Source organism: Pseudomonas sp. ACN8, from assembly GCF_002303925.1.
Classification (GTDB): domain Bacteria; phylum Pseudomonadota; class Gammaproteobacteria; order Pseudomonadales; family Pseudomonadaceae; genus Aquipseudomonas.
The window spans coordinates 1-44,557 of the sequence record NZ_MRCS01000052.1 but is presented as its reverse complement, the minus strand read 5'-3'; the positions used below and the strand labels follow the sequence as shown (position 1 = coordinate 44,557).

40 protein-coding genes are annotated in these 44,557 nt (G+C 61.4%); 19 read left to right on the top strand and 21 right to left on the bottom strand.

Translation table 11 applies throughout. The features are described 5' to 3' along the window. Positions 1-165: 165 nt before the first annotated feature. On the bottom strand, positions 166-921 hold the full coding sequence (locus BSF44_RS24405) for a DUF2063 domain-containing protein (protein WP_095945685.1): 756 nt from the start codon (positions 919-921) through the stop codon (positions 166-168). Continuing rightward, the gene (locus BSF44_RS24400) at positions 914-1,756 is read right to left on the bottom strand and encodes a DUF692 domain-containing protein (protein WP_095945684.1); all 843 of its coding nucleotides are present in this window, start codon (positions 1,754-1,756) and stop codon (positions 914-916) included. Before BSF44_RS24400 ends, BSF44_RS24405 begins: the two co-directional genes overlap by 8 nt. A gap of 439 nt (positions 1,757-2,195) precedes the next feature. On the opposite strand from BSF44_RS24400, the gene BSF44_RS24395 reads away from it, so the two are divergent. Then, positions 2,196-3,242 carry a class I SAM-dependent methyltransferase gene (locus BSF44_RS24395; protein ID WP_095945683.1) on the top strand — a complete coding sequence of 349 codons (1,047 nt, stop codon included), beginning with the start codon at positions 2,196-2,198 and terminating at the stop codon, positions 3,240-3,242. Positions 3,243-3,366: 124 nt separating this feature from the next. Further along, positions 3,367-4,137, top strand: coding sequence for a Sir2 family NAD-dependent protein deacetylase (locus BSF44_RS24390; RefSeq protein WP_095945682.1), 771 nt, complete (start codon positions 3,367-3,369; stop codon positions 4,135-4,137). A 115-nt stretch (positions 4,138-4,252) separates the two neighbouring features. Here BSF44_RS24390 and BSF44_RS24385 read toward each other — a convergent pair whose 3' ends face one another. Continuing rightward, positions 4,253-5,155: a LysR family transcriptional regulator gene (locus BSF44_RS24385; RefSeq protein ID WP_095945681.1), complete on the bottom strand. Its 903-nt coding sequence runs from the start codon at positions 5,153-5,155 to the stop codon at positions 4,253-4,255. A gap of 175 nt (positions 5,156-5,330) precedes the next feature. Here BSF44_RS24385 and BSF44_RS24380 point away from each other — a divergent pair, with 175 nt between their 5' ends. The 5 genes from BSF44_RS24380 to BSF44_RS24360 all read left to right on the top strand — a co-directional run bounded on the left by BSF44_RS24380 (position 5,331) and on the right by BSF44_RS24360 (position 9,836). Then, a complete protein-coding gene (locus BSF44_RS24380) occupies positions 5,331-6,029 on the top strand; it encodes a CoA transferase subunit A (RefSeq protein ID WP_046043267.1) in 699 nt (232 codons plus the stop codon). Positions 6,030-6,065: 36 nt separating this feature from the next. After that, positions 6,066-6,731, top strand: a complete 666-nt coding sequence (locus tag BSF44_RS24375; protein ID WP_008026717.1) for a CoA transferase subunit B — start codon at positions 6,066-6,068, stop codon at positions 6,729-6,731. Positions 6,732-6,742: 11 nt separating this feature from the next. Continuing rightward, positions 6,743-7,924, top strand: coding sequence for an acetyl-CoA C-acetyltransferase (locus BSF44_RS24370; protein ID WP_095945680.1), 1,182 nt, complete (start codon positions 6,743-6,745; stop codon positions 7,922-7,924). Between the two features lie 412 nt (positions 7,925-8,336). Further along, positions 8,337-9,131, top strand: a complete 795-nt coding sequence (locus tag BSF44_RS24365) for a hypothetical protein (RefSeq protein ID WP_095945679.1) — start codon at positions 8,337-8,339, stop codon at positions 9,129-9,131. A gap of 138 nt (positions 9,132-9,269) precedes the next feature. After that, on the top strand, positions 9,270-9,836 hold the full coding sequence (locus BSF44_RS24360; RefSeq protein ID WP_095945678.1) for a hypothetical protein: 567 nt from the start codon (positions 9,270-9,272) through the stop codon (positions 9,834-9,836). Between the two features lie 3 nt (positions 9,837-9,839). On the opposite strand, the gene BSF44_RS24355 is transcribed toward BSF44_RS24360, so the two are convergent. The 3 genes from BSF44_RS24355 to BSF44_RS24345 form a co-directional block, all read right to left on the bottom strand. Further along, positions 9,840-10,556, bottom strand: a complete 717-nt coding sequence (locus BSF44_RS24355; RefSeq protein WP_095945677.1) for an alpha/beta hydrolase — start codon at positions 10,554-10,556, stop codon at positions 9,840-9,842. A 182-nt stretch (positions 10,557-10,738) separates the two neighbouring features. Continuing rightward, positions 10,739-11,851 carry a succinylglutamate desuccinylase/aspartoacylase family protein gene (locus BSF44_RS24350; RefSeq protein ID WP_095945676.1) on the bottom strand — a complete coding sequence of 371 codons (1,113 nt, stop codon included), beginning with the start codon at positions 11,849-11,851 and terminating at the stop codon, positions 10,739-10,741. Between the two features lie 204 nt (positions 11,852-12,055). Then, complete coding sequence (locus BSF44_RS24345) at positions 12,056-12,835, bottom strand: ABC transporter substrate-binding protein (protein WP_095945675.1); 780 nt, start codon at positions 12,833-12,835, stop codon at positions 12,056-12,058. Between the two features lie 317 nt (positions 12,836-13,152). Here BSF44_RS24345 and BSF44_RS24340 point away from each other — a divergent pair, with 317 nt between their 5' ends. Beyond that, positions 13,153-13,794 carry a type 1 glutamine amidotransferase gene (locus BSF44_RS24340; protein ID WP_095945674.1) on the top strand — a complete coding sequence of 214 codons (642 nt, stop codon included), beginning with the start codon at positions 13,153-13,155 and terminating at the stop codon, positions 13,792-13,794. A 31-nt stretch (positions 13,795-13,825) separates the two neighbouring features. Here BSF44_RS24340 and BSF44_RS24335 read toward each other — a convergent pair whose 3' ends face one another. After that, positions 13,826-14,260, bottom strand: a complete 435-nt coding sequence (locus tag BSF44_RS24335; RefSeq protein ID WP_095945673.1) for a rhodanese-like domain-containing protein — start codon at positions 14,258-14,260, stop codon at positions 13,826-13,828. A gap of 101 nt (positions 14,261-14,361) precedes the next feature. Between BSF44_RS24335 and ftrA the strand changes: the two genes are divergently transcribed. After that, positions 14,362-15,336, top strand: a complete 975-nt coding sequence (ftrA, locus tag BSF44_RS24330; RefSeq protein WP_095945672.1) for a transcriptional regulator FtrA — start codon at positions 14,362-14,364, stop codon at positions 15,334-15,336. A 132-nt stretch (positions 15,337-15,468) separates the two neighbouring features. Here the strand turns inward: ftrA and cobF are convergent, their stop codons facing one another. Both cobF and BSF44_RS24320 read right to left on the bottom strand, forming a co-directional pair. After that, positions 15,469-16,224 carry a precorrin-6A synthase (deacetylating) gene (gene cobF / locus BSF44_RS24325; protein WP_095945671.1) on the bottom strand — a complete coding sequence of 252 codons (756 nt, stop codon included), beginning with the start codon at positions 16,222-16,224 and terminating at the stop codon, positions 15,469-15,471. Continuing rightward, complete coding sequence (locus BSF44_RS24320) at positions 16,224-16,796, bottom strand: histidine phosphatase family protein (protein WP_095945670.1); 573 nt, start codon at positions 16,794-16,796, stop codon at positions 16,224-16,226. The genes cobF and BSF44_RS24320 overlap by 1 nt, the downstream gene beginning before the upstream one ends. Positions 16,797-17,360: 564 nt before the next feature. Here BSF44_RS24320 and BSF44_RS24315 point away from each other — a divergent pair. The 3 genes from BSF44_RS24315 (at position 17,361) to BSF44_RS24305 (ending at position 20,472) form a co-directional block, all read left to right on the top strand. Continuing rightward, complete coding sequence (locus tag BSF44_RS24315) at positions 17,361-18,377, top strand: arginine N-succinyltransferase (protein WP_095945669.1); 1,017 nt, start codon at positions 17,361-17,363, stop codon at positions 18,375-18,377. A gap of 49 nt (positions 18,378-18,426) precedes the next feature. Further along, a complete protein-coding gene (astA, locus tag BSF44_RS24310; protein WP_095945668.1) occupies positions 18,427-19,461 on the top strand; it encodes an arginine N-succinyltransferase in 1,035 nt (344 codons plus the stop codon). A 141-nt stretch (positions 19,462-19,602) separates the two neighbouring features. Further along, a complete protein-coding gene (locus tag BSF44_RS24305) occupies positions 19,603-20,472 on the top strand; it encodes an oxaloacetate decarboxylase (RefSeq protein ID WP_095945667.1) in 870 nt (289 codons plus the stop codon). A gap of 333 nt (positions 20,473-20,805) precedes the next feature. On the opposite strand, the gene BSF44_RS24300 is transcribed toward BSF44_RS24305, so the two are convergent. Then, positions 20,806-21,879, bottom strand: coding sequence for a diguanylate cyclase (locus BSF44_RS24300; protein WP_095945666.1), 1,074 nt, complete (start codon positions 21,877-21,879; stop codon positions 20,806-20,808). Between the two features lie 198 nt (positions 21,880-22,077). Between BSF44_RS24300 and BSF44_RS24295 the strand changes: the two genes are divergently transcribed. The 3 genes from BSF44_RS24295 to BSF44_RS24285 all read left to right on the top strand — a co-directional run bounded on the left by BSF44_RS24295 (position 22,078) and on the right by BSF44_RS24285 (position 26,028). Further along, positions 22,078-23,532 (top strand): NAD(P)/FAD-dependent oxidoreductase, encoded by a 1,455-nt coding sequence (locus BSF44_RS24295; protein WP_095945665.1) that lies wholly within the window; start codon positions 22,078-22,080, stop codon positions 23,530-23,532. A gap of 22 nt (positions 23,533-23,554) precedes the next feature. Beyond that, on the top strand, positions 23,555-24,511 hold the full coding sequence (locus BSF44_RS24290; protein WP_095945664.1) for an alpha/beta fold hydrolase: 957 nt from the start codon (positions 23,555-23,557) through the stop codon (positions 24,509-24,511). Between the two features lie 110 nt (positions 24,512-24,621). After that, the gene (locus tag BSF44_RS24285; protein ID WP_095945663.1) at positions 24,622-26,028 is read left to right on the top strand and encodes a VOC family protein; all 1,407 of its coding nucleotides are present in this window, start codon (positions 24,622-24,624) and stop codon (positions 26,026-26,028) included. Positions 26,029-26,376: 348 nt separating this feature from the next. Here the strand turns inward: BSF44_RS24285 and BSF44_RS24280 are convergent, their stop codons facing one another. The 4 genes from BSF44_RS24280 to BSF44_RS24265 form a co-directional block, all read right to left on the bottom strand. Then, positions 26,377-26,955, bottom strand: coding sequence for a hypothetical protein (locus BSF44_RS24280; protein ID WP_095945662.1), 579 nt, complete (start codon positions 26,953-26,955; stop codon positions 26,377-26,379). A 131-nt stretch (positions 26,956-27,086) separates the two neighbouring features. Continuing rightward, positions 27,087-28,160 carry a lipocalin-like domain-containing protein gene (locus BSF44_RS24275; protein WP_095945661.1) on the bottom strand — a complete coding sequence of 358 codons (1,074 nt, stop codon included), beginning with the start codon at positions 28,158-28,160 and terminating at the stop codon, positions 27,087-27,089. After that, positions 28,150-30,621, bottom strand: coding sequence for an FtsX-like permease family protein (locus BSF44_RS24270; protein ID WP_095945660.1), 2,472 nt, complete (start codon positions 30,619-30,621; stop codon positions 28,150-28,152). Before BSF44_RS24270 ends, BSF44_RS24275 begins: the two co-directional genes overlap by 11 nt. Position 30,622: 1 nt before the next feature. Then, positions 30,623-31,291, bottom strand: coding sequence for an ABC transporter ATP-binding protein (locus tag BSF44_RS24265; protein ID WP_095945659.1), 669 nt, complete (start codon positions 31,289-31,291; stop codon positions 30,623-30,625). Between the two features lie 137 nt (positions 31,292-31,428). On the opposite strand from BSF44_RS24265, the gene BSF44_RS24260 reads away from it, so the two are divergent. Beyond that, positions 31,429-33,402 carry an alkyl/aryl-sulfatase gene (locus BSF44_RS24260; protein ID WP_095945658.1) on the top strand — a complete coding sequence of 658 codons (1,974 nt, stop codon included), beginning with the start codon at positions 31,429-31,431 and terminating at the stop codon, positions 33,400-33,402. Positions 33,403-33,599: 197 nt separating this feature from the next. Here the strand turns inward: BSF44_RS24260 and BSF44_RS24255 are convergent, their stop codons facing one another. Further along, positions 33,600-34,439 (bottom strand): AraC family transcriptional regulator, encoded by an 840-nt coding sequence (locus BSF44_RS24255; RefSeq protein ID WP_095945657.1) that lies wholly within the window; start codon positions 34,437-34,439, stop codon positions 33,600-33,602. 94 nt (positions 34,440-34,533) lie between these two features. Here BSF44_RS24255 and BSF44_RS24250 point away from each other — a divergent pair, with 94 nt between their 5' ends. After that, the gene (locus tag BSF44_RS24250; protein WP_256589150.1) at positions 34,534-35,454 is read left to right on the top strand and encodes a LysR family transcriptional regulator; all 921 of its coding nucleotides are present in this window, start codon (positions 34,534-34,536) and stop codon (positions 35,452-35,454) included. Positions 35,455-35,591: 137 nt separating this feature from the next. Here the strand turns inward: BSF44_RS24250 and BSF44_RS24245 are convergent, their stop codons facing one another. Next, positions 35,592-35,957, bottom strand: coding sequence for a hypothetical protein (locus tag BSF44_RS24245; protein WP_256589149.1), 366 nt, complete (start codon positions 35,955-35,957; stop codon positions 35,592-35,594). A 75-nt stretch (positions 35,958-36,032) separates the two neighbouring features. Between BSF44_RS24245 and BSF44_RS24240 the strand changes: the two genes are divergently transcribed. Further along, on the top strand, positions 36,033-37,073 hold the full coding sequence (locus BSF44_RS24240) for an AraC family transcriptional regulator (RefSeq protein ID WP_095945655.1): 1,041 nt from the start codon (positions 36,033-36,035) through the stop codon (positions 37,071-37,073). Between the two features lie 151 nt (positions 37,074-37,224). On the opposite strand, the gene BSF44_RS24235 is transcribed toward BSF44_RS24240, so the two are convergent. Next, complete coding sequence (locus BSF44_RS24235) at positions 37,225-38,031, bottom strand: bifunctional 2-polyprenyl-6-hydroxyphenol methylase/3-demethylubiquinol 3-O-methyltransferase UbiG (protein WP_095945654.1); 807 nt, start codon at positions 38,029-38,031, stop codon at positions 37,225-37,227. Between the two features lie 172 nt (positions 38,032-38,203). Here BSF44_RS24235 and BSF44_RS24230 point away from each other — a divergent pair, with 172 nt between their 5' ends. After that, positions 38,204-38,584 (top strand): hypothetical protein, encoded by a 381-nt coding sequence (locus BSF44_RS24230; RefSeq protein WP_095945653.1) that lies wholly within the window; start codon positions 38,204-38,206, stop codon positions 38,582-38,584. A gap of 58 nt (positions 38,585-38,642) precedes the next feature. On the opposite strand, the gene BSF44_RS24225 is transcribed toward BSF44_RS24230, so the two are convergent. The 4 genes from BSF44_RS24225 to BSF44_RS24210 form a co-directional block, all read right to left on the bottom strand. Beyond that, on the bottom strand, positions 38,643-40,076 hold the full coding sequence (locus tag BSF44_RS24225) for a sigma-54 dependent transcriptional regulator (RefSeq protein ID WP_095945652.1): 1,434 nt from the start codon (positions 40,074-40,076) through the stop codon (positions 38,643-38,645). Beyond that, positions 40,045-41,538, bottom strand: coding sequence for an ATP-binding protein (locus BSF44_RS24220; protein ID WP_095945651.1), 1,494 nt, complete (start codon positions 41,536-41,538; stop codon positions 40,045-40,047). The genes BSF44_RS24225 and BSF44_RS24220 overlap by 32 nt, the downstream gene beginning before the upstream one ends. Positions 41,539-41,682: 144 nt before the next feature. Continuing rightward, positions 41,683-42,756 carry an SCO family protein gene (locus BSF44_RS24215; protein ID WP_095945650.1) on the bottom strand — a complete coding sequence of 358 codons (1,074 nt, stop codon included), beginning with the start codon at positions 42,754-42,756 and terminating at the stop codon, positions 41,683-41,685. Between the two features lie 187 nt (positions 42,757-42,943). Beyond that, complete coding sequence (locus BSF44_RS24210) at positions 42,944-44,389, bottom strand: HAMP domain-containing sensor histidine kinase (RefSeq protein ID WP_095945649.1); 1,446 nt, start codon at positions 44,387-44,389, stop codon at positions 42,944-42,946. Positions 44,390-44,557 lie beyond the last annotated feature (168 nt).

The window sequence follows — 44,557 nt, the reverse complement described above, 5'->3', positions numbered from 1 at the left end:
GAAAAGTGCGATGAATCAATTCGCGATTCTGTACGGAGATCGATTTATCAGGCCGACCGGGTAAAGCACGGCCTGCCTAACGGCAGGCCGTTACCGGCCCGCACACAAAATATCTGACAGTCCCAAGAGCCTGGTCGGCCCAGAGGCCGCCAAGGTCAAAGAAGATCAACCAACACCAACAACCCCCTCCCCATGCATCTGCCGCAATAAAGCCAACCCACCCTCCAGAAAAGCCAAATCCCCCACCATCCCCGCCTCGACCGCCAATCCCTGCAACTGCTCACGCCCGGTCAACTCGGGAAACTCGCCAATTCGCTGCAACAACCGCCACGCCAACGGACTCAGTTCAGAAAACTTCACTCCCCAGTCCTCGGCACGACGCACCAGCAACAAGGTCGGCTGAGCAGGCACCACATCAGGCTGACAATCCGGCCCCACCCGTTGCACCGGCCAGGCATACGCCAACGGCCAGGCCAGCGGCGAAACCTGCAAGGGCCGATCCAGCAGCAACGCGGCATCACCGGCAACCAGAGGCTCGGCGTCAGACTGCTGCAGCGCCATTTCCACCCACTCGTAATGCGCCAGTTCCACCATGAACGGCGGCCACGACCCATCGCTCAACGCCTGAGGCCCGGCCGCGAGAAACTCGACAAACTCCTGGGCGATCTCACCAAATTTCGGCGTGCGAGCGCGGTAGTCCCGCAGAAAGATCCGCACCAGCGAACGCCAGCGTTCATCCCCCAGAACCTTCACTAACACCGGAAAGGTGCCACTGAGCAGCGAAGACAGGTTGGCGAACACCAGATCGCGATAAACCTGTGCCCGCACCGGGTCCATTTCAGTGGGTGGCGCGTTGTGTTCAGGGTCGCGCAGGTACAGGCCCAGGGTGGTTTGTTGATGCAAAAGACTCGACTTATCCACGGTTCACGCCCTCCCGTTGCAGGCGGCGAATGGTCTGCAGTTCCGCCACCAGTTCGGCGAATACGGGAAAGTTGAAATCCCGCTCCAGCAAGGTCGGTTGCGCGCCAAACCGGGCATAAGCCTGGGCCAGCAACGACCACACCGCCGGTTTGACCGAAGCGCCATGGGTGTCGATCTTCAAAGTATCGGACTCGTCGAAATGCCCGGCAATGTGCATCGCCACCACCCTGCCTGAATCGATGCCCGCCAGAAACGCCTGCGGATCGAAGCCGTGGTTGATCGAATTGACGTAGACGTTGTTGACGTCCAGCAGCAGGTCGCAATCGGCCTCACACAGCACGGCATTGGTGAACGTCACCTCCTCCATGTCCTGTTGGGGCGCGGCGTAATAGGAAACGTTTTCCACCGCCAGACGTCGCCCGAGAATGTCCTGGGCCTGGCGGATACGCGCGGCGACGTGGTGCACCGCCTCTTCGGTAAACGGCAGCGGCAACAGGTCGTACAGGTGGCCGTCATCGCTGCAATAGCTCAAATGCTCGCTATACAGCGGCACGTTGTAGTGATCGAGAAAAACCCGGACTTCCTGCAAAAAAACGATGTCCAGCGGCGACGGCCCACCGAGGGACAGGGACAGGCCATGACAGGACAACGGATAGCGTTCCGCCAGGGCGCCCAATGCCGCGCCGTGGGCGCCGCCGATGCCGATCCAGTTTTCCGGCGCGACTTCCAGAAAGTCGAAATCGCCTGCCGGTGCGGCCTGGAGGTCTTTGAGTAAACCGCGACGCAGGCCAAGCCCTGCGCTGGCCTTGGCTACGGGGGGGATGGATGTCTGCATGGTGTCGATCTCGCATGTGTCCAGGATTGCGGGCAGGTGCCCGCCTTGAGACACAGTTAATCGAAGGGGTGTATCGGGACTGTGTTCGACAGGGCTCGACAATGGATGGCTATGTATCGAAACCGGGGCTGGACACACTGCAATACACAACGCCACCCCCTGTAGGAGCGAGCTTGCTCGCGAAAACCCGAGCACACCGCGTATATCCAGACAGCGCGCGTTATCGTTGACGACCTTCGCGAGCAAGCTCGCTCCGACAGAGGGTTGTGCCAGGCTCACCGCTTTCGTCGCGCCAGACCACGCAATACAAGGCCCGAACTAAACTTAACGCACACAGGGCCCGCTCAGCGCCCTGCACATTCCAACGACCACCGCCCAGCGGCGAGCACCTCGCCAGACAATGCCCCTGGACCGTGATCCTGCTGAAGGAGCACACATGATGGACGAGGCCAGACTTAACGATTTCATGGGCAAACTGGTGAATGACATGGGCGGCGCGGCGATGCTCGCCAACGTCATCCTCGGCGAAGAACTCGGCCTGTACCGGGCGATGGCCGACAGTCAGCCCATCACCCCCGAAACCCTTGCCGAGAAAACCGGCTGCAACACCCGTCTGTTGCGCGAATGGCTCAGTGCCCACGCCGCCTCGGGCTACATGGAACACCGCGACGGTCAGTTCCGCCTCCCGGAAGAGCAAGCCATGGCTCTGGCAAACGAAGACTCACCGGTTTATGTGGCGGGCGGAATCGGTGTGGTCGCGTCGTTTTTCCACGACAAGGACAAACTGGTCAAAGCGATGCGCGGCGACGGCGCCCTGCCCTGGGGCGATCACCATCCGTGCATGTTCAGCGGGACCGAACGCTTCTTCCGCCCCGGCTACAAAGCCCATCTGGTCGCCGAATGGTTGCCGGCCCTCGACGGCGTGGTGGCCAAACTGGAGGCAGGGGCCAAAGTGGCGGACATCGGCTGCGGCCATGGCGCCTCGACGGTGATCATGGCCCAGGCGTTTCCGGATTCGCGCTTCGTCGGTTTCGACTACCACGCGCCGTCCGTTACCGTTGCCACCCAACGGGCCGAAGAAGGAGGTGTATCCAGCCGGGCCAGGTTCTTCCAGGGCAACGCAAAAAGCTACCCCGGCAGCGACTATGACCTGATCTGCTACTTCGACTGCCTGCATGACATGGGCGACCCGGTGGGCGCGGCCAAGCATGCCTATGAGTCGTTGAAGGATGACGGCACGGTGCTGCTGGTCGAGCCCTACGCCAACGACTTGCTCGACGACAACGTCAACCCGGTCGGACGCCTGTTTTACGCGGCGTCGACCTTTATTTGCACGCCCAACTCGCTGTCCCAGGAAGTTGGCCTCGGCCTCGGTGCCCAGGCCGGTGAAGCGCGGTTGCGCAAGGTGTTCACCGAAGCGGGTTTCACTCAATTCCGCCGGGCGACTGAAACGCCGTTCAACCTGATCCTGGAGGCACGTAAATAGTCCCCGCCGCCATCTCTGTAGGAGCGAGCTTGGTCCGGGCGGCATTCCGACGATGGTGTGTCAGCTATATTGATGACGACTGACACTCCATCGCGAGCAAGCTCGCTCCTACAGGTTTCCCGGCATGCTCGATCGCCAGACCCGTGACCAACTCGATCGCCTCCATCAGTTCATGGCCGACGCGCCGTTTGCAGTGCTGACCGGTGCCGGTATCAGCACGCCCTCGGGTATCCCGGAGTCCCGGCGACGCTATTGGGCGCGGGCGATGCTCGGCTGGCCACGGGTGCGACTGGCACAACCGAACGTGGCCCACGACACCCTGGCCCGCTTGCAAGGCACGCGGCAGATCAGCGGGCTGATCACCCAGAACGTCGACACCCTGCACGACCAGGCCGGCAGCCGTGACGTGATCGAACTCCACGGCAGTCTGCACCGGGTGTTGTGCCTGGATTGCGGCCAGCGCAGTGAACGCGATTCGATCCAGTACCTGATGGAAACACAGAACCCCTACCTGGCCGGCGTCGACGCGATGCAGGCGCCGGACGGCGACACCTTGCTCGACCCGGCCTTCGAGGAACGCTTCAAGGTCCCCCGCTGTCCGCATTGCGCCGGGGAACGGATGAAGCCGGATGTGGTGTTTTTTGGCGAGAACGTCGCACAGGCCACGGCGGCCAAGGCGATGGCCGCCGTCGAACAGGCTGCGGGGCTGTTGGTGATTGGCTCGTCGTTGATGGCCTATTCGGCGTTTCGCTTGTGCCGGGCGGTGGTGGATCAGGGCAAGCCGTTGATTGCGATCAACCTGGGCAAGACCCGGGCCGATGAGATGCTGGATTTGAAGATCGAGGAGTCGTGCGAGCGGTTGTTGCCAGTATTGGCGAAGCTACTTGGCAACTGACGAAACCCGATCCCTGTAGGAGTGAGCCTGCTCGCGATGGGGCCGGCACATACAACATCTTTGTCAACTGACACACCGCCATCGCGAGCAGGCTCGCTCCTACAGAGGATTGTGATCAGCTCATGGCAACTCGCTGCCCAAGATTTTCCTCTTTGAGCACATCAAACAACGCCTGCGCCGCCGCCGACAGCTCTCCCCCCGGCAACGTCAGCACCCCCAGCGCCCGCTCCACCACAGGGTTGCGCAAGGTAATGCAACGCGCCCCCAGTTCGCGCATCTGCCCGGCGCACAAGGCCGGCACCGCGCTCACGCCCAGGCCGCTGGCGACCATGCGCCCGACCGTCGCCAGTTGATGGCTTTCAAACTCCACCGGCAGCTTCATGCCCCGGGCCTGCAAGTGTTCTTCCAGCATCACCCGCACCGTCGACGGTCGCTGCAAGGTAATGAAGGGTTCCTTGAGCAGGGTCTGCCAGTCGATGTCGTCGAGTTCGGCCAGCGCCGAATCCAGGGGCACCACCGCGACGAATCGGTCGATGTACAACGGTGTGAATTGCAGCGACGAGCTCTGGGTCGGCTCGAACGCCACCCCCAGTTCCACCTGGCGGTCACGGACCATTTCCAGCACTTGTTCGTTGATCACGTCATTGACCGTCACGTTGACATTCGGATAGCGCGCGCGGAAGGTCTTGAGGATCGGCGGCAGCAGGTTGCCGGCAAACGACGGCATCGCCGCCAGGGTCACGCGACCGCGCTGCAGGGTGAAGCGCTGACGCAGTTCATCCTCGACATTGTCCCAGTCGGCGATCAAGCGGCGCGCCAGCGGCACCAGGGATTCGCCTTCGGCGGTGAGCGACACGTTACGTGTGTTACGGGTGAACAAGCGCCCGCCCAAGCCCTCCTCCAGCGCCTTGATGGTCAGGCTCAGGGCCGATTGCGACAGGTGCAGGCGCTCGCAGGCCACGGCAAAGCTCAGGCTCTGGGCCACGGCCAGAAAGGCGCGGATCTGCTTGACGGTCATGGGGCGATGCTCCGGTTGTAAGCTTCAGGTTCTAAGCTGCAATAGAAGAGACAAAACATTATTGAGCTTTATCAATCAATCCGCTCTAAAAAACAACTTAACAAATGAATCTCACAGCGAGACACTCCATCCCATTCGGCTAGCCAGCCGCCCACAAAGAATAAAAGAGGTGCATATGGCAGGTTTCGACAAGCGCGTGAGTTCCTACGAGGAAGCACTGGCAGGTCTTGAAGACGGCATGACCGTGATCGCCGGCGGCTTCGGCCTGTGCGGGATCCCGGAGAACCTGATCAACGAGATCAAGCGCAAGGGCACCCGCGATCTCACCGTGGTTTCCAATAACTGCGGCGTCGACGGTTTCGGCCTGGGCGTACTGCTGACCGACCGCCAGATCAGCAAAGTGGTGGCCTCCTATGTCGGCGAAAACAAGCTGTTCGAAGAGCAACTGCTCAAGGGCGAAATCGAAGTCACCCTGACCCCGCAAGGCACCCTCGCCGAAAAAATGCGCGCAGGCGGCGCCGGCATCCCGGCCTTTTTCACCGCCACCGGCGTTGGCACTCCAGTCGCCGAAGGCAAGGAAGTCCGCGAATTCCATGGCCGCAAGTACCTGATGGAAGAATCCATCACCGGCGACTTCGCCATCGTCAAAGGCTGGAAAGCCGACCATTTCGGTAACGTGATCTATCGCCACACCGCCCAGAACTTCAACCCGCTGGCGGCCACCGCCGGCAAGATCACCGTGGTCGAAGTCGAAGAAATCGTCGAACCCGGCGAGCTGGACCCGGCGCAGATCCACACCCCTGGCATCTACGTCGACCGGATCATCTGCGGCACGTTCGAGAAGCGCATCGAACAGCGCACCGTGCGTAAGTGATCCCCTGCCCCCGGACCGAATGAAGGAATAACGACAATGGCACTTTCCCGCGAACAAATGGCTCAACGCGTCGCCCGCGAAATGCAGGACGGCTTCTACGTGAACCTGGGCATCGGCATTCCGACCCTGGTCGCCAACTACATCCCCGAAGGCATGGAAGTCATGCTGCAGTCGGAAAACGGCCTGCTGGGCATGGGTCCGTTTCCTACCGAAGAAACCATCGATGCCGACATGATCAACGCCGGCAAGCAAACCGTGACCGCACGCACCGGCGCGTCGATTTTCTCCTCCGCCGAGTCCTTCGCGATGATCCGCGGCGGTCATGTCGACCTGACCGTGCTGGGCGCGTTCGAAGTGGACGTGCAAGGCAATATCGCCTCGTGGATGATCCCCGGCAAACTGGTCAAGGGCATGGGCGGCGCGATGGACCTGGTGGCCGGCGCCGACAACATCATCGTCATCATGACCCACGCTTCCAAGGACGGTGAGTCCAAGCTGTTGTCCCAATGCAGCCTGCCGCTGACCGGCGCCGGGTGCATCAAGCGTGTACTGACCGACCTGGCCTATCTGGAAATCGAAAACGGCGCGTTCATTCTCAAAGAACGTGCGCCGGGCGTCAGCGTCGAAGAGATCGTCGCCAAAACAGCCGGTAAACTGATCGTGCCGGACCACGTACCGGAAATGCAGTTCGCTGCCCAGTGAGGAATCATTCCATGCAAGAAGTCGTCATTGTTGCCGCCACGCGCACCGCGATCGGCAGCTTCCAGGGATCCCTGGCCAATGTGTCCGCGGTTGACCTGGGCGCTGCGGTGATCCGCCAGCTGCTGGCGCAAACCGGCCTGGACCCTGCACAAGTCGATGAAGTGATCATGGGCCAGGTACTGACTGCCGGCGCCGGGCAAAACCCTGCGCGCCAGGCCGCGATCAAGGCCGGCCTGCCCTTCGCCGTACCGGCCATGACCCTGAACAAGGTCTGCGGCTCGGGTCTTAAAGCCCTGCACCTGGGCGCCCAGGCGATCCGCTGCGGCGACGCCGAGGTGATCATCGCCGGCGGCCAGGAAAACATGAGCCTGGCCAACTACGTCATGCCCGGCGCCCGCACCGGCCTGCGCATGGGCAACGGGCAAATCGTCGACACCATGATCAGCGATGGCCTGTGGGATGCGTTCAACGATTACCACATGGGCATCACCGCCGAGAACCTGGCCGAGAAATACAGCCTGACTCGCGAGCAGCAGGACGCGTTCGCCGCCGCCTCGCAGCAGAAAGCCGTAGCCGCCATCGAAGCCGGGCGCTTCGTCGATGAAATCACCCCGATCCTGATCCCGCAGCGCAAGGGCGATCCGCTGTCCTTCGCCACCGACGAGCAACCACGGGCCGGCACCACCGCCGAATCCTTGGGCAAACTCAAAGCCGCCTTCAAGAAGGACGGTTCGGTGACCGCCGGCAACGCTTCGTCGCTGAACGACGGCGCCGCGGCCGTGATCCTGATGAGCGCGGAAAAAGCCAAGGCCCTCGGCCTGCCGGTACTGGCGAAAATCGCTGCCTACGCCAACGCAGGCGTCGATCCGGCGATCATGGGCATCGGCCCGGTGTCGGCCACTCGCCGCTGCCTGGACAAGGCCGGCTGGAGCATCGACCAGCTTGAGCTGGTTGAAGCCAACGAAGCCTTCGCCGCGCAATCGCTGGCGGTGGCCAAGGACCTGGAATGGGACTTGAACAAGGTCAACGTCAACGGCGGCGCCATCGCCCTGGGTCACCCGATCGGTGCCTCGGGTTGCCGCGTGCTGGTGACCCTGCTGCATGAAATGCTCAAGCGCGACGCCAAAAAAGGCCTCGCCACCCTGTGTATCGGTGGTGGTCAGGGCGTGGCACTGGCGCTCGAACGGGCGTAAGCCAACAGCGTTCAACAGACGGCGCGGGGACCCACGAAGATCCGTGACCGCCTGGAAAAACACCCGGTACGATGCAAGTCGTACCGGGTTCTTTTTTGCCTGCGTTTTTTCAGGTGGACCGAGTCATCGTTCTTCGCGAGCAGGCTCGCTCACACAGGGGATTTGTGGTCACAGAAAGTTAACTGTGGGAGCGAGCCTGCTCGCGATGAGGCCCGAACTGTCACCTCAAAAACTGCAGATTCAACCATAGCGGATTGACCCCATCGCGGGATGTCCAAAAAACGTATGCGCAAAGACCTTTCGCACAATTTTCAAAGGGCTTGGATTTTGTATACAAAATCCACATACAAATAAAGCAATCTACCCGATGCAATGTTACCGTTGCCACTTCACACAGGTCGGAGACGTGCGCGTGTTGATCCTCAAATTGCTGGTGATCCCAGGCTTCCTGCTACTGATTTCCCTGGCGGGCAAACGCTGGGGGCCGAGCGTGGCCGGTTGGTTATCGGGGTTGCCGGTAGTGGTCGGACCGATCCTGTTGTTCCTCGCCCTCGAACAAGGCCAGGCGTTCGCCGCGCAATCGGCCACCGCCGCGCTGTCGGCCATGTTCGCGATGATTGCGTTCTGCGTGACTTACGCCCAAGTCGCACAACGGGCCGGATGGCCGCTGGCGCTGCTGATCTCACTGTCGGTCTGGGCACTGGTGGCGGTTGCCCTGTCGCTGATCCCGGCCTCCCTGATGTTTTCGGTGTGCTCCGCCGCCACCGCGCTGCTCGCTGCACCGTACTTGTTCCCCACCGTGCAACCGGTGCTCAGTGGTCCGGCACCGAAGTCCGACAAACTCCTGTTGCGCATGGTGGCCGGTGCGTTGCTCACCCTGATCGTGACTCTGCTGGCCAGCACCGTCGGCGACCGCTGGAGCGGCCTGCTGGCGGTGTTCCCGGTATTGGGCAGCGTGATGGCGGTATTCTCCCAGCAAACCCGTGGCCCGGCCTTCACCGCCGCGCTGTTGTGCGCCACCGCCACCGGCATGTACTCGTTCGCCGCCTTCTGCCTGGTGTTGGCCCTGGCCCTGCCGACGATGGGAATGAACGCTTTTGTACTGGGCGTCGCGGTGTCGGTGGCCATGCTGGGCGTGACCAAGCGTTTGCTGGCGCGGCCGGCGGGCCCGGCGACTGACACTGAAGGAGCAGCCATCAAACGCTAAGCTGCATCAGCTCATCGGGCTGTCCTCAGCATAGGTGGATACTTGGCCAAGGCGACCGCTGGGTAGAGCACACTGGAATGCATCGCAACCTCCATGGGATGATCGCGCCCCACCGCGCGCCCATCCCTGGAGATCCCGATGTCATTGTTGAGTAAAAAAGCCCTTGTCCTTCTGTTGGCCGTCGCTACCGGCCTTGGGGCTTTGAATGCGCAGGCCGCCAAGGCCGCTTCCAGCAATACGCCCGCCCATAAAGTCTCGATGCTCGGCAGCAAGTTCACCTTCAACCTGCCCAAGGGTTTCATCGCCAACCCGCTGCCGGCCAGCCCGGACGGTGCCAGCGGCACCCTGTACAGCAACGAGACCACCAAGACCGTGGTGATTGCCGCTGAAAACACCCTGCCCAACGGTATCAGCGTCAAGGACAACGACGGCGGGTTCCTCGACGGCACCGTGGCCGACTTCGATGCGGCGCAACACAAATCCCTGCCCGACTACAACAAGCTCAGCGAGAAAGCCCTGACCCGGACAAACGGGCTGGGCCTGCGCCAGATCGACGGCACTGCCACCCAGGGCGGTGGCATGACCCTCACCACCACGTTGATGGCGGCATCCGGCACCCGCATGGCGGTGATCCAGGTGATTTCCCGCCCAGGCGACATGGCGGCCCACGAAACCCTGGTCAAACAGATCGTCAGCGGAAAATGAGGCTCAAGGGTTGAGACGCTGCAACCAGGCGCTCAGATCCTGTACCTCGTCGGCACTGATGCTGTGACCGACACCGGGGTAAGCGTGAAACTCGGGCTCGAGTGACACGCTCTGCAACAGGCTGTTGGCTTCGGTGCCGTCGCTCAATGGCAAGCGTTTGTCCTGTTCGCCATGACCGATGAAAATAGCCAGCGACTGGCGTTTTTCATCCGGTTGGAGCTCGGACTTGAGCACCGGCAGAATCCGCCCGCTCAACGCAGCGATCCCGCCGAGCGCCTCGGGATGCCGCAAGCCTGTTTCGTAGGACATGATCGCGCCCTGGCTGAAACCGACCAGGAACACCTTCTCGGGTTCGGTCTGATATTTCTTCGTGGCCTGTGCGACGAAATCCAGCAGCAATTGGCCGCTGGACTTCAGATCATCGGTCTCGCCGTTGTAGGCCCCTTCGCCCTTCTTGCGAAACCACTGGTAGCTACCCTCTTGCATCACCATCGGCGCCCGCACCGACAGGTAGGTGTAGGACTTGGGCAAGCCATCCTTGATATCGAACAGGTCCTGCTCGTTACTGCCGTAACCGTGGAGAAAAATCACCAGGGGTTGATGGGTCGAATCGGCGCTGGCCTGCGCCAGGTACTTGAGCGGCAGGTCGGTTTGCAGCGGGGTTTGGGCGTGGACGGCGGTGGATAGCAAGAGCGTGAGCAGCGCGAGCATCTTCAACATGGGGCTTCCTTCACTGAATGCAGGATTCGGGGAAGAGCCTAACACTGGTCAGTAGGCAGAGGCATCTCTAGCGTGGCGGGTGCCGTCATCGCGAGCAGGCTCGCTCCTACATATGAAATGCATTCCACCGTAGGAGCGAGCCTGCTCGCGATGAGGCCAGGACAGACAGCGAAGTACCTGGATCAGTCGTTGATCAACTTGCCCACCCGAATCGGCTCGCGCCCGGCGACTTTCGCCTGCCAGCTGCCCGGCTGGGTGTAGCGCCCACGGTCGATGGCAAACAGCACGCCACTGGTGCCGGCCTGCACGGTGGTGACCTTGTCGTTCAATGGGTCGACCACCTCGAACAGTGCATCGCCCTTCTCCACCCACTCCCCGGCCTCGCGCAGGAAGCTGACCACGCCGTGATGCGGGGCGAACAGGTACTCGGTGCCTTCGAACGGCATGCCCTCACAGCATTCGGCCGGTGCCGCCGGCCAGGTGCCGGAGATGAAACCCTGCTCGGCGAGGAACCCGAGGATGGCCTCGCAATTGGCCTGGGCCTGGTCGACCCGGGTGTCGCCCATGCTGCCCAGTTCCAGGGTGGTCGCCAGGTTGGCCGGTGGAATCGCCGCCGCCGGGAACGCCCTGGCCAGGCGCAACCATGGCGAAGAACAGGATTCATCGAACGAACTGCCGCCGGAGTCTTCACACAATAGCGCCACGCCGGCCTTCAGGCGCGCCGCCAGGGATTGCCACTGCGGCCAGTGCTGCGGCAATGCGTAGATGTGAATGGCCGCATCGAAATCGCAATGCAGGTCGAGGGTGATGTCGGCGTCGCAGGCATGGCGCAGCAACAGGCGGTGCATGGCTTCCAGCTGCGATGGCGCTGCCGGCAAGCCGTCGAGGACCTGGCCCATGGTCTGACGAATCAGCGCGATGTTGGCTTGGGCATCGTTGCCGAGACGATCACCGATCAACGCGGCCACCGGTGCACTGAGTTCGACGAACGAGCGGTTGAAGTTCTTGCCGCTGCCGAGCTCGAAACGCCCCATGTGGCTGCCTTGCACGTGCTGGTCGAGGCCTATGGGATTGGCCACCGGCACCAGTTCGATCACACCCTTCAATTGTCCCTGCTGTTCAAGTTCGGCCAGGCGTTTCTTCAACTCCCAGGCCGTGCGCATGCCCGGCAATTCGTCGGCGTGCAGGCTGGCCTGGATGTACACCTTGCGCGTGCCCGCGCCATAACGAAACACGCTGAGGGTGCGCTCGCTGCCCAGGTGGCTCCAGGGCAGTTTGTGGTCGATGCGTTGCATGGGGGGACTCCTGATGTCAGAACGGCGAGATCACCTGTGGGAGCGAGCCTGCTCGCGAAAGTGTCATGTCAGGCAACATGGATGTTGAATGTACCGCCGCCTTCGCGAGCAGGCTCGCTCCCACAGGTATCTCGTTTCAATAGAAAGAAAGCACAAAAAAAATGGCAACCGCGCCAACGGTTGCCATTTTTCCAAACGGCTGGATTACTCGCCGTAAACGTCAAACTTGAAGTACTTGTCCTGCACTTGCTTGTACTTGCCGTTGGCGCGGATTTCAGTGATGGCAGTGTTGAACTTGTCCGCCAGTTCCTTATCACCCTTGCGCACGGCAATGCCTGCGCCGCCACCGAAGTATTTCGGATCGTTGTATTCAGGGCCGACGAAAGCGAAACCTTTACCGGCGTCGGTTTTCAGGAAACCGTCGTCCAGGTTGACCGAGTCGGCCAGCAGCGCGTCAATGCGACCGGACACCATGTCCAGGTTGGCTTCCTGCTGGGAGCCGTAGCGCACCAGGACAATGCCCGCCGGTTGCAGCACTTCAGTGGCGAAGCGGTCGTGGGTACTGGCGCGCAGAACACCGACTTTCTTGCCCTTGAGTTCGGTCAGCGGGTCCTTGACGTCGCTGCCTTCCTTCATCACGAAGCGCGCCGGGGTGTGGTAGTACTTGATGGTGAAATCGACGTTCTTCTTGCGGTCGTCAGTGATGGTCATGGACGACAGGATGGCGTCGATTTTCTTGACCTTCAGCGCCGGGATCAGGCCGTCGAACTCTTGCTCGACCCAGGTGCACTTGACTTTCATCTGCTCGCACAGCGCATCGCCGATATCCACGTCGAAACCGGTGAGTTTGCCGTCAGGGGTTTTCATCGAGAATGGCGGGTAGCCGGCTTCGATACCGATGCGGATCGGCTTGGCGTCTGCGGCCACGGCGGTCAGGGACAACAGCGACAGTGCCAGGGCACCGAACATCACTAGCTTCTTCATTTATAACTCCTGTGTGCGGAGGCTTTTATTGGCAGCGTTCGGTCATTGCTTTATGAGCGGGAACCGAAGTGGCCGGCAGTCTAGAGCGGCTACAGGAGGGCAAATTACGCCGAGGCGACAAATATTTACAGAAAAGTGGCACCTGAATAGAGGCGCCAAGGTGAACGCGCCATGAAGGTGCAATGTCTGTCAGACATATCGCGATTTCAGACAAGGCCTACAGGTTTTTCGGCTCAATCCGACAAAACGGGACGACTGGCGATGCCCGGTGATTTGCGGCACATTGAGCGCCCTTGCGTCCCATCGAGAGTAGCGTGATGCCCACGTTGAACCTGATCCAGCACCACCCCGCCGAAGGTCCGGGCGCCATCGCGACCTGGGCCGAATCCCGAGGGCTGACGCTGAAGGCGTTTCGCGCCGACCTCGGTCAATTGCCGCCCGTCAGCGCCGATCCCGTGATCCTGTTGGGCGGGCCTTATGAATCCAACGCCGGCCCTGCCTGGCTGGAAGCCGAACGGCAATGGCTCAGAGGCACGCTGGATCAGGACGCGGCCGTGTTCGCCATTTGCCTGGGTGCGCAGTTGCTGGCGTTGAGCCTGGGCGGGAATGTGCGACGGATGGACCGGACCGAAACCGGATGGACCACCGTGACCTTCATCGATGGGCAAGCGCTGAAGGTGCTGGAGTGGCACGAAGACGCCATCGACCTGCCACCTGCCGCGCAGCTGTTGGCCAGCAGCGAACAATGTGCGCAGCAGATGTACCGCGCCGGGCCTTTGCTGCTGGGGTTGCAGTTTCATCCGGAGTGGAACGCCGAGTCGGTGGCCATGCTCAATGCGCACTTTGGCGATGAGTCGCCGTTGCCCCGGGGCCCGCAGAAGACTGAAGCTTACACAGCAGTCGCCAAGTGGTTAGAGGCGACGCTGGATGAGTGGTGGGCAGCCTCTGCCTGTCGCTGAAATACAGACCTTTGGCGAGGGGGTTTGGGTATCAGCATTCGCAACCGATCACGCTGCTGGCTTGCCGCTGTATCCCGGCACTCAACTCAAACCCTTCATCCAGCCACCCGGTCACGCCGCCGATCATCTCCTTGACCGGATAACCCAGGGCCGCCAGTTTCACTGCCGCCTTGTTGGCGCCGTTGCAATGCGGCCCGGCGCAGTACACCACAAACAGGCTGTTCTTCGGATAACCCGCCAGGCTTTCGGCGCTCAGCAAGCGCCCGGGAATGTTGATCGCTCCCGGTACATGCCCGCGTTCGAACGCCAGCGGACCACGAACATCCACCAGAATGAAATCGACTTCGCCAGCCTGCTGGCTGCCGTGGACGTCGGAACAATCGGTTTCGAAGGTCAGACGGTTGCTGAAATGCATCAGGGCGATGGCCGAGGGGGCGGCGGGAATTTCGCGAACCAGGCTGGTCATGGGCTGTACTCCAAATAAGCGGTGGGTGTGGGAGGACTTTATCCGCCAGCCGCTTGCGGCTACAGTGGCGCACAAGACACTCACCGGGAACTTTCCGCCAAATGCACCCAACCCCAGGAACGGTCGCGATTCTGGCCTACGACGGCCTGTGCACGTTCGAGTTCGGCATCGCCGTGGAGATCTTCGGCCTGCCACGACCTGAATTCGATTTTCCGTGGTACGAGCATCGTATCGTCGCGGTCGATCAAGGTCCGATGCGTGCCATGGGCGGTATCCAGGTGCTGGCCGATGGCGGCATGGAAATGCTCGCCGATGCCCGCACCATCATCATTCCCGGTTGGCGCGACCGCAGCGCCGCGGTGCCGGCGGAACTGGTCGCCGCCCTGCGCCAGGCCCATGCCCGGGGGGCGCGGTTGCTGTCGATCTGCTCCGGTGTTTTCGTCCTCGCCGCCACCGGGTTACTCGACGGCCACGGTGCGACCACGCACTGGCGCTATACTTCGGAACTGGCCGAGCGCTTTCCCGGCATCCTGGTGGACCCGGACGTGCTGTATGTCGATTCCGGCCAATTGATCACCTCCGCCGGCAGCGCGGCAGGCATTGATGCCTGCCTGCACCTGGTGGCGCGGGATTTCGGCACCCAGGTGGCCAATTCCGTGGCGCGACGCCTGGTCATGTCGCCGCAACGCAGCGGTGGCCAGGCGCAATTCATACCGACGCCGGTCAGTCCTACACCGCGCAGCGATCTTTCCCGCGTCATGCAGTGGGCACGTGAGCGTTTGCACGAACCGCTGGAGGTACGCGACCTGGCCAGCGAAGCCGCCATGAGCGAACGCACCTTCCTGCGCCGCTTCACCGAAGCCAGCGGCCAGTCACCAAAAACCTGGTTGCAGCACGAACGCCTGGGTCGTGCCCGCGAACTGCTGGAAAGCAGCGACCAGAACACCGAGCAGATTGCCGAGCGTTGTGGTTATCGCTCGGTGGAAAGTTTTCGGGTGGCCTTTCGAACGGTGGTTGGCGTGCCGCCTTCGGTGTATCGGGAGCGGTTTGGGCGTGGGGGCAGTGCTGTTTCTTGATGTGCTCTCAGGGGCCCCTTCGCGAGCAGGCTCGCTCCCACATGAGCGGTGTGAACACTGGAGATTCACTGTGGGAGATTCACTGTGGGAGCGAGCCTGCTCGCGAAGACGTCAGCCCGGTCACCTCAATTCTCAAGGCTTGCGCAATAAATAGGTATCCATGATCCAGCCATTGGCCAGCCTTGCAGCCTTGCGCACCCGTTCGATTTCATCCGCGACATCCTTGAGCCTGCCGCTGATCAGGATTTCATCCGGCGTCCCCAGATAGGCCCCCCAGTAAATCTCGGTGTCCTGTTCCACCACCTGCCGGTAAGCATCCTGGGCATCGAGCATCACCACCAGACTGTCGGCATCACTCACCTGCCCTGCCGCCAGACGCCGGCCGGTGGTGATTTCAACGGAGCGGCCAATCTGGTTGAGCGGCACCTTGTGTCGGGCCGCCAACGCCTGGACGCTGGTAATGCCGGGAATCACCTCGAACTCGAACCCACAGGTGCCCGAGGCCTGGATCGTCTGAAGGATGCGGATGGTGCTGTCGTACAGCGCAGGGTCGCCCCACACCAGAAAACCACCACACTGGCTGTCGGACAGTTCTTCGTTGATCAGCCGTTCGAAGGTCCGTTGTTTGGCCAGGTTCAAGTCGTCGACACTGGTCTTGTAGTCCACCTCACCGCGCTCACGCTCAGGACTGTGGGCTTCGACAAAACGGTAATCGTGGCCGGTGATGTAGCGTGAACAGATTTCACGGCGCAGATCGATGAGCGTGTCTTTGCTCCGGCCCTTGTCCATGAGAAAAAAAACATCGACCTGATTCAACGCCTTCACCGCTTGCATCGTGATGTAGTCGGGGTTGCCGGCACCGATCCCGATGACCAGGAGTTTTTTCATCACAGCAGGTCCTCGGGGTCGGTGCCCGGCAAGCGCAGTCGCCAGCGGCCATGGAAGCGTAACTCGACAGCCGAGAGAGGTTCGACGTCGATCAGGCTGGACGAAGTCCCCTGCAAGACCTGCGTCAGCGCGGCGCGGATGACAAAGGGATGGGTAATGGCAACGATGTGCCCCGGCGTCGACTGCAGCGCTGTCAACCAGGCGCCCACCCGCTCCTCCAGTTGCACCAGCGACTCACCACCGTGGGGCGCCGAAGCCGGGTCTTCCAGCCAATCCTGGAGCGCCTGGGCTTCAGTTTTTTGCAGCTCACCGATGCGCACACCGCTCCAGCGCCCGAAGTCGCAGTCCCTCAGCGCGTCGACAATCTCCGACTCGCTGCCGAACAGTTCCGCGGTTTGCCGGGTGCGCAACTCCGGGCCGCAGACAAGACGTGGAGCGCCCTTGAACGGGTTGCAACGGGAAAGCCTGAGCGCTTGCCAATCCATCTCCAGAGGTTCGTCCAGAGGAAAACGCGCCAATTTCTGTGCGACGGTTCGCGCATGGCAAATCAGGGTTAAACGGGTTGCCTGCACCAGTAATCACTCCAGGGATGGAAAGGAACAGCGGCGTCAGGTAAGCGCCATCACGCAATTGTGCCGCAAGAAAGCAGGCCCGGGTGGTGTTTAATTTTCCTGCTCGAAACAGATTCCTACAGTCATTTCCTGCCAGACTTTCTGTCATGGCTGACCGCAACGCAGGCAATCACCTACAAGACTTTACGACATCGCCGTAGCCCTTTAGCACAGGCATTTCGCCCCTTTTTCGGGCACGAACAGACCACGCGAAAATTCACTAGACAGGCAGTACGCGATGATTAAATACTCCTTTCAACGGACTGTTAAAACACTTGCCACGCTTATCCAGCAGGAGCCCGGATGCCTTTTTTCGAACACCCGATCAACGCGTCTGGCCAGGCATCGCCTGCGGCCGAACCACCCGTTCCTCGTTTAATGCGGTCCATCCCGGGAAACACCCGATAAGAAAAAGCGTGGCGCCTGACAACGTTCAGACGACCACCGATTTAATGTGTGGAAAAACCGACAGTGATAGTCAGGTTCGGCTCCAATCGCCGAATCGTTTGATACAGGAGTGTCTCCATGCTGGTCTTGCGTCCAGTCGAGTTGGCCGACCTGCCCCAGTTGCAGAGGCTCGCCCGTGAAAGCCTCGTGGGCGTCACGTCCCTGCCCGACGATAGCGAACGGTTACGTGGAAAAATCCTCGATTCCTGTGCCTCGTTCGAAAAGAACGTCGAGACTCATGGCCCGGAAAACTATTTTTTTGTACTCGAGGACCTGACGACAGGGCACCTGGCCGGCTGCTCGGAAATCCTCGCCACGGCGGGGTACAACGAGCCGTTTTACAGCCTGCGCAACCGGCACTTCACCAGTGCCTCGCGGGAACTGAACATCGAGCACGGCGTACCGGCCTTGTCGTTGTGTCACGACCTCAGTGGCCATACCTTGCTGCGGGGCTTCCATATCGATGCCGCGCGGGTGCGCAGTGCGCATTCCGAATTGCTGTCGCGGGCGCGCCTGCTGTTCATCGCCGCCCACGCCCGGCGTTTTTCCGACACGGTCATCACCGAGATCGTCGGCTACAGCAGCGATGAAGGCCACTCACCCTTTTGGGACGCCGTGGGCAAGCATTTCTTCGACTTGCCCTACGTCGAGGCCGAACGGCTTTGCGGCCTGCAGAGCCGCACCTTTCTCGCCGAGTTGATGCCGCAGTATCCGATCTACGTGCCCATGCTGAGCCAGGCGGCGCAGGACTGCATCGGCAGCATCCATCCCGATGGCCAGGAGGCCTTCGATATCCTCGAACGGGAAGGCTTCGAAACCAACAGCTACATCGATCTGTTCGATGGCGGCCCGACACTTTACGCGCGCACCTCGGGCATTCGCTCCATCGCCTACAGCCAGTGCGGCGTAACGCAGCCTGGCCCGGTGATCGATGCCCGTGGCTGTTTTCTGGTGAGCAACGATTCCTTGAAGGATTATCGGGCCATCGTCGCCGATCTTGATTACATCCCCAGGCAACCCGTGGGGCTGGACGCCGCCATGTGCGAGGCGCTGAAGGTGACCGAGGGCAGCCCCATCAGGCTGGTGGCCCTGTGAATATCCAGCAGATTCAACGCCCGAGTACACGCGCACAAGGAACTGCCGCATGATTGTCCGTCCGGTCCAGATCACCGACCTGCCCGCCCTGCTCACGCTGGTGCGTCAGGCCGTTCCGGGGCTTACCAGCCTGCCGGCCGACGAAGAGCGCCTGGCCCACCGGATTCGCTGGGCCCAACGCACCTTTGCCGGGCAGGTCGATCGGGCCGATGCCGATTACCTGTTCGTGCTTGAAGACGACGAGCAGCAAGTCGTGGGCGTCAGCGCCCTGACAGGTGGCATCGGTCTGCGTGAGCCCTGGTACAACTACCGGGTCGGACTGACGGTCAGCGCTTCGGCGGACCTGGGTATCCAGCGCCAGATCCCGACCCTGTTTCTGAGCAATGAATTGACCGGGCAATCGGAAGTCTGCTCGTTGTACCTGCGCCCCGACCAGCGCCAGGGCAGCAACGGCCGTTTGCTTTCCCTCGCACGCCTGGTGTTTGTGGCCGAGTTTGCCCAGTTGTTCGGCAACCGGCTCATCGCCGAATTACGCGGCAGCGCTGACGAACGAGGTGGCTCGCCGTTCTGGGACAGCCTTGGCCGGCACTTTTTCAAAATGGATTTCAGTCACGCCGATCACTTGTCCGGGTTGGGCAATAAATCCTTCATCGCCGAACTGATGCCGCGCCAGCCGCTGTACACCTGCCTGCTCACCGAACAGGCCCGGGCGGTGATCGGCAAGGCCCACCCCAATACCGAGCCGGCCCTGAAAATCCTCACCGCCGAAGGTTTTGCCCACAAGGGCTACATCGATATCTTCGATGGCGGACCGGTCATCGAAGCCCCGGTTTCCGGGATCCGTACCGTACGCGACAGCCAACCGCTGCTTCTGGCCATCGGCGCGCCGGACGATAAAGCGCCCCTCTGGCTGATCCACAATCGCCGCCTGGAAAACTGCCGCATCACCTGCGCCCCGGCCCGCCAGGTGGGCAACAGCCTGGTGCTCGATCGCCTGACCGCCAAGCGCTTGCAGCTGCAACCCGGTGACTCGGTGCGAGCCGTACCGCTGCTTGACCAACGGCAACAGGCCGTGGCGGCGTGACTATCAGTTCGATCGCTGCGACGTCAATCGGCCTAACCCAGAAAATTCGTCATCATTCTCCCCCGGCGCGCGTGATAGCCTTTTATTTCTTCGGCGTTGACACTTTTGCTCAAGCCCTTCCATTCCATTGGTGGAACTCATATGTCCAGGCTTTCCCATCAAGATTTGCGCCGCAATTTTCGCCAACTGTTCGCCTCCGACACCTGCTACCACACGGCCTCGGTGTTCGACCCGATGTCGGCCCGCATCGCCGCCGACCTGGGCTTCGAAGTCGGGATTCTCGGGGGGTCGGTCGCTTCGCTGCAAGTGCTGGGCGCCCCCGACTTTGCCCTGATCACCCTCAGCGAATTCGCTGAGCAGGCCACCCGCATCGGCCGTGTCGCCCAGTTGCCGGTGATCGCCGACGCCGACCACGGCTACGGCAACGCACTCAACGTCATGCGCACCATCGTCGAACTCGAACGGGCCGGGGTCGCCGCGCTGACCATCGAAGACACCCTGCTGCCCGCGCAGTTTGGCCGCAAATCCACCGACCTGATCACGGTCGCCGAAGGCGTCGGCAAGATCCGCGCGGCGCTCGAAGCCCGCTGCGATTCGGAAATGGCAATCATCGCCCGCACCCACGCCGGGATTCTGCCGGTGCAGGAAATCATCAGCCGCACCCGGCAATACCAGAACGCCGGGGCCGACGGGATCTGCATGGTCGGTATCAAGGATTTTGACCATTTGGAGCAGATCGCCGAGCACCTGAGCGTGCCGCTGATGCTGGTGACCTACGGCAACCCGCTGCTGCGCGATGACAAGCGCCTGGCCGAACTGGGTGTGCGCGTGACCATCGACGGTCATGGCGCGTACTTCGCCGCGATCAAAGCGACCTACGACAGCCTGCGCGAGCAACGCCAGATCCTGACCCAGACATCGGACCTGAGCGCCACCGAGCTGACGCACACCTACACGCAACCCGAGGAATACATCCGCTTCGCGCAAGAGTTCATGAGCGTGAAGGAATGACGGTTTAAACCGACACATCGCCATCGCGAGCAGGCTCGCTCCCACAGGTGATCGCGGGTGTACGCAAATCATGTGTTCACCGAAAATCCTCTGTGGGAGCGAGCCTGCTCGCGATGAGGCCTTCACAGCCAGCATCCAGATCGCCAGACACGCCGCCATCGCGAGCAAGCTCGCGCCCACAATTGATCACTGGTGTGCACAAATGATGTGCTCACCGCAAATCCACTGTGGGAGCGAGCCTGCTCGCGATGAGGCCTTCACAGCCAACATCCAGATCGCCAGACACTCAGCCATCGCGAGCAGGCTCGCTCCCACAGGTGTTGCGGCGGACAATCACACCGAGTCGAGCAGTTCGCGATAGGGTTTCCCGTTACCGCAGCAGATCACCCGATTACGCCCGGTGGTCTTGGCTTCGTATAGCGCGTGATCGGCGTCATTGAGCCAAAGCGTCGCGTCGGCGTGGGCCGGGTTGAATGACGCCAGGCCAATGCTCAGGCTGACTTTCAGCGCCGGACTCTGCTCGTACCCCAAGGTGGCGAAACGATCGCGCAAGGCATCCATGACGGCGATGGCGCGGTTCAGGGGCAGGTCTGGAAGGATCACGCAGAACTCGTCACCGCCGTAGCGCCCTGCCACATCGGTCGCTCGCAGGTTCTGCTTGAGCATCTTGCTCAACTGACGCAGGACGATGTCGCCGGCAACATGGCCGTAGGTATCGTTGATGGTTTTGAAATGGTCGATGTCGATCAGGGCGATCGCCCCACCTTTTTGCTGGCGTTTGCAACGCTGGAACTCGATCTCCAGCTGGTCCTTCCAGGTGCCATGGTTCAGCAGGCCCGTCAGGCTGTCGGTGCGGCTCAGTGCCAGCAGTTCACGCTTCTGACAGCCGAGGGTATGGGCCTGGCGGAAGCAGATCCAGCCCAGCGCCAATGGATACAGGCACAGCAACGGCAAACAGGCATAGAGCTGCACCGCGCTGGTGGCAGGAATGAACGCCGGGGCGAAAATCAGCAGGCCAACGCCCACGCCCAGGATTTGCACGGCTGTTCCGGCCAGCAGGAAGCGCAAGCCGCCTATGGCCACGTTGTTCATGGCCATCATGGAAATGGTGGTCGCGCTGGGCAGTGGATTGAATTGCATCGCGGCAATCCAGAAGCCGCCGAGAAAAGCATCGATCAGCAGATTGCGGTGTTCGGCATGATAGGGCGTCCTGGCCCTGCGCGCCCATTGGTAAGCCAGATGCGGCCAGACCAGGCCATTGAACCACATGAATCCCCAGACCCAGGGCGCCGGATCGAGTGGATACATTGCCGCGCTCACACACACCAGCCCCAGGGCCAACCCCAGGATCCGTGATGTATAGAGCCTCCTGGCCAATGAAAGTCCCTTTCCTCCCGTTTTTGCCATAGGGCCTCTGTGCCACTCGACGGAATGTGATTACAGCCTATGCCTGTGCGCTGGAGTCTATCAGGGCGAGATCAAATAGCCATCACCGACTGACAGGCTGAATATCGCGGCATCACGCTTACATAAAAGCAAAGGCCTCACCCCGGAAACAGCTATACATGAAAGAAGGGGTTGATCGATGACCATAAGAGGAGGCCCATGCAGACCTTTCAAGTATTGATCATCGGCAGCGGGTTTGGCGGCCAATGTGCAGCAATCAATTTGCTCAAGGCCGGCATCGACGATTTCCGCCTGCTGGAGCGGCGGGATTTCTTCGGCGGCACCTGGTGCCAGAACACCTACCCCGGCGCGGCAGTCGACGTGCCCTCGCCGCTGTACTCCCTGTCTTTCGCCCCGTATCGCTGGACACAAATGTTCGCCGAACAGGCCGAACTGCACCGCTACACCCGCCACGTGGTAGAGCGCTTCGGCCTGCGGGAAAAGGTGGAACTGGACGCCAATGTCGAGCGCGTCGAATGGGACGACACCCACAAACGCTGGACGGTATACACCGCCGGCAAAGGCACGTTTTGCGCGCAGTTCCTGATCAACGCGACCGGGCCCCTGAGCCAACCGGTGGTCCCTCGCTTCGATGGACAGGAACGCTTCCAGGGCAGGACGTTCCACACCAACAACTGGGACCACAGCTACGACTATCGGCAAAAACGCGTGGCCATCGTCGGCAGCGGCGCCAGTGCGGCCCAGGTCATTCCGGCCATCGCCCCGGACGTCGAGCACTTGCATGTGTTCCAGCGCACGCCCCACTGGGTCTTGCCCCGGGCTGACCGCCGCTTTGGCCGTTTCCAGCGCTGGCTGCTGGGGTTCAAGCCGGCCTACAAGCTGTTGCGCTGGGGGATCTACTGGCAATTCGAAACCCGGGTGATTGCCTTCAAGTATTCGAAGCCGGCGGTACACATGGTCCAGCGCCAGGCCCTGCGCTTTCTGAAACGCCAGGTGCCGGACGCCGAGCTACGGCGCAAGCTGACGCCGGACTACACCATCGGCTGCAAACGGGTAATCCTGTCCAGCACCTTGTACCCGGCACTGGCGCGCGACAACGTGACACTGTACAGCCGCGAGCAAGGCATCGCATCCATCGACGAAACCGGCATCGTGACCCTGGACGGTCAGCACATAGAGCTGGACCTGATCGTCTGGTCCACCGGCTACGATGCCACCGACGGGGTGATTTCCTACCCGGTAACAGGCAAAAACGGCACCCGTCTCAAGGAGGTCTGGGCGCAGTATCCGCGGGCCTACCTCGGCACCGCCCTGCCCGACTTTCCCAACCTGTTCATCGTCACCGGGCCGAACACCGGCATCGGCCACACCTCGGCGCTGTTCATCATCGAATCCCAGATGAATTACATCCTCGACTGCATTCGCACCTTGAAGTCTCAAGGTTTACGCAGTATCGAGGTTCGCCATGAGGCGGAACGTACCTACACTGAAAAGATCCACCGGGAAATGGAACGCACCGTGTGGAAATCCGGTGGTTGCCACAGTTGGTATCAAAGCAAGAGCGGTCATGTGATTGCCATGTTTCCGGGATTCAGCTTCAGCTTTCATCGCTTGACCCGAGCGCTGAAACCCGCCGATCACATTTTGTCCTGAGCAGATAGAAGGGAGACGCGTGATGCTTTTGTTGTTCGTCGTTCTCGCAGTGTTCGTCGCCTGGAGCTGGCTGACCTACCCGGCCATCGGCTACTGGCTCTATGACTTGAGCATGGCGGCCGAGGCCAAGCTGTACCGGCTGCACAAGATCGTCGTGCCCATCCCCGAGATGACCGTCTCGACCTGGCAAGGCGGGCCGTACGAAGCCACCAGCAGTGTGCTGATGCTCCATGGCTTCAGCGCCGACAAGAACCTCTGGCTGCGTTTCGCCCGGCACTTTGTCGGCAGCCATCGAGTGATCATCCCGGACATCGCCGGCCATGGCGAAACCGGCTTCAAGGCGGGCGGAGGCTACGACATCCCGCTACAGGCCAAGCGCATGATCCAGCTGCTGGACGTGTGCGGCGTGGAGAAGGTCCATGTCATCGGCAACTCCATGGGCGGCTACATCGCGGCCTGGCTCGCAGCCACGTATCCGGAACGCATTGTGTCCGTGGCCCTGATCGACCCGGCCGGGGTCACCGCGCCCGAGCCCAGTGACCTTGAGCGGCATTTGGCCAAGGGCCACAACCCGTTTCTGATTCATTCGCGGGAAGAATTCCAGCGCTTCTACGCCATGACCATGGCTTCGCCGCCCTGGGTACCGAAACTGGTGCTCGATGCCGTCGCCCAGCGCTATGAACAGTCCCGCGAGGAACTGGAAGAAATCTTCCGCGAATTTCGCGCCAGCCCGCCGATGGAACCGCACCTGCCCGACATTGCCGCCCCGGCGCTGTTGCTGTGGGGGCGCAAGGACCGGTTGATCGACGTCAGTAGCGTGGCGGTCTGGAGCAAGGGCATCGCCGACCTGCGCGTGCATATCTGGGACGCCATCGGGCACATGCCCATGGTGGAAGCGCCCTACGGTTCGGCGCGCCTGTATCGCGAGTTTTTGGCATCGCTGCGTTCGGAGAGCCCACAGGATCAACGACTGCACTAGGCATGTAGTCGTTTAAAGAATGAAGTTCGTCAGAAACTTCGTTTGCCGGCGTTGCGCAAGGCTGCGATCTTTCGTCCATCCTTTACGTCACCGCGCCAGGAATCCTGTTCATGAACCACCCGAACTTCGTCAGCCCTGACCTGATCCGCCAACGCTTTTCCAAAGCGATGTCCGACATGTACCGCGAGGAAGTGCCGTTGTACGGCGCATTGATGGAACTGGTGGAACAGACCAACCGTCACGTGCTGGACAGCGATGGGCAAATCCTGCGGCAACTCACCAGCACCGGCGAAATCGAACGCCTGGACCTGGAACGTCATGGGGCGATCCGCGTCGGCACAGCTGGTGAACTGGCGACCCTCGCCCGCCTGTTCGCGGTGATGGGCATGCAACCGGTGGGTTACTACGACCTGACACCGGCCGGCGTGCCGGTGCATTCCACGGCATTTCGCGCAGTGCATGAAGCGTCGCTGCAGGTCAGCCCGTTCCGGGTGTTCACCTCGCTGTTGCGCCTGGAACTGATCGAAGATCTGGAGCTACGAGCGTTCGCCCAGTCGATGCTCGACCAGCGCTCGATCTTCACCCCCACGGCCCTCACGCTTATCGAACGCGCCGAATCCCGGGGTGGCCTGACCGAGCAGGAAGCCCAGGAATTCGTCGAACAGGCACTGGAAACGTTTCGCTGGCACCACAGCGCCACCGTCACCGCCGAACAGTATCGACAGCTCAGCGCCCAGCATCGCCTGATCGCCGACGTAGTGGCGTTCAAGGGCCCGCACATCAACCACCTGACACCGCGGACCCTGGACATCGACATCGTGCAGGCGCAGATGCCGGCCCATGGCATCACCCCCAAAGCGGTGATCGAAGGCCCGCCTCGCCGCCAGTGCCCGATCCTGCTGCGCCAGACCAGCTTCAAGGCCCTGGACGAGCCGATAGCCTTCACCGATCAAAGCGAGGCGCGCGGCAGCCACAGCGCCCGGTTTGGCGAGATCGAACAGCGCGGTGCCGCCCTCACGCCCAAAGGCCGTGCACTCTACGACCGCTTGCTCAATGCCGCGCGGGACGAACTCAAGGACTTCCCCAACGAAACCAACGCCGCGCGCTACAACGCCCTGATGGCGCAGCATTTCAGCGAGTTCCCTGACACCTGGGAAGGCATGCGCCAACAGGGCCTGGCCTACTTCCGCTACTTCGTGACGGAAAAAGGCCTCGCGGCGGGCGACCTGAAAAGCGCCGCACTGGAAGACCTGCTCGGAGGAGGCTACCTGCGGGTTGAACCACTGGTGTACGAAGACTTCCTGCCGGTCAGCGCGGCGGGGATCTTTCAGTCAAACCTGGGGGACGCGGCGCAAACCCGTTACGGCGCCCATGCCAATCAGCAGGCGTTCGAACAGGCCTTGGGGCGTTCGACGATCGATGAGTTGGAACTGTATGCCGAGAGCCAGCGGCGTTCGATCGAACAGTGTTTCGCCGCGCTGGCCGATGTTGCTCAAGTCAATAAAAAACATGACTGAATGATTTGTCACCACTCAATAAAAACGGGCGACCTGCAGGCCGCCCGTTTTTATGTCCAAAACTTTCAATACAACAAATAAAGTGTTCGCCCAGTGCAATGGCCTCGGCAATCCATGCACTGGTAAAGAGCCCTGACACTGGGTGAACGGAAAGTATTTTAGTAGAAGCGAATTAATATGTCCGTACTGCAAAGATGAAATTTATCGACACAATGTTTAACAAAGATGTCGATTTAAATACTATGCAACACGGCATCTCAAACTCACCAGTTCGACCATTACGAGCGGATTACTCCTATACAAAACTTGTACAAAAATAATCAGCCCGTATAGAACCATTATTCGATATCAGTGCTGGCTGGTCACCGTCAATACATCGGTGTAAACCACGTTAACGCTTTGCCCGACTTTCAAGTCCTTGAGTTTGGCCTGAACTTCAGGTCGTTTGACGTCAACCGTCTTGGACTTGCCTTCCGGATTTTCGAAAGTCACCTGGTTTTTCTTCAGGTCGATGTGGGTGATTTTCAGCTGCACTTTCACCTGGCGATAAGCTTCGCCGCCCGGGTTGGCGCTGCCTGGCGCTGCACGAATTTCGCCAATGGCTTCGGCGGTGCCGGGCAGGCCTTTGTCGATATCGGTGTCGAGGTAGGCTGCAACGGCGCTGGTGACCGTGATGTCGACCGTATCGCCAGCCTTGAGGTTATCGAGGTTCTTCGCCTTGTCGGTCAATTGCACCGGGAACTCATTACCCTGCGGGCCTTTAAGAACCACGGAATGATTCGCGGCATCAACCGAAACGACTTTGGTGGAGATCTGATCGGCCACAACGACTTCGGACAACGGGATATCGGCGGCCACCGCGCCAAAACTGGCGGCAGACAGCAGGGTAGCGAGGGTGATGGCTTTGGTCAGTGCATGGCGTTTCATAGGCAGTACATTCCCTGTGATAGATGGCAACAGACGGCGTTGAAACCGGGCTCAACGCCATGTGTGCGAGTGAGCATAGACGCTGTTGAGCCAGTGGTCGCACCGAAAAGTGATTTTCGTAACGGGCGCGCCTAATACCCGGTCATTTCCAGATAGCCACTCCCTGCATGACTGCCGATGAGGCGCACCGGGCCTTCCCAATAAGGAATGCGCAAATCCATCCAGGCCTGGGGATTGAGCGCGGTAATGGCGATATCGAGGTGTCTGGCGGGGATTTTGATCGACCAGCGAATGGGCATCGCGCGCCCGGCAACCCGGGCGGTGTCTTGCGGCGTGAGGATGATGTCGCCGGCATGCAGCAATTGTGTCTGCCCCCGGGCGTCGATCCAGGTGCCGGTGAGGTAAGGCTCGCCGTCCTTTTGCCGCATGCGATACAGCATCACCTGCTCGCCACTGTCCAGGTGCAGGGAAAACCAGTCCCAACCGGTCTGGTTGCTCGTCAGGGGCTGGCTGCTCCATTCCCGGTCGAGCCAGGCCGGGCCACTGACCTGAAAGGTCTTGCCGTCGATTTCCAGGGTGCCGCTGGCCTGAAAAAACGGCTGGCTGTAGTAGTAAGAAGCCTGACCCTGTTCGGATTTCCGGCTGAAGCCCCGGTCTCCCTGAAGCACCAGCGGACCTGTCGAGGTCAACCGCAGCCGGTAGTTGAAACGCCGGTCGCGAGCACTGAGTAGCGCGTCAGCCAACGGGTCGTCGGCAGTCGTCTGGCTGCGCAATTGCCAGTCGTCGATCCACGCATTGAACGGCGCAGCGCTGACACCAGCCTGACCAACGCCACCACGAGCATAACGTTCGGCCGCGTGATGCGCCGTCGCCGACGTCACCGCCGCGTGGCCGAGCCAGATCGTCTGGTTCTGCCAGCCCACTACCTCGGGGCTGGCTTTCAACGCGCTGCGGAACAAGGTCCATTGCGCGCCGAACTCATTGCCCTGATCGTCCTTCAGGTTGGCCGTGATATACCACCATTCGATGCGAAAGCCGTCGTGCGGGCCGTGATCCGCCGGGAAGCTGAACACCCGACCGGGCACCACCGGGGTGAACGCAGCGGCCTGGTTGCCCAGCCCGGCAAAGCCCTTTTCGACCGGAGCCGGTTGATCGCAACCGCTCGCCAGCAGCGCCAGGAGCAACACACAGGCCTTAATCTTCATGGGCAAACGTCCGCAGCAGGTCCGCCGGTTGCATGCGGTACAAACGGTACAAAGGCCAGGCCGAAGCCAGTAACGTCGCCACCAGCGCCAGCCCCATCAATTGCAACAGTTGCCATGGAAACACCCGCAACGGCAGGCGCCAGCCAAAGGCCTGCACGTTGATCACCGTGTCCAGGCACCATGCCAGGGCGATGCCCAGCGGCAACGCCAGCACCAGGGTCAGTATCGCCAGCAGCCAGGTTTGCCCGAGGTTGAGCAACATCAGATGCCGACGCGTCACGCCCAGGGCCCACAGCGGCGCCAATTGCCCGAGACGGCTCTGGCTTTGGGTCAACAGGCTGATGAACAACGCTACCCCGGCCACGCACAACGTCAGGCCGTTGAGCGCGGCGGTGGCGGCGAAGGTGCGTTCGAAGACTTGAGTGGACCAGCCCTTGAGTCGCGCCTGATCGACGATGCGGCTGTCGTCCAGGGTAAAACGCGCCTGCAGTGCCGTGACGAACGCCGGGATCGACGCCGGTTCGATGCGCAGGTTGAAGCGGTTCGGTGTCAGCTGCGGCCAGCCGCGCATCAGATGGTGGATGTTCACCAGAATGTGGCCCTTGGGATTGCCGTAGTCCGCGTAGATCCCGACGATCCGCGGCGACCACGGGCCGGTGGGGGTCGGCAGCGTCAGGTGATCGCCCGGTTGCACGCGCAGGCGCCGGGCCAGTTGTTCGCTGAGCATCACCGCATCATCCTTGGCCAGGCGCTCCCAGGGGTTTTCACCCAAGGCTTCGAGCAGTGGCCAATGCCGGCGATAGGTCGGGTGGTCGATGATCCCCGACAGGTCCGTCGGCCAGCCCTGCAACTGGATCGAAACCTGCCAGTTGGGCAGCACCGCCGCCAGTTGCGGCTGCTGGTTGAGCCAGCCGTGAAGTTCCCTGGCCTGGGCCGGGGTCTGTGGGTTGAGGTAGAGCTCAGCCGTCAGCCGTTGTTCGAGCCAGTCGCTGAAGGTCTGGCGAAACCCCGCGGTCATGCTTCCGGCACCGATGTTCGCCGCCATGGCCAACAGCAGCGCCATCAAGGCCAGGCTCAACGCTGGCAGTTGCTGGCGGCAATCGGCGACAAACCACTGGCCTAGCACCGAGCGAGTGCGCTGCGAAACGAGACTGAGCAGAGAACTGAGCACCACCGGCAAGGCCAGCGCGGCACCGATCAACAGCGCAGCCATCAACACGAAACCACTGATCAGGCTGTCGCCGAAGATCAACGCCAGCGGCGCGATCACCCCGGCCGTTGCCGCCACCCAACCCTGGCGTCGCAACCAGCGTGCGTGGGCCTGATGCCAGGCCTGCGGGTCGGCCAGCGCCAGCAATGGCAAGCGCGCCGCCCGCAACAGGCTGTTGGCCCCGGCCAGCAATGCGCCGATCAGACTCAAGCCGAGACCACTGAACCACCACGACAGGCTGAGATTCAACTGCCCCGCCACTTCGGCGCCATACAAGCCACGCAGGCTGGCGGCGACATCCGGCAACAGCACGCCGGCCAGCAGGTAGCCGCTGACCACACCGGCCACACCGCCGATCAGGGCCAATCCAGCCAATTCCACGGCAAGACAAGCGATCAGCGTCCGCGCACTCACACCGCAGGCACGCAGGGTCCGCAGCAGGCTTCGCCGTTGCTCCAGCGCCAGCCCGATGGCTGCGTGCACGATAAACAGGCCGACCACGAACGACAGCACCCCCAAGGCGTCGAGGTTCAGGTGAAAGCTTTCGGTCAGGCGCGTCAGGTTGTTTTCTTCACCGGCGCGTTTGAGTTGCAACTGGCCCTTGAGCGGCTCCGGCAACGGTGCGGTGAAATCCTTCGGCAACAGCAGCCGCGACACTTGATCCGGCAACCCCAGAATCTGCTGGGCAAAACCGATGTCCACCAGCAGCACACCGGGCGCCATGTCGGCCTGTACATGCAGCGGCGGCAGTGCCTCGCCCGCCAGGTTCAGCGGTCGGTCACCTTCGCGCAAACCCAGTGCCTGCAAGGTCTGCGGCGATATCCAGGTGCTGCCCGGCAGACTGAAGAAGCCGACCACCTGTTCAATCGCCAGGGCCTGCCCGGCCACCGCCGCGCCCGCCGGCAGCGACACCGGCTCGATGCCCATCAACTGCAAGCGCTGCTCTTCGTGCCCCTTGAGCGTGACCCGGCCTTGCAGCACCGGTGACACCGGCCACCCTGCGCGCCGCAGGTCGATAAACCACTGCTGGGGGAACGTGCCGCCACCGGGCGCACCGAGGCTGGCCTGGGGTTCGCCGCCGATCAACTGACTGGCACGGGCATAGCTGTCGCGGGCCTGGCTGTTGAGTGCCTGGACGCCGGTCAACAGACCGGTGGCCAGCCACAACCCGGTCAGCACACTGAAAAACTGCACCGGGTGCTGTCGCCAGTGGCTGAGCAGCGCCCGCAGGGTTTCGCCAAAGATGCGCATGTCAGCGCTCGCCCACACCGGCCAGACGACCGCCGCTCAGCAATGCTTTTTCCGCCAGGCGCGCCGCCACGCCGGGACTGTGGGTGACCATCAACAGGCTGGTGGGGCTGTCGTCGAGCAATTCCAGCAGCAACTGCAACACCTCGGCGCCGGTGGTTTCATCGAGGCTGCCGGTGGGCTCGTCGGCCAGCAGCAATGGCGGGCGCGACGCCAGCGCCCGGCCCAGCGCGACCCGTTGCTGCTGACCGCCGGACAGTTGCTCCGGGTAGCGCCGCAACAGCTCGCCCAGGCCCAGGCGTTGCACCAAATGCGCCTGCCAGCGTGGGTCATGACGCCCCGCCAGCCGCGCCTGAATCGCCAGGTTGTCTTCGACCCGCAGGCTGCCGATCAGGTTGAATTGCTGGAACACCAGGCCGACTTCCGTACGGCGCCAGTTCGCCAGTTGCCCTTCATTCATCTGTTCCAGGTGATGTTCGCCACTGCGGATGCTGCCGCGATCGACCTTGTCCAGTCCGGCGATCAGGTGCAGCAAGGTGCTTTTGCCACTGCCCGACTCGCCCATCAGCGCAAAGCTGCTGCCGGGCCTGAGCGTCAGGTCGACGCCTTGCAGCACCGGCAGCGGTCCCTGCGGGGTGGCGTAGCTTTTGAAAACGCCATGGACTTCAAGCATGGGTCAACCTGCTGGATTGGCATGGCCCAAGGATAGCGGCCCTGAATGGTTTTTGTCCGCTGACGCTCATCGTCCTGCCCGACCATCGCCCTACTCTCGAAGCTGGTCTGACCATAACGATAAAAAACGGAGACGCCATGCCTCGTTTCACCTTGAGCCCTCGTGGGCTGCTCGCTTGCCTGATCGCTGCCTGCCTTGCGCAATCGGTGGTCGCCGCCGACGCACCGGTCGCGGCCAGCCCGCAAACCACAGCCAGTAACGCCGCCGTGCTGCAACAACTGCCCTTCACCGACCGCACCGACTACGAGTCGGTCACCAAGGGTCTGATCGCGCCATTCAAGGGCCAGGTCAAGGACGCCTCGGGCAAGGTCATCTGGGATATCCAGGCCTATGACTTCCTCGCCAAGGATAAAGCCCCGGAGTCGGTCAACCCGAGCCTGTGGCGCCTGGCCCAGCTCAGCGCCCATGCCGGATTGTTCGAAGTCAGCCCACGGCTGTATCAAGTGCGCGGCCTTGATCTCGCCAACATGACCATCATCGAAGGCGACGACGGACTGATCATCATCGACCCGCTGACCATGGCCGAAACCGCCAGGGCGGCGCTGGACCTGTACTACCAGAACCGTCCGCGCAAACCGGTGGTGGCGGTGATCTACAGCCACACCCACGTCGACCACTTCGGTGGCGTGCGCGGGGTCATCGACGAAGCCGACGTCAAGGCCGGCAAGGTCAAGGTGTTCGCCCCCGCCGGGTTCATGGAACACGTGATGAGCGAGAACGTCTACGCCGGCAACGCCATGAGCCGCCGCGCGCAGTTCCAGTTCGGCAGCCTTTTGCCTCGCGGCGAAAAAGGCCAGGTCGATGCCGGCCTGGGCAAGAGCACGCCGAGCGGCGGCACCGTCACCCTGATCCCGCCCACCGACCTGATCGACAAGGAACTGGAAACACGCACCATCGCCGGCCTCGACGTGGAGTTCCAGTTGACCCCGGGCACCGAGGCGCCGGCGGAGATGAACCTGTACCTGCCGCAGTTGCGCGCCTTGTGCATGGCGGAAAACGCCACGCAAATGATGCATAACATCCTCACCCCCCGCGGCGCACAAGTGCGCGACGCCAAGGCCTGGGCCGAGTACCTGGACGGCAGCCTGGCGCGTTACGGCGACAAGAGCGACGTGTTGTTCGCCCAGCACAACTGGCCGACCTGGGGCGGTGAACGCATCCGCACCTTCCTCGCCGACCAGCGCGACATGTACGCCTTCCTCAACGACCGCACCCTGCACTTGCTGAATCAGGGCCTGACGTCGCTGGAAATCGCCGACTCGATCAAGAAACTGCCCGGCAGCCTGGACCAGAAGTGGTACACCCGCGGCTACTACGGCTCACTGAGCTTCAACACCCGGGCGGTGTATCAGCGCTACATGGGTTTCTATGACGGTAACCCGGCCAACCTCAATCCGCTACCGCCGGTGGAAGCGGCCAAGCGTTCGGTCGAAGCCATGGGCGGCGAAGCGGCGGTGCTGGGGAAAATGCAAGCGGCGATGGCCAAGGGCGAATACCGCTGGGCCGCGCAACTGGGCAATCAGGTGCTGTTCGCCAACCCGGACAACGGCGACGCCCGCAAAGCCCAGGCCCAGGCACTGGAGCAAATGGGCTATCAAAGTGAGAACGCCACCTGGCGCAACATGTACCTGACCGGTGCCATGGAACTGCGCAATGGCGTGCCACCCAATGCGGGCACTTCGGTATCGGTGGACATGGTGCGGGCGATGAGCCCACAGATGTTCTTCGACTTCCTGGCGGTGCGCCTGGACAGTGAAAAGGCCGTAGGCCATGACCTGACCCTGAACTGGACCTTCGATGACCTGAACAAGGACTTCAACCTGACCCTGCGCAATGGCGTGCTGACCCACCGCGCCGGGCTTAATGCCCAGGCGGACGCCAGCGTGACCATGACCAAGACCACCCTGGAACAGATCAGCCTCAAGCAACTGGATATCCCGACGGCGATGCAGAAAGGCCTGATCACGCTGCAGGGCAATGGCAAGAAGCTTGGGGAGTTGATGAGCAGCCTCGATACCTTTGCGCCGCAGTTCAATATCGTGACGCCTTGACCGGATGACGCGGGAAACCGCGTCGCCTTCATCGCGAGCAGGCTCGCCCACACTGGATCGGTGTCATTCACAAATGCAGTGAACAGCCTGGATTCCTGTGGGAGCGAGCTTGCTCGCGATGGCTTTGTGTCAGGCGATGATTGTTTTGTGAGTGTACATATCCGTTACCGCAGAAACGGATATGTACTCAATCAAAATTACAAACCAAGGCGAAACTGCTTAGGCGTAATCCCGAACTGCTTACGAAACGCCCGAATGAAATTACTCGGCTGCCGATACCCCAACCGCTCGGCAATCCGCTCGATCGGCTGATCCCCCGCCGTCAACCAATGCCGCGCCATTTCCAGGCTGTCACTGCGGGTATTCTGCACCGCCGCAGTCTGCCAATGCCGCAACATGCTCTGATGCAAAAACCCATTGGCCCCCAGCAGAGGCTCATCAAGACTGGCCGCCGGCAGGCTCAGACACGGATGTGAACCCGAAAGCACCTCGACACCTGCGCTACGCAACCACTGCCCGGCAGCCTGTTGCGGCGTCAGTTGGACCGCGACGAACACCTCGGCCGGCGCTCGCCCCAAACGTCGGGCGATGTTGCGCACCAACGTCAGGGTCGCGGCATCAAGGCCGAAAAAATGCGGCTGCCGGTCAACGCTGCGCAGGTGCAAGCGGGCCTGCCCGTCACCCTCCTCCAGTTCCGCCACGACGTAATTCGTCACCTGTGGCAGGAAATCGGTGAAACACGTCAGGCTCGCACGCAGGGTCGCGGCGGAGTCCAGCAGAATGTTCAAACCCCGCAACGTAGTGGTCGCCATGCCGTTGACCAGATCACAGCCAAACGACACCCCGGCGCCCGCACGCTCGCATTCACTCCACAGGCGTTCGACCAGGTGCACGGGCACATGCAGGTCCTGCCCTTCGATCAACGACAGGCAGATCCCGGCCCGTTCCAGCAGTTGGTCCTGGCACAGTCCGGACTGCCGGGCATGGCTGAGAATGGTGCGGGTGAAAGCGCTGGAAATGAACGGTTGGCTGGTCATGGCAAGTTACGGCGAGAAGACAGGCGTGTACTTATGCCAGCCTCTGTGCTATCGATCCAATGCATTAAAAGCATCCACAGAATGCAGGAGACGCATGATGGACCTACGACAACTCCGCCACCTTGTCGCCCTGGCCGATTACCGCAACTTCGGCCGCGCCGCCGAGGCGATCAACCTCAGCCAGCCCGCCTTCAGTCGCAGCATCCAGACCCTGGAGCGTGACCTCGACTGCGCGCTGGTAGAACGCAGCAGTCGCGAATTCCGCCTGACCGGCCAGGGTGAACTGGTACTGCAACACGCCCGGCGCCTGCTCGCCGGCAGCCAGGCCTTGCACAACGAACTGACGCAATACAACGGTCTGACCGGTGGCGAGTTGCACTTCGGCTGCGGCCCTTACCCGGCCCAGGTGCTGGTGCCCGAGGCGCTGGCGGAATTCATCCTGGCCCATCCGGCGATCCGCATCAGTTTCCACCAGGGCGACTGGGAGCAACTGGCGGTCTGGCTTCGTGAGCAGCAGATTGAATTCCTCGTGGCCGACGCACGGTACTTCACCGACGACCCGCAATATCAGGTACAGCTGTTGCGCCCTCGTCGCGGGCGGTTCTTTTGCCGTGTCGGTCATCCCTTGGTGCAACAGCAGAACCTGTGCCTGCGTGCCCTGCTCGACTACGCGGTGGTCGGCACGCGAATACCGCCGATGATCCGCAAGATCCTCGCCGACGTGCAGGGCCAAGCGGACTTCAACCCGAGCGTGGAATGCGCGCAATTCGATGCGATCCGCCGCGTGGTGATGCGTTCCGACGCGGTAGGCATCGCCACCGTGGAGGCCTTGGCCGAACTGGTCGACCAGGGTCTGATCCGCCTGCTGGAGTTTGCCGATGTGCCCAAGGAGGATCCCGGCCTGCAATTGCACTACGGCATCGTCAGCCGTGCCGGGCATTCCCTGACACCGGCCGCGCTGGCGATGGTCGATGCGGTGCTGTCGGTTGACCGACGCTTGCTGGCGTCGAACTAAGGTCTGCCTGCAACGCTGCAATCCTTGTGGGAGCGAGCCTGCTCGCGAAGGGGCCGTGTCAGTCACAATCAATGTTGAATGACACACCGCTTTCGCGAGCAGGCTCGCTCCCACAAGGGGACGGCGTTGCATCCAGATCACGCACGCCGCGCCAGTGCCTGCAATGCCCGGGGTTCACCGAGGGCGCGCAGCAGGCACTGCACCGCCTCCTCGCGGCTGCGTTCGAAGCGATAGCGCGACTCGATGTACAGCGCCAATTTCAATTCCACCGGCTCGTCCATGGGCAGCGGCACGTATTGCAGGCCCAGCACGTTGGCGACCCGGCTTGGCAGGCTGATGCCGAACGGCTGGCGATCGACGATGAGTTTCGCGGCCAGGGTGCTTTGGGTGCTCATCGCCACATTCCGGCGCAGTCCTTTCAAGCCAAGCTGCAAGTCCACCGGGCTGAGCCCGTCGCGGCGGCTCGACACCTGGATCTGCGGCTGTTCCGTGGCGTAAATCAAGCATGGTCTTGCTCCGGCAAATCGCTTAACGTCGGGCAGCCTAACCCGTGTTGCGGAACAAGCTGTGAGCCCTACATGACAAAAAGCGATCAGCCACTGCGCGATCAATCGATACCCAATGCGTTCTACGCGCCGACCCTGCTGCCGGCCATCGAAGAGTTGCTGGCCCGTGGCGTGGACCGGGACAGCATCGAAGACCTGTTTCGTCGCAGCCTGTTCGAGTTGCGCACGCCATTCATGCGCATTCCGCTGTTCATGTCGCGGCGCTTCTGGGCGTTTGCCCTGGAGCAGACCGGCGACCCGCTGATCGGCCTGGCGGCCGGCCGGCGTTTCGTTTCCACCGCCACCAATGGCCTGACGTATCTGTTCGACGTGGCCGATTCACTGGACAGCGCCTGCCAGTATTTCGTGCGCTTCTTTCCGTTTTTCAACGGACATTTCCAGGCCCGGATCGTGCGCGGCGACGACAGCGTCGAATTGCACCTGCTCGACTGCGGCAGTGTGAAAACCCACGCAGCAACCACCGATTACATCCTCATCAGCCTGTGCAGCATGTTGCGGCGCAAATTCCTCGCCAGTGGCCTGGGGCGTGATCCGATTCTGGGCGTCGGGCTGGCCGGTGCTTGCACGGCCAATGCGCAGGAACATCAACACGCCTTTCGCGCGCCGGTGCAATGGGGGCAGGCGCAGCACTCGATCCGCCTCGATCCACAGCTGTTCCTCATCCCGCTGACGCCGGGCAATCATGCACTGGAACACACGCTGATCGAGCTGCTGGAGCAAACCCGACGCAACAGCGAACCGACCTTGCTGGAGCAAGTCTGCGACCATTTGATCGCTGACCTCGCCGAGGCCAACTGGCAGCAATTCTGTACCACCCAGCACTTGCTCGAGCGCACCGCCGCCCGACGCTTGAAGGCCTTGGGCTGGAGTTTTTCAGAGTTGCTCGACGAGTACCGCCGCTACCGGGCCGAAGACTTTTTGCAGGGGACAGACCTGGAGCTGGTGGAGATTTCCGACCGCCTCGGCTACAGCGACGTGCAAAGTTTCAACCGTGCCTGCCTGCGGTGGCTGGGGTGCGCGCCGGGTGCCTGGCGAACGCGGCAAGGTCAATGAAAAACCACGCTCGTGCGCCACGGGTGCCTTTGGTTTTTGCGTCCCCCCCATTTTGTCGTGTGCAAGAACGTAGTACGACACCGAACACCTGTGGGAGCGAGCCTGCTCGCGATGGGGCCAGCAGAACCCACACACTATCGAGTTCAGTACATCAGCCCTTCACCACCACCCACGTAAAACACAACGGCAACTGCGCCACCTGCTGTTGATAGCGGTCATAGAGTTCTTCGCGGTTGGAGTGCGGGTATTCCCTGAAGTGACGGATCTGCAGCCCTGCTGCAATGGCCGCGCTGAAGAGGTCGCCCAGGGTATGGACGAACCAGTAGGACGGCGCGGCCGGCTGTTCGATCTTGCCTTCGTAGACGATCGGTTCGTGTTGCACGAACGGTTCGCGGCGGAAGTATGAGCTGGCCGGGCGATAAGGATCGGCGGCCTCGGGGTCGAACATTTCCAGGAACGGGTGGGTTTCGTACACCACCAGCGCGCCACCCGGCTTCAGCGTGCGCGCCGCATGGCGGAAGAATTCGCCGATGTCCGGCATCCAGTTCAAGACCCCGATGGTGATCAGCGCCAGGTCAAAGCGCTCCTGCAATCGGGCAGGCAAGTGGTGGATGTCCGCCTCGATGAATTGCGGCGCGTGGGGCGAGCGGGACGCCAGTTCCCGTGCCTGCCCGAGAAAGGCTTCAGACTGGTCGACGCCCACCACGCTACGCGCGCCCAGGGCGAACAACGACAGGCTTTCACGGCCGTTGTTGCAGCCCAGTTGCACCACGTCCTTGCCATCGACGCCTGTCTGGGTCAGCAAAGCGGTCAGGGTGTCGTCCAGGCAGGAAAAATCCGCGCGCGCCACGCCCTTCAACAAGGCTTGCCATTCGCTGGAGTCCTTGTGGTGACGGGCGGAGTCATTCCAGGCCTCGCGGTTACTGGCGATGGCTTGTTCTTTTGTCGGCATTTCCATTGCACGCTCCAGGGTCCGGGTCGTCGATTTGACCGGCCGGAGTCTAGATCAACCTCATCCTGGCAGGTGTTGCGAACTTGTAATCCGCGCAGCACCGACGGCTGTCCACGGCGCCAGCTATAGTTAAAGACCTTGGGGAGAATGTGGTTAAACCGATCTAGCAGGTGTTGCCATGAAAAAGTCCGACCTGACGCTGTTGCTCGCCGTCTGCCTGGGTGCAACCGCTGTCGTCCACGCCGACGACATGCCAAACACCACCAACTACAGCAGCGAATTCAACTATTACGGCGCCGACCAACCCTTCGCGCACCCCGTACCACCGTCCATGAACATCATACCGCCAGGCTCGTACATCCCGACCGCACCCGGGGAATTCATCCCGGTTTCCAGTGAGCACGTGTTCTCGGACTCGCGCCTGCCGACAGTGGCCGACGCCACGGTTCGGGTGTTTATCCGCTCCTACGATCCGGAGCGTGGCGTATACGTGAACCAGGAAGTCGAGAACCCCGGCTGCGTGATGTCCTGCCTGAGGCAGGGCCCGGTATTGCAGTGAACCAGGGGGCATTCTCATTGGTTTCCCCACCGGTAGGGAAACCCATTGAGAACGCCCCCTACCACTGGCGCTTGTCCGGACGGGAGAGGCCGAGTTTTTCGATCCGGTAGCGCAACATGTCACGGCTCAGGCCCAGCAGGCGTGCCGATTTGGTGACGTTCCAGTCGGTCTTGTCGAGCATCTTGCGCACCATGTCGCGCTCCACTTCCGGCAGGTTCATGGATTCACTGCCGTTGTAGGACGGACGCGGTTCGCTGAGATTTGGCGGCTCGTGATGAAACACCGCTGGCTCATCCATGAGGCTCAGACAGACGTTCAACTGATGGACGGCGATGGTGTCGCTTTGTGCCAGCAACACGGTTTGCTCCAGCATGTTGCGCAACTCGCGCACGTTGCCCGGCCAGCTGTAGCTGAGCAGCAATTCTTCGGCCTGGTCGCTGAAATGCAGGTTCGGTTTGCCGTAACGCTTGCCGTGTAGCGCCAGGAAGTGCCGGGCCAGCAGCAGGATATCGGCGCCACGGGCATACAGGCGCGGCACCTTTATGGAAATGATGCGCAGGCGGAAAAACAGGTCGCGACGGAACTTGCCTTGCTGGACCATCTGTTCGAGGTTGCAGTTGGTAGCGCTGATCACCCGCAGATTGACCTTGCGCTCCTTCACCGAACCGACCCGGCGAATGGTCCGGTCTTCCAGCAACTTCAGCAGCTTGGCTTGCAGCAGCAGGTCCATTTCACCGATTTCATCGAGGAACAGCGTGCCACCGTCGGCCGCTTCCACCAGCCCCATGCGACGATCCTTGGCGTCGGTGAAGGCGCCCTTCTCGTGGCCGAACAGTTCCGATTCCACCAGATTGGACGGGATCGAAGCACAGTTGAATTCAATGAACGGGCCTTTGGCGCGCGGGCCATCGAAATGCAAGGCCCGGGCAACCAGCTCTTTGCCGGTGCCTGTCTCGCCTTCCACCAGGACCGGCGGCAGATCGCTGTTGGCCATCCGCCGTTCGGCGTCGAGCAACTGACTGATGGTGCCCTTGAGGTACGCCATTGGGGCCGACTCGCCAATCAGTGCCTGCACCCCCGACTTCTGGGCTTCGCGCTCCTGGTAAAACGACAGCGTGCGCTCCATGCGGTCGGTGGCCAGGGCCTTGTCCAGCAACTGCTTGAGCTCTGGCAGGGCCACGGGTTTGGTGACGTAGTGAAAAGCGCCCTCTTTCATCGCCACCACGGCGTCTTCGACGTTGCCGTAGCCGGTCATCATGATCACTTTCAGATCCGGCGCGCTGATGCGCAGCTTCTGGATCAGGTCGTGACCACTCATGCCCGGCAACGAGTTGTCGGTCAGTACCACGTCAGGCGCGAAAGAACCCAATTGCTCCAGTGCATCTTCAGCCGAGTGGCAGACGGTGACCTCGAAGTCCTTGCGCTCCAGGTAAGTCTGAATATTCTCAGCGAGAATTTCGTCATCCTCGACCAGCAGAATGCTGTGCTCCATATGCCCCTCCCGTTGCCACTTTGAAATTGAGACAAACACGGGTTCCTTCCTGCTCCCGGCTGGTCAGTTCGACCGAACCGTCAAAACGCTCCATGATTCTTTTGACCAAGGCCAGGCCTACACCCAATCCACCTTGTTTGGTGGTGAAAAACGGCTTGAAGACCATTTGCTGCTGTTGTTTGGACATGCCCTTGCCGGTGTCGGTCAATGTCATGCTCACGTCGCCGGACACCGAGGAATCGATCTCGATCGTCAGCACGCCGCCCTTGGGCATTGCTTCCAGTGCATTGGCGAACAGGCTGTTGAGTATTTGCGTAAGCAACACTTGTTGGCTGACAACCGGTGGCACGCTGACAGGGGAAAATCGCACTTCGACGTCCGATCGCTTGATCAGGGACTCAAAGGCACTCAGGGTGTCTTCGAGGGCCAGCACCAGGTCGACCGTTTCACAATCGTCATTCATCGGTCGCAACGACACCAGCAATTCACGGACCCAACGCGACATGCGGTCGACCTGATTGATGATATCGCCGATGTTTTTCTGCGCGGTCTGGCTGGCGATGTCCTGGGCCAGTTCGGCGCTGGAACGGATATTGGCCAGCGGGTTGCGCAAGCTGTGGGCCACCGCCGAGGACATCTCGCCAAGGGCGACAAAGGTCTCGTTGGCGATCAGTTGTTTCTGCTGGCTCTGCAACAGCGTCGCCGCCCGGCGCACGATCCAGAACAGCCCCAGGTAAATGGCCGCCCCGCCGATCAGCGTGGCCAGCCAGATCGCCTTGAAGCCGCGCTGGATGCGTTCCACAAGATCCAGCGGCTCCTTATAGATTTCCACCATGGCAACCACTTTGCTCCTGTCGGCGTTGAACATCGGAATGTAGTTCTCGACGAACAAATATTCCGGTTCGCGCAGCAGGCGCTGCTCGGGACGCTCCTCATCGATTTCGTGGTAGCTGGTGGACACCGGCGATTTCATTTCGAAGGACTCGTCCAGCTCAAAGTCATCTTCGATGCGCACGCCAATCAAATCGGTGTTGGTCGACCAGACCACGGTGCGGTCCAGGGCGTACACCGTGGCCAGCAGGATGTCCGGCAGATGCCTCACATGGTCGAGAAACTCAACCCGCGCGGCGGCCCGGGATTCTGGGTTGACGTCGGAGTCGGCATGGTCCATGCGTGGGTCGAGCATTTCACCCATGGTTCGGCCCGGGGCAATTCCGGCATGCCGGATTTCGGCCTCGCCAATGGACTGGATGAACTGCGCGGTCAACATCGAATCACGCTCGATACTTTCATCGACCACAAAGCGCGTGGAGATGTAACCCAGCCCCAGCGCCACCGCGGCAATGATGAAAAAGCTTGCCAGGGAAAACCAGCGCAGCAAGTTGAACTGCGGCCGCCACCCCCTGCGTTGAGCTACCGGAGCCTGCGGCGCAGCTACTTTTTGCTGTTCGAGTATCTGCATGGCTGTGTCCTGGGTGCTTGAAATCGAGCCTGTTCAGCCGCTTTCAGAATCAGTGTAGGTGGCATTGATAGCCATTGGCTGGCCCGCGTAATTTTTTTGACACTATTGCACCCGGGGTGTCTCGGGGGGCGCGACCGAATGACGTTATTCAGGCTCCTCGTTACCACTGACCAATGGCGCCGCTGGCGGATGCTGACGGTCGGTTTCTTCTTTCAGGAAATCGATGATGGACTGGGCGGAATGCGGATCCAGCCGCAAGTTGGGCATCGAGATCCTGTTGTAGCGCTCGAACAGTTCCATCGCGATCGGGTCCTTTTCCGCGAGCATGCGGTCAGGTTCGCGGATCCAGCGGCTGAGCCAGGCCGGATCGCGCTGATAGGTCACGCCGATGAGGTCCGGGCCGATGCTGCGCAGGCCGATGCCCTGCCCGTCCAGAGGACCGAGACTGTGGCAGGACGCGCAGCGGGTGCGAAACAGCTCTTCGCCATTGCTCGGCGGGCGAATTTCCGGTGCATCGGCATAGCTTTCTTCCACGCTGGGCTGTTTCCAGTTATGCAGGGTATTGGCCAATTGGTCGGCCAGAATCCACGGATTTTCGAACGGCGAGGATTTCATCCAGCGGCCCGTTGTCTGGTTGCCGACGATCAGGCTCAGGTTGTGGTCCTTGTTGCGCCCGTTATCGACGCCGTCGATGAACAGCCCCAGTTTTTTGCGCAGGTCGGTGACGTCGGCGAATTCCCCGGTGAGGAATTTCCACCCGGGCCCAACCTGGAAGCGTTGCGCGTAGGCCTTGAGCACCTCGGGGGTGTCACTCAAGGGGTCGATGCTGATGGAGTAGAAGAAGATGTCCTTGCCGACCCGATCCCCCAGCAGTTTCTGGACTTGGCGCAGGCGCGCGGTTTCCAGAGGGCAGGAGTCGCTGCACGAGGTGAAGATGAAGTTGATCACCACCACCTTGTCTTTGATCAAGTCATCGAAAAAACGCAGCTGCTGTCCGTCCTGGTCGGTCAGCAGGGTGTTGGGGAAATAGTTGCCACCCCACGGGGTGTCGGCTTCAACGACAGCGGATTCGACAGTGGATGCCGGAGCAGGTGCGGGCATCGACGTCGGCTGGCTGGCGACCAGCAGCTGGCTGGCCAGCAAACCGGTCACCAGCATCAGCACCAGGTGCATGCCCAAGGCTCGTGAGCGTGGTGAATGCATCTCTTTTTTTTCCATCACCAGCCGCCTCGATGTGGTGAAGGGAGGGTGATTGTGGTTTTGCAAGGACCTCGCCAATCATGTGTTTTTTTATAAAAAACGTACTAACACTCGACAAAACAATGACTTATCAAAATCAATGGGCGATGACCGGGGAAGTGACCGGGGATTGACCCCCGTTATTGGGGGTAGCCCATCCCCGTTTTCAGGGAGCCAGAACAAACGACAGACGCACCGTGGTGCCCTCGCCTTCAAGGCTTTCGAGGGTCACCGCACCGCCAAATCGCTCCATGATCCGCTTGACCAGCACCAGCCCGACTCCCAGCCCGCCCTGCTTGGTGGTGAAGAACGGCCGGAAGGCCATGGTGCGCTGTTCTTCGCTCATGCCTTTGCCGGTATCGCTCACCCTCACGCTGATGCGCTGGGCATCGCGCGGTTCGATCCGGATGGTCAGGGTGCCGCCGCCGTCCATGGCTTCCACCGCATTGGACAGCAGGCTGTTGAGGATCTGGGTCAGTTGCACATGCTGGCTCAGCACCATGGGCGTCTGGTCCGGCTCGAACACCACCTTGACCTTGGCCCTGCTGATCTGATGCTCGTAAGCCATCAGGCTGTCATGCAGGGCCGCCACCAGGTTCACCGGTTCCGCCTCGTCATTGAGCGGTCGCAGGGACTGGAGCAATTCCCGTACCCATGTCGACATGCGATCGACCTGACCAATGATGTCGTTGATGTTCCCGTGCGCCGGACCGCTGTCGAACTCTATCGCCAGTTCGGCGCTTGAACGGATGTTCGCCAACGGATTGCGCAGACTGTGGGCGACCGCCGAGGACACCTCCCCCAGCGCCACAAAGGTTTCGTTGGTGATCAGTTGCTTCTGCTGCGTCGCCAGCAGGATCGCCGCCCGCCGCACGATCCAGTACAGCCCCAGGTAAACCAGACCGCCGCCCAGGGCGGTTGCCAGCCAGATCAGCACCAGGCCGCGCTCCATGCGGTTGATCAGGTCCTGCGGTTCCTTGTAGATCTCGACCATTGCCGTGACGGTGCTGCCATCGGCGTCGAACAGGGGAATGTAGTTTTCGATGAAGGTGTATCTGGGTGGTTCCAGGAACTTCTGCTCCATGCGGGTTTTGTCCACATCGTGATAACTGGTCGACACGGAAATTTTCGAGTTGAATGCCCGATCGAGGTCTTCATCGCCATGGATCGTAGTGCCCATCAAGGCCGGGTTGGTCGACCAGATCACCATGCGGTCGGGGGCATAGATGTTGGCCAGGATCACGTCCGGCAAATTTGCGATATGGTCGAGGAAATCATCACGGGCACTGGCACGGGACAGCGGGTCGACGTCAGGAAAGTCCTTGTCTTTGCGTGGGTCAAGCAACTCGCCCATGGTCCGGACGTTGGGAATCGACACTTGGCGCACCTCGGTCGAGGCAATCGCCTGTATGAATTGTGAGGTCAGTAGCGCATCGCGCTGCACGCTTTCGGTAATCACGAACCGCGAGGACACCGCCCCCAGCGCCACCGCCACCGTGCCGATTACCACCATGCTGATCAGCGAAAACCAGCGCAGCAGATTGAACGGCTCCTTGCGCGTGTTCAAGCGAACTTCGCTGTCGGTCGCAAGTACTTTGGCGATTGTGTTCATGGACACGGTTCCCGGAAACCCCCTCTAGGTTTATAGCCCACTCAGGGCCGTTTGCCCGAACCTGGGGCTGTACTGGATCGTGCGGCGGGCGGCGATCCTGCTGGCGACGCAGCAGAAGCAACTGATCACCAACGAAACCTTTGTGGCGCTGGGGGAGGTGTCCTCGGC

Bases quoted from the DNA above. Each gene is read 5' to 3' on its own strand.
- BSF44_RS24375 (WP_008026717.1), top strand. From the start codon at position 6,066: ATGGCACTTTCCCGCGAACAAATGGCTCAACGCGTCGCCCGCGAAATG.
- ftrA (WP_095945672.1), top strand. From the start codon at position 14,362: ATGCACCCAACCCCAGGAACGGTCGCGATTCTGGCCTACGACGGCCTG.
- BSF44_RS24400 (WP_095945684.1), bottom strand. From the start codon at position 1,756: ATGCAGACATCCATCCCCCCCGTAGCCAAGGCCAGCGCAGGGCTTGGC.
- BSF44_RS24230 (WP_095945653.1), top strand. From the start codon at position 38,204: ATGAAAAAGTCCGACCTGACGCTGTTGCTCGCCGTCTGCCTGGGTGCA.
- BSF44_RS24300 (WP_095945666.1), bottom strand. From the start codon at position 21,879: ATGGCAAAAACGGGAGGAAAGGGACTTTCATTGGCCAGGAGGCTCTAT.
- BSF44_RS24355 (WP_095945677.1), bottom strand. From the start codon at position 10,556: ATGTTGAAGATGCTCGCGCTGCTCACGCTCTTGCTATCCACCGCCGTC.
- BSF44_RS24260 (WP_095945658.1), top strand. From the start codon at position 31,429: ATGCCTCGTTTCACCTTGAGCCCTCGTGGGCTGCTCGCTTGCCTGATC.
- BSF44_RS24290 (WP_095945664.1), top strand. From the start codon at position 23,555: ATGCTTTTGTTGTTCGTCGTTCTCGCAGTGTTCGTCGCCTGGAGCTGG.
- BSF44_RS24385 (WP_095945681.1), bottom strand. From the start codon at position 5,155: ATGACCGTCAAGCAGATCCGCGCCTTTCTGGCCGTGGCCCAGAGCCTG.
- BSF44_RS24255 (WP_095945657.1), bottom strand. From the start codon at position 34,439: ATGACCAGCCAACCGTTCATTTCCAGCGCTTTCACCCGCACCATTCTC.
- BSF44_RS24370 (WP_095945680.1), top strand. From the start codon at position 6,743: ATGCAAGAAGTCGTCATTGTTGCCGCCACGCGCACCGCGATCGGCAGC.
- BSF44_RS24275 (WP_095945661.1), bottom strand. From the start codon at position 28,160: ATGAAGATTAAGGCCTGTGTGTTGCTCCTGGCGCTGCTGGCGAGCGGT.
- cobF (WP_095945671.1), bottom strand. From the start codon at position 16,224: ATGAAAAAACTCCTGGTCATCGGGATCGGTGCCGGCAACCCCGACTAC.
- BSF44_RS24315 (WP_095945669.1), top strand. From the start codon at position 17,361: ATGCTGGTCTTGCGTCCAGTCGAGTTGGCCGACCTGCCCCAGTTGCAG.
- BSF44_RS24360 (WP_095945678.1), top strand. From the start codon at position 9,270: ATGTCATTGTTGAGTAAAAAAGCCCTTGTCCTTCTGTTGGCCGTCGCT.
- BSF44_RS24395 (WP_095945683.1), top strand. From the start codon at position 2,196: ATGGACGAGGCCAGACTTAACGATTTCATGGGCAAACTGGTGAATGAC.
- BSF44_RS24270 (WP_095945660.1), bottom strand. From the start codon at position 30,621: ATGCGCATCTTTGGCGAAACCCTGCGGGCGCTGCTCAGCCACTGGCGA.
- BSF44_RS24240 (WP_095945655.1), top strand. From the start codon at position 36,033: ATGACAAAAAGCGATCAGCCACTGCGCGATCAATCGATACCCAATGCG.
- BSF44_RS24250 (WP_256589150.1), top strand. From the start codon at position 34,534: ATGATGGACCTACGACAACTCCGCCACCTTGTCGCCCTGGCCGATTAC.
- BSF44_RS24265 (WP_095945659.1), bottom strand. From the start codon at position 31,291: ATGCTTGAAGTCCATGGCGTTTTCAAAAGCTACGCCACCCCGCAGGGA.
- BSF44_RS24345 (WP_095945675.1), bottom strand. From the start codon at position 12,835: ATGAAGAAGCTAGTGATGTTCGGTGCCCTGGCACTGTCGCTGTTGTCC.
- BSF44_RS24285 (WP_095945663.1), top strand. From the start codon at position 24,622: ATGAACCACCCGAACTTCGTCAGCCCTGACCTGATCCGCCAACGCTTT.
- BSF44_RS24305 (WP_095945667.1), top strand. From the start codon at position 19,603: ATGTCCAGGCTTTCCCATCAAGATTTGCGCCGCAATTTTCGCCAACTG.
- BSF44_RS24335 (WP_095945673.1), bottom strand. From the start codon at position 14,260: ATGACCAGCCTGGTTCGCGAAATTCCCGCCGCCCCCTCGGCCATCGCC.
- BSF44_RS24225 (WP_095945652.1), bottom strand. From the start codon at position 40,076: ATGGAGCACAGCATTCTGCTGGTCGAGGATGACGAAATTCTCGCTGAG.
- BSF44_RS24220 (WP_095945651.1), bottom strand. From the start codon at position 41,538: ATGCAGATACTCGAACAGCAAAAAGTAGCTGCGCCGCAGGCTCCGGTA.
- BSF44_RS24295 (WP_095945665.1), top strand. From the start codon at position 22,078: ATGCAGACCTTTCAAGTATTGATCATCGGCAGCGGGTTTGGCGGCCAA.
- BSF44_RS24280 (WP_095945662.1), bottom strand. From the start codon at position 26,955: ATGAAACGCCATGCACTGACCAAAGCCATCACCCTCGCTACCCTGCTG.
- BSF44_RS24215 (WP_095945650.1), bottom strand. From the start codon at position 42,756: ATGGAAAAAAAAGAGATGCATTCACCACGCTCACGAGCCTTGGGCATG.
- BSF44_RS24350 (WP_095945676.1), bottom strand. From the start codon at position 11,851: ATGCAACGCATCGACCACAAACTGCCCTGGAGCCACCTGGGCAGCGAG.
- BSF44_RS24210 (WP_095945649.1), bottom strand. From the start codon at position 44,389: ATGAACACAATCGCCAAAGTACTTGCGACCGACAGCGAAGTTCGCTTG.
- BSF44_RS24235 (WP_095945654.1), bottom strand. From the start codon at position 38,031: ATGGAAATGCCGACAAAAGAACAAGCCATCGCCAGTAACCGCGAGGCC.
- BSF44_RS24340 (WP_095945674.1), top strand. From the start codon at position 13,153: ATGCCCACGTTGAACCTGATCCAGCACCACCCCGCCGAAGGTCCGGGC.
- BSF44_RS24380 (WP_046043267.1), top strand. From the start codon at position 5,331: ATGGCAGGTTTCGACAAGCGCGTGAGTTCCTACGAGGAAGCACTGGCA.
- astA (WP_095945668.1), top strand. From the start codon at position 18,427: ATGATTGTCCGTCCGGTCCAGATCACCGACCTGCCCGCCCTGCTCACG.
- BSF44_RS24390 (WP_095945682.1), top strand. From the start codon at position 3,367: ATGCTCGATCGCCAGACCCGTGACCAACTCGATCGCCTCCATCAGTTC.